Source organism: Loktanella sp. 3ANDIMAR09, assembly GCF_001420005.1.
In the GTDB taxonomy this organism is placed as follows: Bacteria; Pseudomonadota; Alphaproteobacteria; order Rhodobacterales; family Rhodobacteraceae; genus Loktanella.
The window spans coordinates 57,672-103,018 of the sequence record NZ_LJAK01000011.1 but is presented as its reverse complement, the minus strand read 5'-3'; the positions used below and the strand labels follow the sequence as shown (position 1 = coordinate 103,018).

Genomic DNA, 45,347 nt, shown 5'->3' with positions numbered 1-45,347 from the left:
CGGCGCGGCAGGCGGCAGAGGACGCGCTGCCGGCGCTGCGCGAGGAGGACGCCATCGCGGCGGCCGTGATCCAGCGGCTGACCGTGGAACGCGACCAGCTGGAATCGGCAGAGGCACGCGCCATCAAGGCCATCGAGACCCTGACCGCCCGCATTGCCCAATTGTCCCGCGACATCGCCCGCGAGGTCGCGCTGAATGCCGATGCAGGCGACAGCATTGCCGCACTGGAGGCCGAACAGACCGCGCTGGAGGCCGCACAGGCCGGCCACGAAAGCGCCTTGCAATCCGCCATGGGCGAAGCAGTCGCCGCAGCCGAGGTGCTGGGCACCCGAGAGGCCGATCTGGGGCAGGCGACCGAGGATGCCGCACGACTTGCGGCGCGCCACCAATCCGCGCAGCGACTGGCCGAGGACAGCGCCAAACGGGTGGCGCGGGCCGAACAGCAGGAACAGCAGGCACGCGATGCGAATGCCGCTGCGGTGGCCACGCTGGCGGCGCTTGCGCAGACCTCCGACGCGGCGCGGCAAGCCGAAGAAGCTGCGACCGAAACAGCGCGTCGCGCCGAGGAAACGCTCGTCATGGCCGAGGCGGCACGCGCAAGGACTCAGGCCAGCGAATCCGAGGCGCGCGCGGCGCGCTCCGCAGCTGAAGGCGAGGCTAGTGCCTTGCGGGCAGAGGTCGCGGCGCTGACCCGGCTGGTGGACCGCGACCGGGGTGATGCAACCGCACTGCTGGATGCATTGACTGTGGCACCGGGGTTTGAACGGGCGCTGGGGGCCGCACTGTCCGACGACCTCAAGGCACCGGTAGTGACGGATGAGGCGGCGACAGGCTGGGTCACGCTGAAAGCCTATCCCGCAGTGCCACCACTGCCGGGTGACGCGCCTCCGCTGGCCGACATGGTGACGGGGGCCACGGCCCTGACGCGCCGCCTGTCGCAGGTCGGGGTGGTCGCGGCAGACCGGGGGGCCGCCTTGCAGCGTGATCTGCAACCGGGGCAACGGTTGGTGTCGGTCGAAGGCGATCTGTGGCGCTGGGACGGATTGCGGGCGGGGGCGGCCGATGCGCCATCGGCGGCGGCCTTGCGGCTGGAACAGGTGAACCGGCTGGCGCGTCTGCGTGCGGATCTGGCGCAGGCCGAAACGGTCGCGGGGGACGCGCAGGCGGCGCATGACAAGCTTGCCACACGGCTGAAGGACTTGACCGAGGCCGACACGTCGGCCCGTGCGGCGCGCCGTGCGGCCGATGCACAGGTCACGGAGGCACGGCGGGCCGCCTCGCGCGCCGAGGCGGATCGTGATCTGGCCCAAAGCAAGCTTGATGCCTCTGCGCTTGCGCAGACGCGGCACGCGGACGAGGCCACGGCGGCCCGGACCGAATTGCAGCAGGCCACCGCCGCCGTCGCACAGCTGGAGGACCTGACCGCGGCCCGCGCCGCCGTCGACGATCTGCGCGTCACGGTGGAGGCCGCGCGCATGACGCTGATGGCCCGCCGCGCCGCTGCCGAAGAGTTGCGCAGTGCCGGCGACACGCGCGCGGCACGTCTGCGCAGTATCGCCAAGGATCTGACAGGCTGGCGGGCGCGTCTGGACACCGCCACCGGGCGGCTGGCCGAACTGGAGGCTCGCAAGGCCGCGTCCGAGGCCGAATTGAACGCTGCGCGTGATACGCCTGCCGCATTGGCGGCACAGCGTGACACATTGGGCGGCTCCTTGCAGGCGGCGGAACAACGTCATGGTGCCGCGCGTGACGCGCTCTCGGTCGGGGAGGGCGATCTGCGTGCCGCGACCCTTGCGGAACGCGATGCCGAACGCGCAGCATCTGACGCACGCGAGGCCCGCGCCGCAGCGGAGGCCCGTGCAGAAGCCGCGCGTGAGACCGTGGCGGCCGCTGTCCTGAATATCCGTGATGCGCGTGATCTGACACCGGCCGCATTGATCGAGGTGCTGGCCATTGATCCTGACACGATCCCGCCCGTTGACCGGATCGAAGCCGAGGTCGCAGGTCACCGGCGTCAACGCGACGCCCTGGGGTCCGTCAATCTGCGTGCCGAGGAGGACAGCCGCGAGGTGCAGTCCGAACATGCGTCGCTGGTCGAGGAAAAGCGCGACCTCGAAGAGGCGATTGCCGCACTGCGGTCGGGAATCGCAAGCCTGAACCGCGAGGGGCGCGAACGGTTGCTGACGGCATTCGAGCAGGTCAACCAAAGCTTTGGCACCCTGTTTGCGCATCTGTTCGGCGGTGGTGACGCGCGCCTTGAACTGGTCGAGAGCGATGATCCGCTGGACGCGGGACTGGAAATCATGTGCCAGCCACCGGGCAAGAAGTTGTCAACGCTGAGCCTGTTGTCGGGTGGCGAGCAGACGCTGACGGCGATGGCGCTGATTTTCGCGGTGTTTCTTGCGAACCCTGCCCCGATCTGTGTGCTGGACGAGGTCGACGCGCCGTTGGACGACGCAAACGTCACACGTTTCTGTGACCTGCTGGACGAGATGACGCGTCGGACACAGACCCGGTTTCTGATCATCACGCACCACGCTGTCACCATGAGCCGGATGGACCGCCTGTTCGGTGTGACGATGGCGGAACAGGGCGTCAGTCAACTGGTGTCGGTTGACCTGAAAAAAGCAGAACAGATGGTCGCCTGACGATGCCGGGACGGCGCTGTTTGGCCCGTTCCGGGCAAACGCGCCCCGCCCGCCATCCCGCCGATTAGTCCGATCGCAAGCATCGCGTCGGCCAGAAATCTATAGAAAAAGCGGTGATGGAGGCGAGTACCGGACCCGCTACCATTTCTCTAAGTCGCTGGAAGGCTTGAGCAATCGAGTGCGAGGTTGAGTTGAGTGTCGCACTTCGTGTCACACATATGCGGTCTGAGTTGTGTCTCTGTCAACCGCCGAGTGTTCCCTCAGGTGGCCTTCTGTCCTCCTATAGGGGGGGTGAATACGGCCTGTGGCTTTCCTTCCTCCTATGGTGTGCCCGAGTTGCGAACCGGAGGGTGTCTCTGTGCGAGCGGGTGGGGTATGGGGGAAGTTGGCGCGGCTGAGTATAAGGATAGGGACACGAAAAAATGTGCCGAATTTTTTAGATGGCAGAGAAATTCCAAGGACTTCGAAAGTTTCTGACCGAGGAACAGATAGCAAACTTGCCGGATCAACGGGGGCTGCGGTCTTGGGCATTCGAGCCGTACCTTGAGTTGCCTAATGACAGCGCAAACGCTGCACTTGAGCCGACATTAAATTCACTGCGAGATGAATGGTTGCAGGACTTTGAGCGAAAGCCAAACCCAAAGATGCAAAGCAACTTCGCAAGCTGCCTGCGGGTCTTCCTGTTGAACTTGATGCGGGTGCACATTGAAAGCGATGGCTTGACAGTTGGTATTCCAAGCCAGAAGGAACGTCTTGGGAACCAAGTGCAGTATCGGCCAGCGTTCATGTCCGTGCATTACTACCGCGAGGCGTTAAAGCTGCTCTTGGATTGTGGGCTTGTAGACATGGTCAAGCGCGGACATCGCCAAGAAAACTACGGAGAAACATCGCGGTATTCTCTCAGCGACTTGGGTCTGGGACGTCTTCCAATAAGCAAGATACGCGAAGGTGACTTCGACATTGGGCGGCGCGACGAAGTTATCCTGTTGAAAGATACCAAGCACCGACTGATCCGGTATGATCAAACACTAGAAACGCAATCCATGAGTGACAAGCTGCGCAAGCTGAATGACCTTTTGGAAAGGTCAGAAATTGCAAAAAACCGTCCCGCAACTGGACATATCGACTTTGACAGCGACTTCAGCGGTCAGGCAACGGACCTTTACCGCGTTTTCAATAATAGCGACTTCAAGCAAGGTGGGCGGTTCTATGGCGGCTGGTGGATACATGCCAAGAAGCACTTCCGCCGTATCATCACAATCAACGGCGAAGCTACCATTGAGGCCGACTTCAAGGGTATTCATCCGGCAATCTTGTTTGCCAAGAATGATCTGCCAATTCCGCCCGATCCCTACGCTCTCATCCCCGGTGTATCAGAAAACCCCGCACTTCGTGGCCCTGCCAAGACCACCTTCCTTGCGCTGATGAATGCTGGCCCAAAGGGAACAAGAGAACCCAAAGACTTCAATGCGCAACATGGCATGACAGCAAAGGCATTTCAGCAAATAGTTAGAAATGCCTTTCCCATGTTGCCGGGTATCTTCGGAGCCGGGCAAGGGTTGTTCCTTCAACGTGAAGACAGCGACTTGGCCGAGCGGATCATGATGCACTTTGCGGACAAGGGCATAACAGTCTTGCCTGTCCATGACAGTTTCATTGTCGCTGAGCGGCACAAAGATGAACTGGTTCAGGTCATGCAGGCAACTTTCAAAGATGCCTATGGGCAGACACCATCGGTGACGGTGGTATGATCTTGCCCTTGTTATAGGCATATGATGATCTTGGGCCTATCCGTTCCTTATATGAGAGGATGCCTTCCCTTGGTCTCCCCACCACCGGGGCAAATAAGGCTGCGCTTTGTCTTGACTGGATTTTCCTCACCCTGTCAGGCACAAAGGACAAAAAGCGAAAATGTGCCGGGGCAGTGATACATGCGGAACCTTCCCTATGACCTGACGGAGCTTCTCCAAACCGAGCAGGCGTTCACCTCGGATTGGGCGATCCTCAAGAATGCGGTGATCGAGGCGGCGCTGAACATGGACGCGCGGCTACTGGAACTGCTGATGCAGTCCGACACGATCAAGGCGCAATTCTTCACCGAGATTGCGGGCGCGCTGGTCATAGACAAGGTGAAGTTTCAGGACTTCGTGTCCAACAAAGCTTTCCTGCCCGACAGCTACACGGCCTTCAAGAACCGGATCAGGCTGACCGATGGGCGCGGCGATTACCTAAGCCAGTCGCGCGACGTGGTGCTGGCTTGGCCCTAAAACAAGGATTGCGTGCTGGAAGGCGGCATGACGAAAGAGGACAGGGGCCGCAACGAGGTGTTCTGGAACACGACACTGGCCCGCCATGACATCACGCGGCTGTGTGAAGGAGATCAAGATTATGTTAGAGAGCAGGAGTGAGAGGCAGAGCGTAGCGCTGAGAAGGAGCGCAATATCGGCATTGAGCGTGGGAATGGTCTCTAGGAATACAAATGATAGACGATAACAACTACTTTTTGGCGGTTGCCCTAGATGGATATTCTAACGACGGACTTCGAGTATCCGCATTTGATGTGGTTAAACAGCGACTCGAAAATAGTTCTTGGCCGCTCTATATGAACACTAAAAATAGGAAAGTTATCTCCAGAGGAGACGTGATTTTTTTCTACATTGGCGGGCAGGGTCCATGTGGAGGACACACTGTTGGGACAGCAGATGTTGTAGGCAGAACCGATGCTGGAAGGCGTGTCTTGCGGGATGAATACGCAGTCTCGCCTGTTAGTGCGATCATAGAACTTGGAAATATTAGGCTCACTGAGCCTCGAAAGTTAAAGCCCGTATTGATTGAATGTGGAATCATTCAACAAGAAAATAGGAAATGGGGTGCTTTTCTGATGGGCGGGTTGTGTCGAGTGCCAGAAATAGTTGCCGATAAATTGACAGGGCGGGTTCAATGAGGAGCGTTGATCTATTTTGTGGAGCTGGAGGCTTCACAGAAGGACTTCGGCAGGCTGGATATCATGCCATGCTTGCGAATGATTTTGATGAGATGGCATGCAAAACTTTTAGCCACAATCACCCCCTTGTCCCTGTAATATGCCGTGATATTGGAAAAGTTTCTGTAGACGAAATTCTCGATGCGGCAGGGCTGGTGGCTGGGGGTGTAAATCTCGTTGTCGGTGGTCCTCCTTGCCAAGGCTTTAGCTTGGCGGGGAGGCGTGTCGTCGATGATCCAAGAAATCAGATGTTCCTTGATTTTGTAAGAATAGTTGACGGGCTTCAGCCAGAGGTGTTTGTTTTTGAAAACGTTTCCGGCATAGTTACTATGCAGAAGGGTCAAGCACTCTTAGCTATTTTGAATGCGTTCGAAAATATTGGTTATAGCTGTCAATATAGAGTGCTCAACTCCGCAGATTATGGTGTCCCACAAAAGCGGCCACGTTTCATTTTAGTTGGAAGTAGGGACGGGCGTAATATTGGGTTTCCGGCTCCAACACATGGTCAACTTTCCTCACAAGGATCACTGTTTGGTGCAAATATTCTGCCATATTTAACTTCATGGGACGCGTTGAGCGATCTACCAGAAATAGCCCAAGGCCAAGGGGCTGAGGAAATGAAGCACTGCAACCGATATGACAACGAGTATCAGAAAGCGCGGCGTGGGATAAGAGAACCCGGGAAATTGTACAACCACCGCGCTACTTCACATTCTGAGCCTATCATTGAACGCTATGCCGCAATTCCTGAAGGCGGGGACAACTCACAAGTACCACTCCATCTTAGAACCAAGAAGATAAACGTCTACAAAATTGACAGCAAAGCGCCTTCGAGAACCGTTACTTGTAACCACAGAACCGATCTGTTGCATCCAAAGATTCCACGAGGGACAACGGTCAGAGAAGCGGCTCGCCTCCAAAGCTTCGACGACGACTATCGGTTCTTCGGAAATTTAACTCGAAAAGCGAAATGGGTTACACAAGACGATCAAGTGGGGAACGCTGTGCCACCACTTCTAGCAAAGGCTATCGGAACACATATTAAAAGAGTTATGGGGTGGTGAGATGATAGTATCGGCTGGGCATAAATTAGGTCAGATCGTTGGGGATTGGTGGGAGCAACATGTTGTTTTGCCACTCTTACAAGACGTTGCAAACGAACTTGGTCTGTTTCTCGACAATAGATTTGTTGAGCGTACATGTCGAGGGGGCAAAATTTTATGGCCTGATAGTGATGGGAACGCTGTTGACTACGATTATGTGTTGGAACTTGGTGGTACTGTAGCAGAAAAAGGCGTTCCTGTTGCTTTCCTCGAAAGCTTTTGGAGGCGTGGAGCACGCCACTCTAAAGACAAAGCACGCGATGATACGAATAAGCTTCTTCCGATGCGCTCAACTTACCCAACTGCGCGGTTCCTTGCTATTGCTGCTTGCGGCGAGTTCACGGAACCTGCTCGTGACTATGTTCGGACCAGGGAAGTAGAGCTCTTTTATATAAGCAAGGTGAATATAGTTAAGGCATTTGAAAAGCTTGGCCTGATAATTGATTATCCGGATAGTATGTCTGAGGCAGATAAGCTTGGATTGGTCAACAAGCTTGATGAGTTGCTGACTACTGATGCAAAGAATGCGGCATTTGAAGAACTTAAGAAAACTGTAGGTCTGGGTTCTTTCAGAGCTTTCCAGACAAAGATCTCAAGTTCACTCTCTGCTATGCCTCAGGAAATTAGGTTGTTCGTTCTGACGAGAACTGGCCCTGTCGTTTTTCAGACGACTGATGAGGTGCGAAAATTTTTATACTCAGACATTGATTGGTCGGAGCTTGGCGATGCGGAATGTGAGTACGTGTATGATGTCATATATACTGACGGTTCGGAGTTCTCAGTAACGGCTTCAGGCATTGACGAGCTTAAAGAGCTTCACGACCAAGTCGAAACCCTACAGCGCCACATGTCAAATTTATGTGAGTGAGCGACTTTTCAATTGAAGGCCAGAGACAGCGAGAGAAACGGATAAATCAGTTTCTGAACAGTGTACTGCGCTACCTTCTCCAAGGTAGCCAACTCCGTTTGTTTCCGGGACATTGAGTTGTGGCAGGCCGATCTGACGCCGAAGTCCGGATGATGCAGGCGATGGTCTTGAGCCAGTATCGCCGTAAGGTGACGCGGGAACGCGCATGACCGACGATGCACTGCACAATGGGTTCGGGCACGCTACGCCGCAGGGGAGGTGCAGAGGGCATCATCCTAAAAGGCAAGAAGAACAAGAAAGCCGACAAGAAGCCCTTGTTGGCCTATGGCGATGTGGCCTTTGCGAACGAAGCCCGCGAGAATCTGCACGTTATCAATCGGATGCTCTCAGACAATTTGGCTGACTTGTCCTTGTGTGAAAGGGAGGTGCAAAGCAAACTGCATGAGATCGCTTTCATTCGCGAGAGAACCTCGGCGCATTCGCCTGACTATACCGCAAGAACGGTCTACCGGGTCTTTAACAATAGCGACTGGGAGCAGGGCGGGCGCTTCAATGGCGCGTGGTGGATTGGCTGTCCTAGTCCGTTGAGACCCTATATCCATATCGACGGCAAGCGCACAGTCGAAGTGGACTATTCCGGATTGCATGCGGCAATGCTGTTTGCAGAGGCAGGCTTGCAAATTCCTAATGACCCTTATGAGCGGTGTCTTTCAAAGGCAATAGATACCCCCGAGGGCAAAGCCGAACGCAAGCTGGTGAAGCTGACCTTCAATGCACTGTTGAATGCCAAGACAGTGCAGCACTTTGGACAGGTAAAGGGTTACAGCGAAGACCTGACGGGGCGAGAATGGGACGACTTCAAAAAGTTTATTGTTAGTAGCTTTCCAGAGTTCAAGCAGCACTTTGGGTCTGGTGTTGGTTTGCGTTTGCAGCGCAAAGACAGCGACCTAGCTGAACGGGTCATGCTCAAGTTTGCCGCTATGGGATATGCCTGTCTGCCTGTCCATGACAGCTTCATTGTGCATCACGAGATGCAAGACGTGCTGACCGATACCATGAAAGCCGTGTTTAAGGATATGTTCGGCTCGGTCGGTGAAACTGATTTCGACATGGGGATTGGTGAGGCGGTATCGGGAATAGGCGAACCGATAGATGTAAACATGGAGGATTTGCTTGCCCCAACTGGCCATGCAGGGCGATTGCAAGCCTACCAACTAATGCGAGAGCAAGCATAAAGACTTTTTGTCTATATATGAGAAAGTAACATCACCCATTTAATAAAATAATTAATATATGGGCAACACCTATCGGTCGCGGCGCTCCGCCGCTCTCTCGTTACTGGTAACGATAAGGGATGGGGCAGCTTTTCAGACCCGGAATTTCTCGATTGCCTCGCTTAACTGTCGCAATGTGAAGCCTTCCCGCAGGTAGACCTGTTGCGTGACCCCGGCGCGGGCATGGCCCACGATGCACTGATAGATCGGTTCTGCCACATTCGCCTGCCCAAGTCGTGTCACCATCGTATGTCTGAGGCTGTGGAAGACGATCCCCGGCTTCTTGATCCCCAGCTTGGGCAAGAAACTTTCGTTGTACCAACGCCCCAGATTGCGACCGTAGCCGCCGTTCACGTTGTGGCTGTAATCTGGAAACAGGCGCTTGCCGTGCTTTCGGCTTTCAACGAAGTCGAGAAAGCCTAATCGTATCAAATCTGAGTGCAGAGGGACTCTGCGCCTGCTGGCTGCGGCTTTCACGCTTTTGTTGGCGTCGCCTTCGTCCGTGATGTTGAGAAACCAAGTGTCCCCTTCCTGCTGAATATCGGCAATGTCGAGTTGGCAAATCTCGTTCAACCGCGCCCCAGTGAACAAACCTAGCAACGTGCCCCACTTATGGCTGTCCTTTTTCACAAGGACAGAGAGATTGTCGGTTAACTCGTTGAAAATCAGGGCTGTCTGTTCCTCGGTGTAAGGCTTGACAGTTGTTTCGGCATTTCTGGCTTTCGCAACCTTCATTTTCTCGAACAGCTTCTGCGGGCCGTGGCCGTGGCGTTCTGCCCAATCAAAGAAACTGGCGAACATCTGAATATGGCTGTTGATGGTCTTGGGCGAGATCACCTTGTGTCCCGTGACCTTGACCGCTTCCATCAACGGCAAGTCTTTCAAGGCCGGTTTGGTGTTTCGGCTGGATGGAAGCGCCTGCAAGACCTTCTTAACTTCGCTCGCATCCTGCTTGGTGATCGTGACTAACATGCGGTCAGGGCCGAAGTATTCGACAAGGATGTTAAGGTAAGCCCGGTTTTGGCCGATGGTCTTGCCAGCCCATTGGCGCGAATGCTCAGCGATGAAATCATCCACCGCCGCACCCAAGGGCGATGAGGCCGGCAGAGCGGGCGCAGTAGCGGCGAGAGCACTGGCCGGGGCACCGTCATAGGAATAATGCTCAAGGCGCTCAGCGGCTTCCAGAACGGCCCTGAGCAAGTCCCGGCGACCCTTGCGGAGTTCGCGTTGCATCATGGGCTGGCTGGATTGCCAGTTTTGCGCCGTCAGGCCTGATTTTCTAAGGAACGGTTTGACGGGCAGATAGTGGTCGCTATCCATCTCCATATCGAGATAGCTTTCATGGTCCAGCATCTCGCATCGAACATTTTCCAAAGTGCTCTTCGACAGACCGCGCCGATCCAGCCAGTCAAGGTACTGGTCCAGATGCGCCTTGAAGTAGGCTTGCACCTTTTCGCGTATCTCGCTTTGTCTCAGTCCCGCCAATTCATTGTTCTCACGCAATATTCGACCGCAGGCGGCTAGATGGCGGGCCAAATCACCGGCCCGATCTGGGCACCGGGTGCACAAGGAGATACGAACCGTAGTCCGTTTTCCTCCTATGTACGAAGGGATAGGCCAGCGGAAGTAGTAAATCCCGTGTCTTGATGGGCTGAGGTAGGATGACAGCATCATAGGGGGGTGTCCCACTTTGTGTCACACCCGACTTCCTAGCCATTAACCCACTGATTTAAAGGTAAATGGAGGCGAGTACCGGAATCGAACCGGTCTACACGGATTTGCAATCCAGCCTCTATTCTTCTTCGATCAAAGGGTTAGCGCCCAAAACGTATCAGGACAAAGGCAGCACGAAGCCAGAACCTGATACAGCGCCAATTCGCCCATCGGCTCGCACGAACTTCGGCAAAACTGGCAAGCCGCGCCACAAGCGGGCGGCACGTTCGATCGCCTACGCGCTGACCCAGCAAAGCCCAGACGCCTATGCCTGTCTGCCGATTATCTTTCGGGCGCGGCTGGATCAGATCGAACGGGCTATGATCGCCTGGGCCGCTCTGACCTCTCTGGACTGCGATACTGCGCAAGAGGTCGCAAGTGTCGCGTTGAAAGGCGCGGGGTATCCCCTGCCGTCCGAGGTCGATGCAATGGACGATGCGCGGTGGTGGGCGGCGCGGGCATCCCGGCAAGAGGTCAAGGCGTTTGCCCTGGCATCCTTTGAGGCCATGCCGCTGACAGATCGTCAGGCGTTCCTCGCCTACGTTTCAGCGGCGAGGGCGGCGGCATGAAAATCCTTGTCCACCGCGAACCGATCGCAACCGAACTGCCGTTCAATCTTGATGACCTGAAAGCTCACATCCGCGTCGATGGTGATGAGTTTAACAATGAACTGACCAACATCGGCCATGCAGCGGCGGCAGAGCTGGAACAGTTTGCCCAGATTGCACTGCTCTTTCAGACCATCCGCGTGACGATCTTTGATCCACCAGTGCAAAGCGGGATGTCGCTACCCATTGGACCGGCGGTTCAGGCCAGCACGGCCACCGTCACGGCTGACGGTGTAGCTTCTACCGCCTTCACGATCGAGGCTGGGCAGCGGCCATATCTGCGATGGCTGACCTCATTCCATGACCTGCCCCTGCCAAGCCGCATCACGGTAGAATATCAGGCCGGTTTCGGTTCGACGGCTGACCAGGTGCCCCGTGACCTCGCACAGGCGTTGCTTGATCAAGCTGCCCTTCACTTTGATGGCCGGTCACCCATGAACGCCCGAGACCTCACCATGTCACCGCACATGGCCCGCATCGGTGCGCGCTATCGCGGGGTTCAGGTATGACCGAGCGTGAACTGGACGAACTGCTGACGATCCGCTGGCCGATGGTTATGCGGCGCGTGATGGCAGAGAGCGCAGACGAATGGCTCAAGGGCTTTGTCCGGTCCATTGCCAAGCACGGCAAGCGCCCATCGTGGCGACCCACATCCAAGCAAGAACAGATCATGCGGCGGCTGGTGTCCGAGCTGGGCACAGCACCCGAGCCTGACCTTGTGCTGATCGAGGACTGACAAAGACGAAAGCCCGCCGGTGACACGGCGGGCTTATGCGGCAGATGGCGTTCACGGGTTAGCCGGGTCTGCCGCATCAAAGTGCTACCGGGTAACGGGCCACGGCACAAGGGCAGCTATTCCGCGTCACGCGGTCTCTCCAAGCCCTAAGGCCCCACTGCCACCCTCTACGGCGGTGAACATGGGAGAGCGGACTTTGCCGAGGGAAAGGCAGGTCTGACCTAAGCGGCGGCCCGGCTCCGGTGAGCAGGCAAGATCGTAGCGGTCAGGGCGGGAGGCGGGTTTTCAACCCCGCCGCAGTAACCCGCTTTCTGACCGTCACAGCAACCCTCACCAGTGAGCAGAGGGCAGATAGAGCAACGATTGAACGAAGAGATAGACGAGGGGAAACACGATGACCAAGCACACCGACCCAACACTGACTGACCTGTTCGGAAATGGTCCCAATGCCGCGACTTTGCAAAATCCGGGTAACCGTCGTCAGAGTGTTTTTTTCTCTCTTCTGGAAAAAATCCGGGGAAAATCGCCCGGCGTCCGCGCAATCCAGTTTCTAAGCCTTTTGCGCATTCCCGAGGGCAAAAAGGCCGGAAAACCGCTAAAATTGGCGAATTTCCAGCGCAAATTCGTGAAAGGGGCGTTTGCCAAGAACGTGACAGTCGGTGTCCTGTCGATCGGTCGCGGCAATGCCAAAACGGCGCTGGCGGCTGGCCTAGCATTTGCGGATCTGGTCGGTGCCCTCGAAGAGCGCCCCCAACCAAACCGGGAAATCATTTTCGCAGCCCGCAACCGTGATCAGGCCCGCATCGCTTTCAATTTTCTGCTGGGCTACATCGGCGGTCTGCCCGAAGAGGATCAGGCGTTGTTCACGATCCGGCGCGGGTCGCGGCTCGAGGTCGAATTCGAGGGCAACGGCGGTGGGCTGGCCCGGTGTATCGCAGCTGATGGCAAGTCTGTTCTCGGCGGTGCACCTACGCTGGCGATCATGGACGAACGTGCCGCGTGGGAACGGGACAAAGGCGACAACCTTGAAAACGCGATCTTGTCGGGTCTGGGCAAGCGCGATGGTCGGGCGCTGATCATCTCAACTTCTGCACCTGACGATACCAACACCTTTTCACGCTGGTTGGATGAACCGCCCCCCGGTGCATACGTCCAGGAACACCGCCCCGCGTTCGGTCTGCCCGCTGATGATCTGCCGTCGCTGCTGGCAGCGAACCCGGGCGCATCCGAGGGCATCGGATCAACACCTGACTGGCTGGTGGCCCAAGCTCGCAGCGCGATCGCGCGGGGCGGTTCTGCCCTTTCCAGTTTCCGCAATCTGAACCGAAACGAACGTGTCTCGATCGAGAATCGCAGTGTTCTGGTGACGGTGGATGAATGGCTTGCGGCTGAGGTGTCGCCTGGTGATCTGCCCCCGCGTGACGGGCCGTGCATCCTAGGCGTTGATCTGGGCGGGTCTCGCAGCATGTCGGCAGCCGCATTCTATTGGCCAAATACAGGGCGGCTCGAGGCTCTCGGCACGTTTCCTGCGTCACCGTCACTTGCGGATCGCGGCGCGTCTGACGGTGTGTCGGGGCGGTATGTTGAAATGCAAGAGCGGGGCGAACTGTCCGTCATGGGCGAGAACACCGTGCCACCTGGTCCGTGGTTGGGCGAAATTGTCCGCCAACTGGACGGCATCCAGCCCGCCTGCATCGTCGGTGACCGGTTCCGTCATGCTGAATTCAATGAGGCGTTGAACAAGGCAGGCTTGGGCCGTGTCCCGTTCATCTGGCGCGGGTTCGGATGGAAAGACGGTTCCGAGGATATCGAGCGGTTCCGCCGCGCCTTGTTTGATGGCGAAATCAAGGTGGTGCCGTCTTTGCTGCTGCGGTTCGCTTTCTCCGATGCAGTCACGTTCATCGACCTCGCCGGGAACGCGAAACTGGGCAAGGGTCGATCGCTTGGCCGCATCGACGCAGCGGCGGCAACCGTTCTAGCCGTCGCCCAAGGCGCAAGGATGAAGGCCGCACCCCAGCGGAAGGAGCGTGCGCTGTGGGTCTGAATTCTGGAAAACTGGATAGGCGGCTGCAATTCCGTCGAGCCGTCTTAGTCGACACTGGATTGAGCAAATCCGAGAAATTTCACGATCACGGATCCCCTGTATTTGCAGCCCGCCAAGACGTATCCGACAGCGAAAAATTTGCAGCGGGCGCTGTTCAAGCAACGCTGGACACGCGCTTCACCGTCCGATCCTCGCCCTTCACGCGAGATATCGAACCTTCGGATCGGCTGACCTGCGAAGGGCTTGAATTCAACATCATCGGCATCAAGCAAATCGAGGGCAGAAAAAGCTTTCTCGAAATCAGCTGTAAAGCGCTGGTGAAATGATGGACGGCAGCAAGCGCTTTTATCAACGCCACTCGAGGCACGTCACCCGGACCAAGCGGTGGAAGGCGCTGCGTATGCAGATCATCGAGCGCGACGGTTTTCGCTGCTGTTCTTGTGGCTGCGGCGGTCGGCTCGAGGTCGATCATATCAAGCCCGTCAGGACGCATCCTGCCCTCTCCTATGACCCCGGCAACCTGCAATCACTTTGCGGTCGGTGCCACACCCGAAAGACCCGGATCGAATGCGGTCACCCCGCGTCGATCCAAACGCCCGAGCGTGACGCTTGGACGAAAGCCGTTGCCGATCTGGCAACAAAACCCAACCCGGCCATGTAAGGAAAAATCATGCTGGAATCTGTGAAAATCGCCCGCCGTCAGTCTGAAATTCGGCAGGCACTCGCCACCCTGGTCGGAAAGGAAACCCCGACCGACGACGAAACCCGCCAGATGGAATCGCTGGATACCGAATACCGGTCCAACGAAACCCGTTACCGTGCGGCTCTCATTGCCGAGGACACCGAACGGCGCGAGGCGGGCTACGAGTTGGAAACCCGCTCCGATCGCGATTGGCAAGAGCTGGTCGGTCGGTTCGAGCTGCGTCAGGTCGCATTCGCCTTGGACGAAGGCCGCGCCCTGTCCGGTGCTACGAAAGAGATTGTCGAAGAGCTGCGGCAGGCGGGCGGTTACCAAGGCGTCCCGATCCCGCTGGCCGCGCTGGAAACCCGCGCAGGCGAGACTGTGGCGGCGGATCAGATCAACCCGCGCACCATTCGCCCGGTCATTGACCGGCTGTTCCCCGGCAGTGTCGCGGCGCTGCTGGGCGTCCAGAATATCAACATTGCATCGGGTGAGCTGGCCTTTCCCGTGGCAACATCGGGCGCGGTGTTTGGCTGGCAAACCGACGAACTGTCGAATGTGGGCGCGGCGCAGAAATACGCCACCGGGGAACGCAGCCTGAACCCCGACCACACGGGCGGGGCGCAGATGGTGATCAGCCGCAAATCGCTGAAACAAGCGGGCGACGGTCTGGAAAGCGCAATCCGCCGTGATCTGAACGCGGTGATCGGTGCCGAGCTGGACCGCGTTGTGATCAACGGCAGCGGGGCCGGTGGGCAACCGCTGGGAATGATCCCCGGTGCGGCAACTTATGAAATCACATCGACCCCCGTTGACGCCGCCGCAAGCTGGGCTGCATTCCGGGCGCAGGTGGTGGCGTTCATGCAGGCGAACGCGATCACGTCCGCGTCCCAGGTCAATCTCGGGTTCGATCCCACGATCTGGTCGGACCTGGACGAAACCTTGATTGCTGGCACTGCCGTTTCCGAATGGGACCGCCTGACCAAGCATGTCGGGACGCCGGCGATCACGAACGTCATTCCCAATGGTGCCGCGATCATGACCGCGACCGTCCAGGGTGTGGCGCCGGGTTATCTGGGCATCTACGGTGCCGTTGACCTGATCCGCGACCCCTACACCAAGGCGGGCAGTGGTTCGCTGGTCCTGACGGGTCTGGTGACGGCAGACTTCACCGTGCCGCGCGGCCTGCAAACCCGCATCCTCACTGGCATCGGGGCGGTCTGATGCTTTGGGGCGGTCACAACGGCAGCCTTGAGCTGCGGTCGGAGGGCGGGGCAACCCGCCTGACGGCCCGCTTCCCCTACGGTCGGGAAACGGAAATCGCGGCGGGGCGGCACGAGGTGATCGCCCCCCGCGCATTCAGGGACCGGATCGAGCGCGGCGAGGAAATCCACCTCTTGGCCGGTCATGACTTCAACCGCCCGCTGGCGTCCAGGTCGGCAGGCAACTTGACCCTGACAGATGGTGACGATGCGCTGCTGATCGAGGCCGAGATTGACAGCGGCACAAGCTGGGCACGGGACTTTCTGGCAGCGCATGGCACTGGGTTGATCAGAGGTCTATCGCCGGGGTTTCGCGTGTCACCAGGTGGTGAACGGATCGAGCGGCGGGGCGACGGAATTGTGCGCACGATCGCGGCGGCTGCACTGTTTGAAATCTCGGCGGTCACGCGTCCTGCCTATCCCGAGGCCCAGATTGAAGCCCGCAACTGGCAACCGGCCGGGGCCGTGGCGCGACGGTTGGCGGCAAACGCCCACATGGCCCGTTGGAGGTAATGACATGCTGAAATGGCTGATGAACAAGCTGCAACCCATCGAAACCCGCGCGGGCGGATCGAACTACACCGCCCAGGTCATGGCAACACGGGAATCTTTTATCTCGGGTCGGCGTGGCGTGGCCGAGCTGACCTCGACCGTGCAGACCTGCGTTAGCCTATGGGAAGGCGCATTCGCATTGGGCGACGTGCAGGGCACAGACCTCTTGAACCGCCGCATTCTTGCGCTGGCGGCGCGATCGGTGGCCCTGAACGGCGAGGCGGTTTTCCTGATCGGCAGCCGCGGCCTTGTCCCTGCGATTGACTGGGACGTGACAACGCGCGACGGCGAACCCCGCGCTTATCGCATGACGATCCCCGAGGCGAACGGCGGGCGCATGGTCACGGCACTGGCAGGCGAGGTGCTGCACCTGCGGATCGCAGCTGACCCGGTGACCCCGTGGGTCGGCACGTCACCCTTGCGCCGGTCCAGCCTGACAGGATCACTGCTGCAAGCGGTGGAAACCGGCCTGACCGAAACATTCGAGAATGCCCCGCTGGGTAGCCTGATCGTGCCGCTGCCCGATTCTGCGTCTGACGACATGGCAACCATGCGGGCCGCATTCCGAGGCCGTCGCGGGTCCACGCTGGTGATCGAGGGCGTGGCCCAGGCAACCGCGGCGGGCATGAACCCCCAGATCGGGCAGAAACCCGACCAACTGTCGCCCGATCTGTCGAAGTCGATGACGGCGGAAACCATGCAGGCGGCGCGGTCGGGCATCCTCATGGCATACGGTGTTCTGCCAGCACTGGCGAACCATGCGGCAACCGGTCCCGTGGTGCGAGAGGCGCAGCGCCACCTTGCCGGATGGACCCTGCAACCGATCGCCATGCTGCTGGCAGAAGAGGCCAGCGCAAAGCTGGGCGGTGTGGTCAACATCGACCTGATGCGGCCCGTTCAAGCCTATGACGTTGGCGGACGGGCGCGAGCGGCATCGGCCCTGGTCAAGACGATCGCAGAGGCCAAGGCGGGCGGTCTATCCAGTGAAGAGCTGGGCGCGGTCATGACCCTGGTAAACTGGGGCGAGGGCGACAACGCGGCGTAGTGATCGGCAGGATGCGCCTTCGGCAGCTTCAGCGAAAAGCATCCCGATTAGACGGTGAGTGCGAAAACCCCGTCAGAACGCAGCCCGCTATCGGTTCCCCGTGGGCGTGGCGTAGGCGGGTCGGGTAGCCCCGGCCCGCCATTCGCTTTGATACTGGCAGAGTGGCAGGGTTCGCCTCGCGCAGCTTGTTTAGCCCGCAGGCCCCTGATCAGTTAGGGACCTCGGCTCACAATTAGCTCAATCGCCTGATTTTTGCATTTCCAATATCGTCATAAGAACCTGAAATCAGAACAACTTTGCCCCTTACATCAAGCTCCTTTAGAACCTCAGTCCAAATGTTAATGGCGAGAGGTGCTATCTGATCTACTTTCATTGCCGCTTCCACCATCATGGCATCAAAGCTCGAGAGTGCTTCATCTGCAACGTTTTGCACGTCAATAAAAACCATTACTCAACTCCATTCTTAAGACGAACGCCTGCACCGCCGCCATTCTCTGCAATGAACTCGACTCCAGCGGATTCAAGCGCATCACGTAGAGCCGCGATCGTTCTCTCATAGGGCTGGCGACCTTCCTTTTCAAAGCTCGCAATCGTGCGCTTTGCTACTCCGGATGCTTCCGCCAAGCGGTCTTGTGACATGGCCACCAGGGCGCGAGCTGCACGACATTGAGAGGGCGTCATATTTTAACCTTGCACCAATAGCGCAACCTGCGCTATTGGTGCAGCATTGCCCTAATGGTGTAACTCAATCTGGAGACCCTGACAATGACCAAAGAACGCGTTTGCGCGAACGGACCTACCTTGTCCCGCCGCACCCTGTTGACCGCCCTGCCTGCCACCGGTGTGGCCTTAGCGGTGCCAAGAACGGCTCACGGCGGCAATTCAGCGCCGGTTGACCGGCATCCGGAATGGCTTGCCAGCTATGACCAGTCACGAGGCGCGTGGGCAAAAATTTCAGAGGATTCGCCCGAGGAGGCACAGATGTGGGCCGTTGGCGATCGGTTCCAAGAGCTGATCTGTCACACTCCCGCCCGATCATCCGCAGGACTGAACGCGCAGATGAAGTTTCTTATTCGCGAGTGCAAACATTACTGGCCAGGTGATGACATCGAAGCCCTAGCGCAGACGATCCTGCACGGGCTGGAATCTGGTGAAGAGCTAGGCATACCTTCTATTCGTGAACATTATTCTTGACCAAGGTCAATCTATAGGTCTAGACCTATGACATAACCTGCACTTTGGAGATTGGTCATGAAATTTCGCACAAAAGCGGCCTGCCGTATCGCTGCCGTTGAATATCAGCGGTTCAACGAAATTGTTTCTGATGGTTCGTATCCTTGCGCACCTGCCACGACATCCGGCAATTCGCGCGTATTTGAGGAGGCCGACATCGCCGGGCTTTTCCTCTATGGTCATTTGATGCGGGTTTTTGCGCCTCACAAATTCTCTGGAAAAATTGCTGCACAGTTTGCGTGTGGCGTGGTTCGAGCACTGCGTGAAAAGATCAACAACGAGCAATTCATTGACACGCTGAAAGAGCACTCCGTCGCCGACATTCCCCTGAATGGGTTCAATGACGAGGCGGTCCTGCGAAAGCCGGATGATCCAACCTTTTTTACTGCCAGCAGTGGCGGCATCGCAGAGTTTGCATCCGTGTCATTCGACCTTGACCGTTTGCTGAATGTGGTCCGCCAGCGCATGGAAGCCGAAGCGCAAATCTTTGGCGAAGAGGACTGACGTCCGACAATGACACAGAGATTTGTCCCCATCATGGCAGACGCAAAAACCGCCTCCGCACTGCTTTGCATGAAGGTCGGCGAGTTTCGTTCGCTTGTCGAGGCTGGGCACTTGCCCGGCCCCTGCCAGGTCGGTGACTTTGAGAGGTGGCACGTTCGCGATCTGGAGCGCATCGCGACGGGCGAGGCGGTAGACGGTCAAGGTGAAATCGCATGGTAGGCAAGAAATACCTTTGGCGGCACCCGGACGGTCGTTTCTATGTCCGCAAAACGATCGCGGGCAAAATGGTCTATTTGGGCCGCATCGACGCGCCCGAAGGAACGGCGGAGTTTGATCGCCTGTATTGGGAAATTCGCACCGGCAAGGCCGTGGAGGCAAAGCGGTCATGGTCTGCTCTGATCGACGCATACCGCGAAACGGACAAGTGGGCCGGTCACTCGCACCGCTACCGCAAGGACCTAGAGCCGGTATTTGAATACCTGATCGAAAAGATGGGCGGGCGTGACGTGTCGCGCCTTACGCAAACCGATATTTACAAAGCGATGGAGGCCAACCGGCATCGCGTCCGCTTTGCGAACTACATCCCGACTGCGGTTTCCATGCTGTCCAAGCTGGCGATCCGCAAAGGCTGGCGCATCGACAACCCCGCGATCGGGATTGAACAGATGAAGGTGCCGAAGGATCGGCAGCGAGCGCACTTGCCCTGGCCGGATTGGGCAGTTGATCGGTTCCGCGCCGATGCTGAATCGCTCGCAAGGCTGATCTTTGAAATCGGTGTCGGTAGCGTCCAGCGTCCCGGCGACTGGGTGGAATTCACTTGGGGCGACTATGACGGACAGAATTTGCGCCTGCGTCAGAATAAGACGGACGTGCCGCTGACGTTGCCCTGCACCGTCAACCTGCGCACCGCCTTGGATAAGGCGAGGGCATCGCTGGGCTATGTCCCGCACCCGTCGCGGCACATCCTGACGAACCATCACGGCAACCGCATGGGCTACCGCACGATGGCTTATATCATGATCAAGGAACGCAAGCGCCTTGGCCTGATGTCCTTCGATCAACACGCGCTGCGCTATCGCGGCGTAATGGAACTGGCATGGGCTGGGTGCGACGACGATGAGATCGCCAGCTACAGCGGTCACACCACCAAGGCGATGATCCGCAAGTATGCGGGCGAGGCCCGCCAGATCATGCGGGCACGTCAAGCGGCGGCAAAACGTCGATGAACAGAACAAGCACAGAACGCGAACCTGATACTAAAGGTGATACGGCGATGAATGAACAACGCACAATGCCCCTTAATATGTTGGAGGCGAGTACCGGAATCGAACCGGTCTACACGGATTTGCAATCCGCTGCATAACCTACCTGCCCACTCGCCATCCGTCGCCCGGATAGGACGGAACGCGGGCGGGGTCAACGGGGATTGCGCAATCGCGTGCCGGCACTATCTCACAAACGTAGATCAATGCGTTGCCCGCGACCGCCAGCTATGGCATTGGTGATGGATAAACAATTCAGACGGACAAATCAGACCGTGGCAGATTTTCAAGCACGCCGCACGATGATGGTCGATACGCAAGTGCGGCCTTCAGACGTGACCAAATTCCCCATCATCGACGCAATGCTGTCCATCCCGCGCGAGGCGTTTGTGCCGACATCGCTGCGCGAGGCAGCCTATGTGGGCGAGAACCTGATGCTGTCCCAAGAGCGTGTGATGCTGGAACCGCGCACCTTGGCAAAGATGCTTGATGCCCTCGATGTGCAACCGCACGAAGTGATGTTGGATCTGGGCTGTGGTCTGGGATATTCCGCTGCGGTTGCTGCCCGGATGGTCGATTTTGTGGTCGCTGTCGAATCCGACGCCGATCTGGCGGATGATGCACAGACAAATCTGTCGGACCACGGGATCGACAATGCCGCGGTCATGGTCAACCCGCTGGAAGATGGCTGCGCCAAATCTGCGCCCTATGACCTGATGATGATTCATGGCGCTGTGGAAATCGTCCCCGACGCCTTGCTTGACCAACTCAAGGATGGTGGGCGGATCGCGGCGCTCTTTGCCGACGGTGCGCTGGGGACTGTGCGGATCGGGATCAAGGCGCATGGCCGTGTCAGCTGGCGCTATGCCTTCAATGCGGGGGCCCCGATGTTGGGCGGCTTTCGCAAGCCCAAGGAGTTTGCCTTGTGAGTGTCATGGGAAAACTGCGTCGTGGGGCGGCGGTGCTGTGCCTGTCGGTGTTGGGTCAATTGGCCCATGCGGATACACTGAGCCAGGCGCTGACGGATGCCTACGCGAATTCCGGCCTGCTTGCGCAGAACCGCGCTGTCTTGCGGGCGGCTGACGAGGATGTTGCACAGGCGACTGCCCGGCTGCTGCCGGTGGTCAACTGGGCCGCGTCTGTAAACACCCAAAGCCCGCGCCCGGTCGGTGCCGACCGTTTTACCGGGTCGTTGTCCCTGACCGGCCAGCTCACGCTGTATGACGGTGGTGCGAACCGCCTGGCGATTGCGGCGCAAAAGGAACTGGTGCTGGGCACGCGGCAGGCGCTGCGGTCCGCCGAACAACAGGTCCTGCTGCGCGGTGTTCAGGCCTATATGGGCGTGATTGCCAGCAATGCCTTTATTTCCTTGCGTGAAAACAATCTGCGGCTGTTGAACCAAGAACTGCGTGCCGCGCAGGACCGGTTCGAGGTCGGCGAAGTCACACGCACGGACGTCGCACTGGCCGAGGCGCGTCTGGCCGAGGCGCGCACCCTGCTGGAATCCGCGCGCGGTGATCGCGAACAGGCCGAGGCGGAATTTGCCGCCGCCATCGGGCGCGCACCGGGCACCCTCAATACGGCGCAGCCCGCGCCGGTGTCCCAGTCCGAGGCGGATGCCGTCGCCGTGGCCGTCCGCAGTCATCCCGACATCCTGCAGGCGCAATACAGCGTGTCTGCGTCAGAGCTGGGAATCGCCCGCGCCGAGGCGGCCTATGGCCCACGTGCGACGCTGGATGCACAGATCGGCGTCGATCCTGACCTGAACGTTGGCAACAGCGTCGGCATCAGCATCGGTGGCCCGATCTATCAGGGCGGCGCGCTTGCGTCTGTGGTGCGTCAGGCAATGGCGCAGCGTGATCAGGCGCGTGCCGGGTTGCACATCACGACCCAGGGGATTCGTCAGCAGGTTGCCAATGCCTATGCGGTCTATCAGGTCGCACGGTCGCAATTGTCATCCACCGCCGAACAGGTGCGTGCTGCGCGTCTGGCCTTTGACGGTGTCCGCGAAGAAGCGACATTGGGCGCCCGCACGACACTGGACGTCCTGAACGCTGAACAGGACCTGCTGAATGCGCGTGCCAACGTGATCACCGCACAGCAGGCCGAGGTGAACGCCTCTTATGCCGTGTTGTCCGCGATGGGGCTATTGACCACGGATCATCTGCGTCTGCCGGTGCAGCAATACGATCCCAATGCCTATTACGAATTGGTCAAGGATGCGCCTCCTGCACTGTCCGAGCAGGGTCGCGCGCTGGACCGTGTCTTGCGCGCAATCGGTCAGTAGCCCGGATACATTTGTTGTTTGGCAAGACGCTTCGGTCTAGGGTCAGTGACAGACGTTGAGGATGCAGTATGGCCGAACCGATGAGCAACGCCAGAATCGAGGATGTGCTATCGTCCATTCGCAGGCTTGTCGCTGAAGACAACGCCGCCGAACGCGAGGTACCACGCCCGAGTGCGCGGATCGAAAAGTTTGTCCTGACGCCCGCCCTGCGCGTGGATCAGGATGACGACAGGCACGAATCCGACGCGCAGTCAGACGCGCCCTTTGTGCTGGACGCATCGCATGCGGTCACACCGGCAGCGGATACCTCTGGCCCCGTATCACTCCTCTCGACCATCGCGGAGCTTGAGGCGGCAGTCAGCGACCAGGCCGAAGAATGGGAAGACGATGGCACGGGTACCGATCTGGACAAAAGCTGGTCCAGCGCCGGTTTTCGTGGCGATGTCCCCGTCGAGGACGCGATCGAACTGGACAGCGCCGATCGTCCGCTGGGTGTGCCACAAGGGCCAGAGGCCTGGCCCGCCACATTGTCAGAGGCCGCCCGCCTGTACCGTGTCCGGGACGACGACGTAGACGATTCAGCGCAAGTGCTGTTTCGCCACCATCGTCACCGTGCCGCGACAGATCACGATGCGGTTGACCAGGACTATAACGACGACCTGATCGAGGCACCGGACGAGCGCGACCCAGAGGCAGAGGCCGCGCTGCACATGTTTCTGGAAGGCGGGCTGACCGTCAAAAACGATCAGTTGCAGGAGATCGTGCGCCAAATCGTGCGCGAGGAATTGCAAGGTACGATGGGCGAGCGTATCACGCGAAACGTGCGCAAACTGGTCCGGCGCGAAATTCAGCGTGTCCTGTCCAGCTCTGACCTGACCTGAACGTCACTCGGACGGCCTGCGCACCTCTGCCGCCATCGCCAATACCGCACCCACATCGAGATGCGTTTCGACATGATCCGCAAGTGCGTCGAGCGTGGCCTGCACCTGACTGCCGTAATCAACAGCTGCCACGGGTTTTCCAAGGTCGGACAGATAGGCCGCGCGAAACCGGTCCTGAGCAAACAACCCGTGCAGGTAGCAGCCGCGCACGCGTTGCGATGGGCTGGCGGCCCCTTCGGGTCTGCCATCCAGCGACAGCCAGGCCCGGTCAGTGTCTGGTCCCGTCGTGGCACCCAGATGGATTTCATACCCTGAAACGGGGTCACCGCTGGGCAGATACCTGGCCTGCGACAGCGCCAGCCGTTTGCTGGGGTGCAACGTGGTCTGCACATCAAGGTGACCCAAGCCCGGCACGCTGCGTGCAGGCCCTTCGAGCCCTTCAGGGTCGCTGATCCGGGTGCCAAGCATCTGGTAACCACCGCAGATCCCCAGCACGTGACCACCGCGCCGGATATGGGCCGCGAGGTCAATGTCCCAGCCCTGTGCGCGGAAATGATCAAGGTCCGCGATGGTGGATTTCGATCCGGGCAGGATGATCAGATCGGCGTCGAGGGGCAGGGGGCGGCCTTCGGGGATGATGTCGACGCTGACGCCCGGTGTCGCCGACAGCGGGTCCAGATCGTCGAAATTTGCGATGCGATTCAGGCGTGGCACGACGATGCGGATGTCGCCGCCGCCCCGGCTGGCGATGTCCATGACATCCTCGGCGGGCAGTTTCCAGGCATCGGCGAACCACGGCAGGACGCCCAGCGGCGCCCATCCGGTGCTGTCGGCAATGGTGACCATGCCCTCGTCGAACAGGCTGACATCGCCGCGGAATTTGTTGATGGCGAATCCCTTGATCAGGGCCGCATCCGCAGGGTCCAGCACGGCCCGGGTGCCCACCATTTGGGCGATGACACCGCCCCGGTCGATGTCCCCGATCAGAACGACCGGCACATCGGCTGCCGCGGCAAAGCCCATGTTGGCGATATCGCCTGTGCGCAGGTTCACCTCGGCCGGGCTGCCTGCGCCTTCGACGACGATCAGGTCACAGGACTGCGCCAGCCTGTAAAAGCTGTCCAGAACACGGGGCAGGAGTGTCGGTTTGAGCGCGGCATAGTCACGGGCACGCACGGTGGTCAGGCGATGGCCCTGCACCACGACCTGCGCGCCGACATCCGTTTCGGGTTTGAGCAGGACCGGGTTCATGTCGACCACCGGATCGCGCCCGCAGGCCAGCGCCTGAAGCGCCTGCGCCCGCCCGATTTCACCACCATCAACGGTGACGGCTGCGTTGTTGGACATGTTTTGCGGTTTGAACGGTGCGACCGAGAGGCCACGGCGCATGGCGGCCCGCGCAATTCCTGCGACAAGCAACGATTTGCCGACGTTGGACCCGGCCCCCTGGATCATGATCGCACGTGTCATCGCGGCTCCTTTGTCGTAGTCTTAGGTGACGGGCAGGGACAGGAAAAGACATGAACACGCCAGCACACGTGGTTTTCGGGCTGTTTGCCTTTGCCGACCCAAAGGATCGTCGTGTCACCGGTGCTGCGATCACGGGGGCGCTGATACCTGACCTGTCGCTTTACCTGTTGGCTGGCTGGGCGTTGCTGGTGCAGCGTATTCCGGGGCAGGTCGTTTTCGGAGAGCTGTATTATTCTGACGCCTGGCAGGCCATTTTCAGGATCGATAATTCTTTCATCCTGTGGGGCATGGCCCTGGCCGCAGCCATCGCACTGAAATCCCGGGTGTTCGTGGCGCTCTGTGCAGCGGCGCTGCTGCATCTGACGTTGGATTTTCCGTTCCACCGAGAGGATGCGCGCGCGCATTTCTGGCCACTGACAGATTGGAAATTCATCAGTCCTGTCAGTTACTGGGACCCCGCGCACCATGGTCGGGTCGTCGCTGGCATCGAGGTGACGGCAGTTGTCGCGGCAACGCTATGGCTGTGGCGGCAATATCCGGGGCGCGTGATGCGCCCGCTGCTGGCTGTGCTGCTGGTGCTGGAAGTGACGCCGCCAGTGCTGTTCGGCCTGATGAGCCTGGGCTGAAACGCAAAACGCGGCACCCAGGGGCACCGCGTCAAATACGTCATTCAATCAATCGGATCAGGCGGCTCTTGCGTCCTGCTCTGCGGCGTGGCGGCGTTCGCTTTCTTCGCGCGACAGCGCGACCGAGGTGCGCACACCTTTGCCAACGAAATCCATCAGGCCGGCAACGACACGTTCGTTGGGGTCGATACCTGCGCAGGACAGGACTTCGCGACCATCACGAGAGCGGGCCCAGCGTGCGATCTGCTCTGGTCCGTTGCCATATTTCTTGTCGTCGGCAATTGCATCGTCCAGTGCAGCGAGTACAACTGCTGCGAACAGCTTGCGTGCGCGGTTGCCTTGCTCGTTGTTGAATGCGGTCCCGTCAACGAAATCTCTCATGTGTGGTCCTTCTCGCTTGTTTCGGTCATCGCAGTTACGGTGACGCTCTGTATGCTCTGAATCATCCGTCAGGAGGGCGCCTGATTTGGAATGACTGCCATGCGTATGTTGCATGGCTAACAGTCGAAATCAGCCGATCTAGTCGTCTTGCGGCGCAACTGCCTGCCAGATATAGAGCCGATTAAGAAATCATCAAGTTTTCGCCACAATTTTGACACGAAGTGACCCATGCCAAAAATCAACGGTAATGAAATTCGCCCCGGCAATGTGCTGGACCACGAAAACGGCCTGTGGGCTGCGGTCAAGGTCGATCACGTCAAGCCCGGCAAGGGCGGTGCCTTTGCGCAAGTCGAGCTGAAAAACCTGCGCGACGGTCGCAAACTGAACGAACGATTCCGGTCTGCCGACAAGGTCGAACAGGTGCGTCTGGAACAAAAGGATCAGCAGTTCCTGTTCGAAGCCGACGACATGCTGACCTTCATGGACAGTGAAACCTACGACCAGATCGCGCTGCCTGCCGATATCCTGGGCGACCGTCGCCCGTTTCTGCAGGACGGCATGATCGTCAAGATCGAATACTACGGCGAAGAAGCGCTGAACGTGACCCTGCCCCTGCGCGTCACCTGCAAGGTCGTCGAGACCGAGCCGGTCGTCAAAGGTCAGACCGCTGCAAACAGTTTCAAGCCTGCAATCCTGGACAATGGCGTGCGCGTCATGATCCCGCCGTTCGTGGGCACCGACGAGGATATCGTCGTGAACACCGAACTGATGGAATACGTCGAACGCGCCTAAGGCGGTTTCGGCAAGTGTGTCATTCAACCTCCCCAGGTTATAGATCTGGGGAGGTTCTGACGCAGATGTATTAACAGAAGATTACCGTCGTCAGGGCTGCGCGTCCAAATCGACGAAAACCCGCGTCTCATCCGCGAACACAGCGTCGCTGCGATCGAAACGCAGGTAGGCGATGGCCTGATGGCCCGCGACCGTGTGCAACACGCCCGCGTCCTTGCTGCCTTGCGTCAACGCTGTGCCAGCCACTGCATCACCGTCCAATGTGACGCGGACCAGCCCTTTGCGCAGGGTCGTCTTGTGTTTCATGCGCGCCACGATTTCCTGTCCGACGAAACATCCCTTGCGGAAATCGACGCCGTTCAGACGTTCGAATCCCGTCTCGAGGATGTAGGTTTCGGGGGTCAGTTCGATGCCTGTCTCGGGGATGACATGGGCCACGCGCAGCGCATCCCAATCGGTCGCATCCGACTGGTCGGTCGTGGCATAGGCGCGCCAGCCCAAGGCAGGGTGTCGCGGGTCGGCAAGCGCCCCGTCCGGCGCATCCCCTGTCCCGCGCGACACGATCAGGTCCGTTGTTGCGATCTGCACATCCGCCCGCAAACGGTACATGTTCAGGCGCTGACCCAAACCCTGAGCGTGACTGGCGGCCACGTCGATCAGCAGGCGGTCAGGCTGCCCCAGGACAAAGAAATCGGCCAGAAACTTGCCCTGCGGCGTCAGCAGGGCCGTGTAGACGATCCCGCCGTCGGCGCGGGTCACGTCGTTGGTCACCAGACCTTGCAGGAAATCAACGCGGTCAGTGCCGGTCAGCGCCAGAACGATGCGGTCAGTCATTGTTTTCAGCAGCCTTTGATTTGAATTGCATCCGGTAGAGATCGGCATAGATGCCGCCCCGCGCCAGAAGTTCGTCATGCGTCCCCTGATCCGCGACGCGGCCCTGATCCATCACCACGATGCTATCGGCATTCTGGATCGTGGACAGACGGTGCGCGATCACCAGTGTCGTGCGCCCCACGCTCAGCCGTTCCAGCGCCTGCTGGACCACGGCCTCTGATTTCGTGTCCAGCGCGCTGGTCGCCTCGTCCAGCAGCAGGATCGGCGTATCACGCAGCACGGCGCGGGCAATGGCCACGCGCTGTCGCTGCCCCCCCGACAGGTTCGATCCGCGCGGGCCAGCGGCGCTGTCCAGACCGTGCGACAGCTGCGGCAGAAAATCGGTGACATGGGCTGCGTCAAGCACCTCGCGCAGGCGGTCTTCGGTGATGTCATCGCGGCCAAGCAGGATGTTTTCGCGCAGGCTTTCGTCAAACAGGGCGGCATCCTGTGTCACGACCGAAAACAGGGCGCGCAACGCGCCCAGATCGATGTCGGACACAGCGGTGCCGTCGATGCTGACCTCGCCCGCGTTCGGTTCGACCAGACGGGTCAGCACGTTGAATACCGTGCTCTTGCCTGCGCCGGACGCGCCCACCAGTGCCGTGGTCTGGCCTGCCTTGGCCGTAAAGGTGGCACCGCGCAGCACGGGGAGGTCGCCGTAATGCATTTCGACATCGCGGAACCGGATTTCGGGCGCGCCCTGCGGTGCGGGTTTGGGCTGGGCCGGCGACAGCAGGGTGGGACGTTCGTCAAACACGCTGCGCAGCCGGTCGATGCTGGCCGCCGCAATCTGCCATTTGCCCGATGTGTTCGCGATCCGGCGCAGCGGGTCGAACACCAATGCGATCGCGGTAAAGAACGACATGAATTCGCCCACGGTTTTCGTGCCAGCGATGATTTCGCCGCCGCCGTAGATCATCACGGCCAGAAACCCCATGCCGGTGACGATATCGACCAGCGCCGGGACCGTGGCCTGACCCGTGGTCGCCTTGATTTCGGCGCGCGCGCGGTCACCCGTCAGCTTGCGGTAGCGCACGGATTGGTAGGATTCGAGCGCGTTGAGCTTGATCGGGTTGATGCCGTGAAACACCTCGTCGAGGCGCGTTGCCATGCGGCCCGCCAGCTCGCGCGCGGAAACCGAACGGCGGCGCACATAGCGTTGTGCCATCAGCGCGGGCAGGACCAGGAACGGTACACCAACAAGGGTCACAAGCGTCCATTGCAGATCGACCGACACGGCCACGCCGAACAGCACGATCACGGTGACGGTGTCGCGTCCGATGGACACGAGGATGTCGGCCCAGCTGTTGTTCACGACGGTGACGTCGGATTGCACCCGTTCGATCAGCTGACCCGGCGGGTTGACCTGATGATAGGCACTGTCCAGCGTCATCAGGTGGTCCAGCAGGTCGGTCCGCATCGCGGCGGCAGCGCGTTGGCTGGCGCGCATCATCAGGATCTTTTGTCCCGCGCTGGTGACGGCGCGCACCACAAAGATCAGCATGATCGCGATGCCCACGCCCCACAGCGCCGTGGTCTGGCCCGCGATGAACACGTCGTCGAACATCGGCTTGATGAGATAGGACAAAAGGCCCAGCATCGCGCCTTCCATCGACATCAACAGAACCGCGGCGATCAGAAGTTTGCGGTGGCGGCGCAGATAGGTGCGCCACAGCCACCGGAACATCGGTGTGATTTCGGGCCGATCGGCGGCAGGCTGGCCTGCGGCGGGGTCGGTGGCTGGTGTCTGTGTTGGGTTCATTCCAGACACCTAGTCGACCGCCCCAAGTCAGGCAAGGCGCAGGGGGTGTTGACGCCGCGCATGACAGGCATAGGGTTCGCGCAATTCAATCCGCAAAGGTCATTGTCATGTCGCTGTCTCACGGTCGGTCCTACCTCGCCATTCCCGGCCCTTCGGTTATTCCCGATGCGGTTCTGCGGGCGATGCACCGCGCCTCGCCCAACATCTACGAAGGCGAGCTGCACGACCTGACCGCCAGCCTGATTCCCGATCTTCGGATGGTGGCGCGGACCAGGGCTGACGTGGCGATCTACATCGGCAACGGCCATGCCGCATGGGAGGCCGCCCTGGTCAATGTCTGTGCGCCGGGCGATCTGGTGTTGGTCTGCGCCACCGGCCGGTTCGGGCACGGCTGGGGTGAAATGGCCAAGGGACTGGGGCTGGAGGTCGAGATCCTGGAATTCGGACAGCAGGCGCCGGTGGATGCGGGCATGCTGGAATCCCGGTTGCGTGCGGATACGGACAGGCGGATCAAGGCCGTTCTGGCCTGTCATGTCGATACCTCGACAGGGGTGAAATCCGACGTGGCGGCGATGCGGGCGGCGCTGACGGCCAGCGGGCATGACGCCTTGCTGATGATCGACTGTATCGCCTCACTGGGATGCGATGATTTCCGCATGGACGACTGGGGCGTCGACGTGATGGTCGCCGCCTGCCAAAAGGGTCTGATGACGCCCGCGGGCATCAGCTTTGTCTGGTTCAACGCGCGTGCGGACGCGTGCCAGCCTGCACAGGTGTCGACCTATTGGAACTGGCGGCCACGGGCGCAGCCTGCGCAATTCTACCAATACTTCTGCGGCACCGCACCGACCCATCATCTGTATGGATTGCGCGCGGCGCTCGATCTGATCAAGGCCGAGGGGCTGGATGCCGTCTTTGCCCGGCACAGGGTGCTTGCGCGCGCACTGTGGGCTGCGTTCGAGGCCTGGGGCGCGCAGGGTCCGTTGCATCTGAACGTGGCAGATGCGGGGCACCGCAGTCATGCGGTGACATCGCTGTGCATGGCAGAAGGGCAGGCCGATGCGCTGCGTCACTGGTGCGAACATACCGCCGGTCTGACGCTGGGCATCGGCCTCGGCCGCCAACCGGAAAGCGCCTATTTCCGTGTCGGTCACATGGGACATATCAACGCGCAGATGATGATGGGCGCGCTGGGCACCATTCAGGCGGGTCTGATGGCCCGGGTGTGTCCCACGGGCCGGGGGCGCTGGATGCCGCTGCCGGTGTGATCGCCACCGGCTAGTTCTGGACGGGGTTGGCGGCCAGCCAGTCGTTCATTTCGTCGATTTCGGCCTGCTGGCTTTGCAAGATGGTCTGCGCGAGGGCGCGGACCTCTGGGTCCGTGCCGTTTGCCAGCACGTCGTTTGCCATGTCGACGGCGGCCTGATGATGGGGAACCATGCCGGCCATGAAATCGTGGTCGGGGTTTCCGGTCATCGGCATGTCGCCCATCCCCGCCATGGCACCGTGATCCATCATGTAATCCTGCTGCACGATCATCATGCCGCCGATCCCCAGAGCAGCCCCCACAATCAACCCGGCAAGCGCACCAACGCGTGTCGACATCTCAATTTCCAATCATGTCAGAAGGTGGCGCACCGGCTGTACGCCTTATGATACAGTCAGCACGCGGCTGCGACATGTGCAAGTCACTTCACGCCGGGGTGATCGTCGCGATCGTCAGCATTCACGCGTATGAACCGCACCCGCAGCTGGTCCAGACAGGCTGCGGTCAGGACCACCCAAAAGAAACCGAACAACGCGCCGATGCACCAGAACGCCATGAACAGGATCAGACCAAGCGTTCCGAGGAACGCATTGGTGTAGTCCTGGACCCGTCCAACCTTGTGCTGCATCGCCCTTCCTCTGTCCGCTGTGCCATCCTGCGGTCAGGATCGTGCGGCGGTCAAGCGTGGCGACGCGCCGCAGCCAGTGCATCCGGTAACGCTTTTGCGAAGGCGTCGATCTGGTCATCCGGGCCGCAGGTGACGCGGATGCAGCGATCGAGCGGGGCGACACCGGGCATCCGCACGAAAATACCGCGTGTCGCCAATTCATCCAGCACCGCACGCGCAAACGCCCCGTTGGCCCCGCAGTCGATTGCGACGAAATTGGTGGCCGAGGCCAGTGGCACCAGCCCGTTTTCGAGCGCGATCGCAGCCAGTCTGTCGCGGCTGTCCGCAACACGCGCATTGATCCGCGCCAGCCAGTCCTGATCCCCGAGTGCCGCCAGCGCCGCAGCCTGTGCCACGCGGCCAACCCCGAAATGGTTGCGCACCCTGTCAAAGGCCGCGATCAGATCGCGCGCGCCCAGTGCATATCCGACCCGCAGACCGGCCAATCCGTAGCCTTTGGAAAAGGTGCGCATGCGGATCACGCGCGCATCATCTGGGGCGACAGCCAGCGCCGTGCCTTGCGGTGCCAGTTCGATATAGGCCTCGTCCACGATCAGCAGACAGCCTGCCGGTACATTTGTGACCAGATTGCGCATCATGTGCGCAGTGTGATGGCTGCCCATCGGGTTGTCGGGGTTGGCGAGATAGATCAGCTTTGCACCCGTTTCGCGGGCTTTGGCGACCAGACGCTCGGGGTCTTCCTGATTGCCGGTGTAGGGCACGGTGTGCAACACACCGCCAAAGCCCGCGACGTGGTAATTGAACGTCGGATAGGCCCCGGCCGAGGTCACGACCGCGTCGCCCGGTGCCACCAGCAGGCGCACCAGATTGCCCAGCAATCCATCGATGCCTTCGCCGATCATGACGTTTTCGGGGGCGACCGCGTTGTGCGCGGCGATGGCGTTGCGCAAGGCGTGCATATCCGGGTCGGGATACATCCACGCCTCATGGGCGGTCGCGCGGATCGCCTCTGCGACACGCGGTGACGGCCCGAAACCGGATTCGTTTGCGCCCAGCCGCGCGACAAAGGGCGCACCGCGCAACCGTTCCAGCCGTTCAGGCCCCACAAACGGCACAGAGGCGGGTAGCCCCTGTGCCAGCCGTGTCAGTCGTGGGTCGGTCATCAGTCGAGTTCCGACAGACGATCAAGGGCGGTCGTCAGCTGTGCGGCCTCTGCCTCGCGCTCAGCAAGGTTGGCCCTGGTTTCGGCGACGACCTCTGGCGGGGCGGATTCGGCGAATTTGGGGTTGTTGGCGCGACCGGCCAGCCCCTTGATTTCCTTTTCCAGCTTGACCAGCGATTTGCCCAGACGCGCCTTTTCGGCGGCCACGTCGATGAGGCCCGCCAATGGCAGGGCAAAGGTCGCGTCCTTGGTCGCCACGGTCAGCGATCCCTTGGGCGGGGTGTCGGCGGTGTCGATGCTGTCCACCCGTGCCATGCGCATGATCATCGCGATGTTGTTGGCCTGTGCCGTTTTCGCGGCCTCATCCGCCTCGATCTGCAAGACGGGGATTTTCAGACCGGCGGGCACATTCAGCTGGGCGCGGGCGGACCGGATGCCTTCGATCAGGGAAATCACCCAGTTCATTTCGGCCACTGCGTCGGCGTCTGCGAGGTCGGTGTATTCGGGCCAGGGGGTCAGCGCCAGCATCTGGTCGCGCGGGCGCGACTGCTGCCACAATTCTTCGGTCACGAACGGCATGATCGGATGCAGCAGGATCAGGCACTGATCCAAGGTCCAGGCGAGTGTCGCCTGCGTTTCCGCCTTGTCCGCATCGCTGCCGTCCATCAGCAGGGGTTTGGAAAATTCCAGATACCAGTCACAGAACCGGCCCCAGATAAAGGCATAGAGCGCGCTGGCCGCGTCGTTGAACCGGTAGTCGGTCAATGCGGCGTCCACGTCCGCGCGCAACTGGCCGACCTCTGCCATGATCCAGCGATTGACGGTCTGGCGGGGTGCGGGCCGTTCGGCGGCTGCGTCAAACGCGCCGTTCATTTCCGCCAGTTTCGCGGCGTTCCACAGCTTGTTGACGAACTTGGCGTAGCCGCCGATGCGGTCCTCGGAGATTTTCAGCACACCACCGATGGAGGCCATCGCCGCATTGGACATGCGCAGCGCGTCAGCACCGTAGGTGTCCACCATGGTCAGCGGATCGATGACATTGCCCTTGGTCTTGGACATTTTTTCGCCTTTAGCGTCGCGCACGAGCTGGTGAAGGTAGACCGTGTGGAACGGCACATCGTCCATGACCGAGAGCGACATCATCATCATGCGCGCGACCCAGAAGAACAGGATGTCCTGCCCGGTGATCAGCACGTCGCCGGGGAAGTAGCGGTCAAGCGCCTCGGTCTTGTCGGGCCAGCCCAGCGTGCCGAACGGCCAGAGGCCCGAGGAGAACCACGTGTCGAGGACGTCGGGGTCGCGACCCAAGGTAACTTTCTGTGTCTTCATATTTCCCGGGCTTCCGACACTGGAAGCACTAGGGTTCGCCACCTTAATCACACCATCGCGAGCAGGATAATCGGCGAACTTACTGAATTCGATTTCGACCTCTGAACCGTAGTAATCCTTCGCCAGCGCGATGACTTCTGCGCTGCTTGCTGCGCAGAAGATTTTTTTGGGATTGTAGGTAAGGTGGTATCCCATACCTGTTTCTTCGGTTTTGCTTGGACCATACCATACCGGGATCTGGTGTCCCCACCACAGCTGGCGCGAGATGCACCAGGGCTCGATGTTTTCCAGCCAATGATCGTACACCTTGCGGCCTGAATCGGGGATGATCGTGGTGCGGCCGTCCTTGACCGCGTCGAGCGCGGGCTGGACGATCCGGGCGGTGTCCACGAACCATTGGTCGGTGAGCATCGGTTCGATCACGACCTTGGACCGGTCGCCAAAGGGCTGCATGATCTTTTTCGGCTCGACCAGCGGCACAAGTTGGTCCAGCCGGTCCTCGCCGCCCTCTTCGGGCGCGACCAGTTTTTCGGCAGCAGCACCCAGACGCGGATCATTGGGCGCAACCATCACGGCCAGACCCTCGGCGGTGATGTCTTCGACCACGCGCTTGCGTGCCTCGAACCGGTCAAGGCCGCGGTAGGCCTCTGGCACGAGGTTCATCGCGGCGATCATCGCCTCGTCGAAATCCTGTGCGCCGTTTGCAATCGCCTGCGCAGTCGCGGCCTCTTCGGCGTAGGGTTTGCCATCGGCGCGCATCGCGCCGCGCGTGTCCATCAGCGAATACATCGGGATGCCGCCGCGTTTGGCGACCTCGTAGTCGTTGAAATCATGCGCGCCGGTGATTTTCACCGCACCAGAGCCGAAATTCATGTCCGGATAGGGATCGGTGATGATCGGGATCAGGCGGCGGGATTCCTTGGGCCCCACCGGGATTTCGCACAGTTTGCCGACGATGGGCGCATATCGTGCGTCATCCTTGTGCACGGCCACGGCACCGTCGCCCAGCATGGTTTCGGGGCGCGTGGTCGCGATAGAGATATAGTCGCGCTCTTCTTCGAACAGGACATTTCCGTCCTCGTCCTTTTCCACGTAGGTGTAGGTCTCGCCCCCGGCCAGCGGGTATTTGAAATGCCACATGTGGCCGTCGACCTCGATGTTCTCGACCTCGAGGTCGGAAATCGCGGTCTCGAAATGCGGGTCCCAGTTCACCAGCCGCTTGCCGCGGTAGATCAGACCCTTGTTATACATCTCGACGAACACCTTGAGCACGGCATCGTGGAAATTGCCGTCCTTTTCACCCGCAGGCGCGTTCGGTGCCCCCGACATGGTAAAGGCCGAACGGGACCAGTCCATGCTGTCGCCCAGCCGGCGGGCCTGATCCTCGATCGTGCCGCCGGATGATTTCTTCCAGTCCCAGACACGGGCGAGAAATTCGTCGCGCGGCATTTCCGACCGTTTGCGGGTCTCGCCCCTGGCGGCCATGTCCTTTTCCACGACCAGTTGTGTGGCGATGCCCGCGTGATCCAGACCGGGCTGCCACAGCGTATCAAAGCCCTGCATCCGTTTCCAGCGGGTCAGAATGTCCATCAGCGTGTGGTTGAACGCATGGCCCACGTGCAGGACGCCCGTGACGTTGGGCGGCGGCAGCATGATGGTGAATGTCTCGTCCCGGCGCTTGCCCGCGCCGGCCTTGAACGCGCCGGACTCTTCCCACATCCGGTAGAGTTCCGCTTCGCGGGTGGCGGGATCGAACGATTTGGGCAGGGCCATGGGTCTTGTCCTTCAGCTTTGTTGTCGCCCCAATACCCCAAAGCGGGTTGCGGCGAAAAGGGGCAATGCCGGGGGCTGGACACCCGGTCGCGATTGTCTGAGGGTTTGGCGCGAAAACACGAGGGGTGGCGCAGTGGAAAAATTCGGCAAAAGCCAGTCGGTCAAACGGGTCGAGGACCTGCGGTTCCTGACCGGCGCGGGTCGCTATGTCGACGATATTGCCCCGGCAGAGGCCCTGCGGGCGGTGTTTGTGCGCGCACAGGTGGCGCATGGGACCATTACCGGGATCGACGTGTCGGATGCACTGGCGATGCCGGGTGTTGCGGGCGTCATCACGGGGGCGGACATGCAGGCGGCGGGTGTGGTCATGGACATGGCCGGCGTGCAGGTCAAAAACCGGGACGGGTCCAGGGGCGCGCATACATCGCGCCCGATCTTGGCGCTGGACCGTGTGCGCCATGTGGGTGAACCGATCGCCATCGTGCTGGCCGACACGCTGAACAACGCCCGCGACGCCGCAGAGGCGGTGATTGTCGACATCGACGAACAGCCCGCACATATGGCGCTGGCGGTGGGCGGTGAACCCTTGCACGACAGCGCGCCCGAAAACCTCGCATTCGACTATGGGTTGGGTGATGCCGATGCGGTGGCCGCCGCGATTGCGGGCGCGGCGCATGTGGTGACGGTCGCGGTGCCGGACAACCGGGTGATCGTCAACGCGATGGAACCGCGCGGCACCTATGCGGCGTGGTCGGACGGCAAGCTGCACGTTGCCATCAACGGACAGGGTGTCTGGGGGCCAAAGGCTGATTTCAAGAAACACTTTGGTCTGGACGACGACCAGATCCGCGTCACCAACCCGGACACGGGTGGCGGATTCGGGATGAAGGGGATGCGCTATCCCGAACCGCTGGCCTGTGCGCATGCGGCCCGCGTGCTGGGCCGCCCGGTGCGCTGGATGTCGGAACGCACAGAGGCGATGCTGACTGACAACGCGGGCCGCGATCTGACGACGACGGCGACGCTGGCTTTTGATGCGGACAACCGGATCGTGGCCTACCATCTGGACACGGTTGCCAACATGGGCGCCTACAACAGTCAGTTCGCGCAGGCCATCCAGACGGATCTGTTTTCCAAGGTGTTGATGGGCACCTATGACGTGCAGACCGCGTTCATGCGGACGCGCGGCATCTATACCAACACCACGCCCGTCGATGCCTACCGCGGGGCCGGTCGACCCGAGGCGATCTTTGTCCTGGAACGCACCATGGACGAGGCGGCGCGCCAGTTGGGTGTCGACCCATGGGAGCTGCGGCGCGCAAATTTCATCCGGCCCGATCAGTTTCCCTATACGACCGTCAGCGGCGTGACCTACGACGTGGGTGATTTTGCCGCCGTGCTGGCAGCTGCCAAGGACAGCGCAGACACCAGCGGTTTCGCCGCGCGCAAGGCCGCGAGTGCGGCCAAGGGTCTGCTGCGCGGTCAGGGTATCTGCTATTACATCGAAAGCATTCTGGGCGATCCGTCGGAAACGACGGCGGTGGAATTTCGCGCTGACGGGCGGGTCGATATCTACGTCGGCACACAGTCGAACGGGCAGGGGCACGAAACGGTCTTTGCCCAGTTTCTGGCGGACCATACGGGTATTCCTGCCGACCGGATTTGCGTGGTGCAGGGCGACAGCGATCTGATCCCCCAAGGCGGCGGCACGGGTGGATCACGGTCCGTCACCGTACAGAACACCGCGACGCTGGCGACGGTCGAGGCGATGATCCCTGCCTTTGCGGCCTATCTGGCCGACAAGGAAGGCGTTGAACCGGCAGGCGTCACATTTGACGACGAACGCTTTCGCATTCCGGGCAGCAACCTGTCGCCCACTGTGCTGGAGGTCGCGGATATGGCGCGTGCTGACGGCCGCGACGATCTGCTGCGCCACAGCCAGCGGATCACGCTGGACAACCGCAGTTTCCCGAACGGCTGCCACGTGGCCGAGATCGAGATTGACCCCGAAACCGGCGAAAGCCACGTAGACCGCTACACGGTGGTTGATGATTTCGGAAACCTGATCAACCCGATGCTGGTCGAAGGTCAAATTCACGGCGGCGTCGCACAGGGGCTGGGCCAGGCCTTGATGGAACGCACGGTGTTCGACGCGGATGGCCAGCTGCTGACCGCCAGTTTCATGGATTACGCCATGCCGCGCGCGTCCGAGATGCCCGCGATCGGGTTCTCGACCAGGCCAACACCGTCGCTCTACAATCCGATGGGCATGAAGGGCTGCGGCGAGGCGGGCACGGTCGGCGCGCTGGCCGCTGTCACCAATGCCGCACTTGATGCGCTTTGGGACAGTGGCGTGCGCCACGTGGAAATGCCGCTGACGCCGCATCGCGTCTGGGGTTGGCTACGGGATGCAAGGTCGCGTGACGCCGCTTAAACGCCTGTTCGGCCTTTTCCGGTTTCTGCCGCGCCGCAAGAGCAACGCGGCACGCGAACCGGGGCAGGCAACCCATGTGATCATCCTGGATGGCACGATGTCGTCGCTGGCGCAGGGCTATGAAACCAACGCGGGGCTGACCTACAAACTGCTGCGCGAAGCGGGGCATCAGGCGAACCTGACCGTCTATTACGAGGCCGGTATCCAGTGGCGCGGCTGGCGCGATACGCTGGCCGTGCTGTCGGGGCATGGGATCGATGACCAGATCGCGCGGGCCTATGGTGTGTTGGCCTCCCGGTATCGACCGGGCGACAGGATCGTGCTGATGGGCTATTCGCGGGGGGCCTATGCCGCGCGTTCGCTGTCCGGCATGATCGGACGTGTCGGCCTGTTGCGCCGGCAACAGGCGACGACACGCGCGGTCAGACAGGCTTTTCGCCACTATCAGCGGCAAAGCGCGCCCGAGGTGCTGGCACGGTTCCGTGCGCGGTTCTGTTATGATGCGACCCCCGTCGCTGCGGTCGGTGTCTGGGACACGGTCCGGGCGCTGGGCCTGCCTGTCATCTGGCGTTTCATCGAGAACAATCACGATTTTCATGATCATCATCTGGGCGATCATGTCGGGCAAGGATTTCACGCGCTGGCGCTGGATGAACGTCGCAGGGCCTATATGCCGGTCCTGTGGGATACGGACGCAAGTGATGCGGCGCGGGTGGATCAGGTCTGGTTTCGGGGCACTCATGCCGACGTCGGCGGGCATCTGGACGGCAAGTCGGAGGTGCGCCCCCTGTCTAACATCCCGCTGGTCTGGATGCTGGACCGGCTGTCGCAGGCTGGCATGGCCTTGCCCGATGGTTGGCGTGACAGGTTTCCCACGGACCCCGACGCGCCGTCAGTCGGTCAGTGGCACGGCTGGGCCAAATTGTTCTTGTGGCGCGTCCCGCGTCGCAGCCTGACCGACCCGTCGGAACGGTTGCACGAAACGGTCAGGCGATCTGCATGATCAGGCAGGTTGTGGACCCCGTGGCATAAAGTTTGCCATCCGCATCGGTGATGCGACCCGTGGCCACGCCCGTTGACCTGCCTGCGTGGTCGATCTGGCCGGTGGCGATGATAGGCGTGCCGGGGGGGATCGCGCGGGTGATGTTGATCTTGTATTCCAGCGTTGTGTAGACCGACCCGCGTGGCACGGTCGTCATGACTGCGCAGGCCATCGCGGAATCCAGCAGCGTGCCGTACCAGCCCCCGTGGATGCCGCCCATCGGATTGGTATGCGCGAAATCAGGGGTGCCGTGGAACACGACACGCCCGTGGTCCACGCTGTACAAGCGGTAGTTCATGATGCCCGAAATCGGTGGACCGGACAGCTGTCCGGCCAGTACACCTTGCATGAATTCCAACCCTGTCAGCGACAACAGCGTCTCGCGGCTGGGCAGTTCGTCGAATGTCGTGGCAAGTGGCATGGGGCGGTCCTGTCTGAGGTCCGCCCAAGATGGTCCGGTCAGGCCACGTTTTGCAAGCGTGTCTGCGGAGCAATTCCCAATGCGCGGCACACGTCCTGCGTCAGCTGCGGTTTGTTCAGCGTATAGAAATGCAGATGCTCGACACCGCCTTGCAACAGCGCGTCACACAACTCTGTCGCCAATGCGGTCGCCAGCAGATCGGCGCTTCCGTCGCGGGTCGCGTTTTCAAAGGCCTGCGCGATCACGGGCGGAATGCTTGTTCCGGTGGCAGCGGCAAATTTGGACGCGCCTTTCCAGTTTTCGACGGGCAGGATGCCGGGGATGATCGGGGCGGTGATGCCGGCGGCCATACAGGCATCGCGGAAACGAAAGAACGTGTCTGCCTCGAAGAAGAACTGCGTGATGGCCGCAGAGGCACCGGCGTCGATCTTGCGCTTCAGAAAGGCGATGTCGTCGGCCTGGCTGCGCGCCTCGGGGTGTTTTTCGGGATAGGCGCCGACACGCAGGGTGAATTTGCCGGTATCGGCCAGCGCCTCGATCAATTCGATCGAGCTTGCGAAGCCTTCGGGGTGGGGTTGGAAACCGTCGCTGCCCTTGGGCGCGTCGCCGCGCAGGGCGACCAGATCGGTGATCCCGGCCTCTGCATATTCGTTGGCGATGGCCAGCGTTTCGGCGCGGGTGGCATCCACGCAGGTCAGGTGGGCCGCGACCTTGAGGCCGGTGGTTTTGTCGATGGCGGTGACGGCCTCGTGTGTCAGCTGGCGGGTGGTGCCGCCGGCACCATAGGTGACCGACACGAATTCCGGGGCCAGCGGCGACAGCGCATTGACGCAATCCCACAGGCGAAACGACCCCGCGATGTTCTTGGGCGGAAAGAATTCAAAGCTGATGGCGGGGCGGGTCATAAGGGTTCATCCTGATCTGAGTTCTTGCCTAGATGCCACCGCGCCGCATATGAAGCAAATTCATAACTTTCACGATGATCATGAGGCAAACCGCGAAATGCACATCGAGTTCCGTCACCTGCGCACGATCAAGGCGATTCACGATACGGGCGGCCTGGGTCGTGCGGCGGACATGCTGGGCATCACGCAAAGCGCGTTGAGCCATCAAATCAAGGGGATCGAGGATCAGGCCGGGGTCGAATTGTTCGTGCGGCGCACAAAACCGCTGCGCCTGTCGGCTGCGGGCATGAAACTGCTGGCCGCTGCCGAACGCATCCTGCCGCAGGTCGCGGCACTGGAGGCGGAATTCGACGGCCTTGTCGCAGGCAAGGCGGGGCGGCTGCATATCGCCATCGAGTGCCACGCTTGTTTCGAATGGCTGATGCCGGTGCTCGATCAATTCCGCAAGGCCTGGCCAGAGGTTGACGTCGATATCCGGCCCGGCCTTGCCTTTGACGCGCTGCCCGCGCTGATCCGCGAAGAGGTGGATCTGGTCGTATCCTCTGACCCCGAGGATTTGCCAGGCGTCGGATTTACACCGATTTTCGATTATGAACCCATATTCGTGGCACCCGCGGGGCATCCGCTGGCGCAGAAACCCTATGTCGAGGCCGCGGATTTCGTGGATCAGACCCTGATCACCTATCCTGTGGACCGGCACCGGTTGGACGTCTTTAACGCGTTGTTGACCCCGGCCAAGGTCGAACCGCTGGCCGTGCGTCAGGTGGAACTGACCGCGATGATCCTGTTGCTGGTGGCGTCCAACCGGGGGGTTGCGGTCCTGCCTGACTGGGTTGTGCGGCAGGTGCGTTACAACGCCGACTATATCACGCGGCCCCTGACGGCCGATGGTATCACCAAACGGCTTTATGCGGCGACGCGCACGGCGGACGACGGCCTGCCGTTCATGTCGCATGTCGTCCGGTTGGCCCGCCAGGAGGCGGTCAAACTGCAACGCGCCTGATGTGCTTGTGCGCGGACGCCTGCGGGCCTATACGCCCCGCTTGACGTAGATCGGAGAGTCCCCATGGCTGGCAGCGCAAACCTCAATGTGATGATGAAAACCGCCCGCAAGGCCGGTCGCGCCCTGCTCAAGGACTTTGGCGAGGTCGAGCAGCTTCAGGTGTCGACCAAGGGGCCGGGCGATTTCGTCACCCGCGCCGACCGTCAGGCCGAACAGACGATCCGCGATGACCTGATGCATGCACGTCCGTCCTATGGTTTCCTGGGCGAAGAGGGCGGTGAGCAGGAGGGTGTCGATCCCACCCGCCGCTGGATCGTCGACCCGCTGGACGGCACCACGAATTTTCTGCACGGCCTGCCGCATTGGGCCGTTTCCATCGCGCTGGAACACAAGGGACAGATCGTGTCGGGCGTGATCTATGACCCGGTCAAGGACGAGATGTTCTACGCCGAAAAGGGTTTCGGCGCATTCGTGAACGAATCGCGCATTCGCGTATCCGGGCGTCATCGCCTGTCGGACGGTCTGTTTGCCACGGGCCTGCCCTGGGCGGGACGCACGGACCTGCCCGAAACGCTGCAGGACCTCGCACGGTTGCTGCCCGCCTGCGCCGGTGTGCGCCGGTTCGGTGCTGCCTCGCTGGACCTGGCCTATGTGGCCGCCGGTCGCTACGACGGGTTCTGGGAACGCCGCCTGAATATCTGGGACGTCGCCGCAGGCGTGCTGATCTGCAAAGAGGCGGGTGCCATCGTCGAGGCGATCACCCCAGACGCCGATCCGCTGGAAACCGGTGCCATGATCGTGTCGAACAGCGATATCTTTGACAGTTTCGCCAAGGTCGTCCGCAAGGCCTGACGACAGCGCGCCATCCGGTCTCCCCGCCGCCCCAGTCCGCTCAGGTGCGTGTGCGACCTGACCTCAGCATTCTTTTTGCTACAAGGCGTTGAAGGTCCGGTGTGCGGGACGAAGTTGCCGTTTGTTGGTCGGACCTGAAGTTCAGCTTTGCTCTGGGTTTACGACAACGTCGGTGCGCTTGACTGGATCATCGAGGCGCTTCTCCATCAGAAAGTTCGTCAAGGTGACGCCAGCCCTTTCGATCTGCTGCTGGCGAACGACTTCCCAACCCTGCTGCTCAAAAAGACCTCGGACGAGATAGCTCGCTTGCGAATGAAGGCGCGTGATATTGGCTTCACGCGCCAATGCCTCGATCCGAGCGTAAAGGCTCCCTCCAATGCCCTGCCGTTGGTGTCCAGGTGCGACGAAAGCAAGATCTATGTAGCCATCGCCATCCAGCGTCATGAAACCAACGGGTAGGCCCGCCTTGCGCGCAACTAGCGTTTTCTGTGCGGCTAGCCGCGATACCCAACTCGGCCCCGAAGGTGTCTTTGACGCCCAAGCCTGTCGCTGCTCTAAGCTATAAAATTCAGTCGCTCCATCGCGCACTGAATCGAAGAATATGATACCTAGTTGATCTGCTTCTGACGCTTCGAAGCCACCAATTTCTATGGAGGAGTTCTGCATTCCTTTGGTCTTTCTAATAGCATTTCAATGAGTGTGATCAAACCCAAGCATCGTGAAAGCCGACCTTCGTGCGAAACGCAACATTGCGCAAATTGGGCTCAAACCTGCCGTTCGCGGCACAGGTCAAAAGCAATATCTCTCTCTGGCGTGAGACGACAGGCTTGCGCGATCCTCACGGCTTTGCGGTCGCGTCGCCCGACTTTACCGTTTGCGGGGCACTTTCGGGATCCGTGATGGGCCGTATTGCGCGGGCGGGTGGTCCGGGTGGCCGTCTGTTGCGCGCCAGAATGCGGGTCCCCCCAGTCGCAGCCACAGCGGGATCACCAGCAACAGACCCGCGACAAATCCACCGTTATGCGCCCAGTAGGCCACGCCGTCGTTGGGGCTGAACCCGCCCCACAGCTGCATGACGAACCAGACGGCCAGCGTGATCCATGCGGGGATCGGGATGATCTTGAAAAACACGATGAAAAAGAAAAACACGTCCACCCGCGCCTTGGGGAACAGCAGCAGGTAGCCGCCCATCACGCCTGCGATTGCCCCCGACGCGCCAATCGTGGGGATCGGGGAAAACGGCTCGGACGCGACCTGTGCTGCGCCCGCCGCGATTCCGCAGGCCAGGTAGAACAGCGCAAAGGGGACATGCCCCATCCTGTCCTCGAGGTTGTCACCAAAGATGAACAGAAACAGCATGTTGCCGCCCAAGTGCATGATGCCGCCGTGCAGGAACATGGATGTGACGAAACCACCCCAACCCTCGAACCCGGTGACGCGGGCAGGGATCAGCGCGTAATCATAATAGAGCTGGCCGAGGGCCGCATCGGTCTGCGCTGCCATGACCGTCCAGAGCCAGATCGCGATATTCGCGGCCAGCAGCGCGTATGTCACGAATGGCGTGCGGGTGGACGGGTTGTGGTCACGAATTGGGAACATGTCCCCAAGGTGACGGTCCGCCGCCCCGCGTCAAGGGCGGGACGGCGGATTTGGTGTTCAGCCAGCGACTTCGGCCAGCAGGGCGGCGTTGCCGCCTGCGGCTGTCGTGTCGATGCAGACATGGCGTTCATGGGTCACATGCGCCTTGTCCGGCATTGTCGTGACCAGTGCCGTGATCGGCCCGTCGCGCTGCGTCAACGCCTTGGCATAGGCGCGGGCGCGATCCTCGTCCCCCCACCACAACACGCAGGCCAGATCGGACAGCAGCGTCAGGGTCTCGGGCGTGATTTCGCCCCGTGCAGTGACTGGTTGGCCACCCAGCGCCCTGACCGCCGCGGCCTGGGCGTCCGCCATGTCCTGCCCCGGACCCATGCACAGCACCGGGCCGCGCGGGTGCGTTGACCAGCGGTTCGATTCGCCGGTCGGTCCGGGCATGTCGCGCGGTTCGGATGACGCACCTTCCGGTGCATCCGCCAACGCCTGTTCCAGCCGTTTGACGTTGTCCTCGGTCGTCCAGCCACCGCCCAGTGCGGCACCCGGCGCAGCGGTGCTGAAACGCGGCAGATACAGCGGGCCGCCGGCCTTGGGGCCGGTGCCGGAAAGGCCCTCGCCACCAAATGGTTGAGACCCGACAATCGCACCGATCTGGTCGCGGTTCACGTAGATGTTGCCGCAGTGGACGCTGTTGACGATCGTCTCGACCCGGTCGTCGATCCGCGTGTGCAGGCCGAATGTCAGGCCGTAGCCCGTGGCATTCACCGCATCGACAACCCGTGACAGGTCGCGTGCATTGAACCGGACTACATGCAGGACCGGGCCAAAGATTTCGCGTTCCAGATCGGCGATACTGTCCAGCGCGATGATGGTCGGTGCCACGAAATGACCCTGCGCCGGGATCGGCAACTGGTGGATCACGCGGCCCTCGGCTGCGGCCTTGGCGATATGGTCGTCGATACCGGCCTTGGCAGCGGCGTCGATCACCGGGCCGATGTCGTTTGACAACGACCAGGGATCACCCAGCGTCAGTGCGTTCATCGCGCCCTTGAGCATGTCGATCAGCTTGTCCGCCACATCCTCTTGGACATAGAGGCAGCGCAGTGCGGAACAGCGCTGCCCGGCAGACCGGAAGGCCCCGTTGATGATGTCGCGGACGGCGTGTTCCGGCAGGGCTGTGCTGTCGGTGATCATCGCGTTCAGACCGCCGGTTTCCGCGATGAGCGGTGTGCCGGGCATGCAGTGTTCGGCCATGGCGGATGCAATCTTGCGCGCGGTGGCGGTCGATCCGGTAAAGGCCACGCCCTTGATCCGGCGATCGGATGTCACGGCGGCACCGACGTCGC

Annotated in this window: 45 protein-coding genes, 1 tRNA gene and 1 pseudogene (1 of these 47 only partly in view); 30 read left to right on the top strand and 17 right to left on the bottom strand. The window is 60.6% G+C overall.

The window, feature by feature from the left end; translation table 11 throughout:
• The 7 genes from AN189_RS14965 to AN189_RS14940 form a co-directional block, all read left to right on the top strand.
• Nucleotides 1-2,648: chromosome segregation protein SMC (locus tag AN189_RS14965; RefSeq protein ID WP_056037530.1), on the top strand; the 2,648-nt coding region annotated here is incomplete at its 5' end.
• A 440-nt stretch (nucleotides 2,649-3,088) separates the two neighbouring features.
• On the top strand, nucleotides 3,089-4,399 hold the full coding sequence (locus tag AN189_RS14960; protein ID WP_056037526.1) for a hypothetical protein: 1,311 nt from the start codon (nucleotides 3,089-3,091) through the stop codon (nucleotides 4,397-4,399).
• 180 nt (nucleotides 4,400-4,579) lie between these two features.
• The gene (locus AN189_RS14955; protein ID WP_056037525.1) at nucleotides 4,580-4,915 is read left to right on the top strand and encodes a site-specific DNA-methyltransferase; all 336 of its coding nucleotides are present in this window, start codon (nucleotides 4,580-4,582) and stop codon (nucleotides 4,913-4,915) included.
• A 212-nt stretch (nucleotides 4,916-5,127) separates the two neighbouring features.
• Nucleotides 5,128-5,592, top strand: coding sequence for a hypothetical protein (locus AN189_RS19210; RefSeq protein WP_157057511.1), 465 nt, complete (start codon nucleotides 5,128-5,130; stop codon nucleotides 5,590-5,592).
• Complete coding sequence (locus AN189_RS18875) at nucleotides 5,589-6,695, top strand: DNA cytosine methyltransferase (RefSeq protein WP_083484440.1); 1,107 nt, start codon at nucleotides 5,589-5,591, stop codon at nucleotides 6,693-6,695. Before AN189_RS19210 ends, AN189_RS18875 begins: the two co-directional genes overlap by 4 nt.
• Before the next feature lies 1 nt (nucleotide 6,696).
• Complete coding sequence (locus tag AN189_RS19205; RefSeq protein ID WP_157057510.1) at nucleotides 6,697-7,602, top strand: hypothetical protein; 906 nt, start codon at nucleotides 6,697-6,699, stop codon at nucleotides 7,600-7,602.
• Nucleotides 7,603-7,829: 227 nt separating this feature from the next.
• A complete protein-coding gene (locus AN189_RS14940; protein ID WP_056037513.1) occupies nucleotides 7,830-8,837 on the top strand; it encodes a hypothetical protein in 1,008 nt (335 codons plus the stop codon).
• Between the two features lie 132 nt (nucleotides 8,838-8,969).
• Here AN189_RS14940 and AN189_RS14935 read toward each other — a convergent pair whose 3' ends face one another.
• Nucleotides 8,970-10,379 (bottom strand): site-specific integrase, encoded by a 1,410-nt coding sequence (locus tag AN189_RS14935; protein WP_253279641.1) that lies wholly within the window; start codon nucleotides 10,377-10,379, stop codon nucleotides 8,970-8,972.
• 236 nt (nucleotides 10,380-10,615) lie between these two features.
• Here AN189_RS14935 and AN189_RS14930 point away from each other — a divergent pair, with 236 nt between their 5' ends.
• The 9 genes from AN189_RS14930 (at nucleotide 10,616) to AN189_RS14890 (ending at nucleotide 17,518) form a co-directional block, all read left to right on the top strand.
• Complete coding sequence (locus AN189_RS14930; RefSeq protein WP_056037507.1) at nucleotides 10,616-11,158, top strand: hypothetical protein; 543 nt, start codon at nucleotides 10,616-10,618, stop codon at nucleotides 11,156-11,158.
• Nucleotides 11,155-11,706, top strand: coding sequence for a hypothetical protein (locus AN189_RS14925; RefSeq protein WP_056037505.1), 552 nt, complete (start codon nucleotides 11,155-11,157; stop codon nucleotides 11,704-11,706). The genes AN189_RS14930 and AN189_RS14925 overlap by 4 nt, the downstream gene beginning before the upstream one ends.
• Nucleotides 11,703-11,933, top strand: a complete 231-nt coding sequence (locus tag AN189_RS14920; RefSeq protein ID WP_056037502.1) for a hypothetical protein — start codon at nucleotides 11,703-11,705, stop codon at nucleotides 11,931-11,933. The genes AN189_RS14925 and AN189_RS14920 overlap by 4 nt, the downstream gene beginning before the upstream one ends.
• A 394-nt stretch (nucleotides 11,934-12,327) precedes the next feature.
• Entirely contained in the window at nucleotides 12,328-13,977 is a 1,650-nt protein-coding gene (locus tag AN189_RS14915) for a terminase large subunit (protein WP_157057509.1), read from the top strand.
• Entirely contained in the window at nucleotides 13,968-14,303 is a 336-nt protein-coding gene (locus tag AN189_RS14910; protein WP_253279640.1) for a phage head closure protein, read from the top strand. Before AN189_RS14915 ends, AN189_RS14910 begins: the two co-directional genes overlap by 10 nt.
• Nucleotides 14,300-14,638, top strand: a complete 339-nt coding sequence (locus AN189_RS14905; protein ID WP_253279639.1) for an HNH endonuclease — start codon at nucleotides 14,300-14,302, stop codon at nucleotides 14,636-14,638. Before AN189_RS14910 ends, AN189_RS14905 begins: the two co-directional genes overlap by 4 nt.
• Before the next feature lie 9 nt (nucleotides 14,639-14,647).
• Nucleotides 14,648-15,883, top strand: a complete 1,236-nt coding sequence (locus AN189_RS14900; protein ID WP_056037495.1) for a phage major capsid protein — start codon at nucleotides 14,648-14,650, stop codon at nucleotides 15,881-15,883.
• The gene (locus tag AN189_RS14895) at nucleotides 15,883-16,434 is read left to right on the top strand and encodes an HK97 family phage prohead protease (RefSeq protein ID WP_056037492.1); all 552 of its coding nucleotides are present in this window, start codon (nucleotides 15,883-15,885) and stop codon (nucleotides 16,432-16,434) included. Before AN189_RS14900 ends, AN189_RS14895 begins: the two co-directional genes overlap by 1 nt.
• Nucleotides 16,435-16,438: 4 nt before the next feature.
• Nucleotides 16,439-17,518 carry a phage portal protein gene (locus AN189_RS14890; protein WP_056037489.1) on the top strand — a complete coding sequence of 360 codons (1,080 nt, stop codon included), beginning with the start codon at nucleotides 16,439-16,441 and terminating at the stop codon, nucleotides 17,516-17,518.
• 232 nt (nucleotides 17,519-17,750) lie between these two features.
• Here the strand turns inward: AN189_RS14890 and AN189_RS14885 are convergent, their stop codons facing one another.
• Both AN189_RS14885 and AN189_RS14880 read right to left on the bottom strand, forming a co-directional pair.
• Nucleotides 17,751-17,966 carry a hypothetical protein gene (locus AN189_RS14885; RefSeq protein ID WP_056037487.1) on the bottom strand — a complete coding sequence of 72 codons (216 nt, stop codon included), beginning with the start codon at nucleotides 17,964-17,966 and terminating at the stop codon, nucleotides 17,751-17,753.
• Nucleotides 17,966-18,199, bottom strand: a complete 234-nt coding sequence (locus AN189_RS14880) for a helix-turn-helix domain-containing protein (RefSeq protein ID WP_083484439.1) — start codon at nucleotides 18,197-18,199, stop codon at nucleotides 17,966-17,968. The genes AN189_RS14885 and AN189_RS14880 overlap by 1 nt, the downstream gene beginning before the upstream one ends.
• Before the next feature lie 84 nt (nucleotides 18,200-18,283).
• Here AN189_RS14880 and AN189_RS19200 point away from each other — a divergent pair, with 84 nt between their 5' ends.
• Genes AN189_RS19200 through AN189_RS14865 form a run of 4 tightly spaced genes read left to right on the top strand, consistent with a single transcriptional unit; the run spans nucleotide 18,284 to nucleotide 20,481 of the window.
• On the top strand, nucleotides 18,284-18,712 hold the full coding sequence (locus AN189_RS19200; protein WP_172794926.1) for a hypothetical protein: 429 nt from the start codon (nucleotides 18,284-18,286) through the stop codon (nucleotides 18,710-18,712).
• A gap of 57 nt (nucleotides 18,713-18,769) precedes the next feature.
• Nucleotides 18,770-19,255: a hypothetical protein gene (locus AN189_RS14875; protein ID WP_056037484.1), complete on the top strand. Its 486-nt coding sequence runs from the start codon at nucleotides 18,770-18,772 to the stop codon at nucleotides 19,253-19,255.
• 33 nt (nucleotides 19,256-19,288) lie between these two features.
• Nucleotides 19,289-19,474 (top strand): hypothetical protein, encoded by a 186-nt coding sequence (locus AN189_RS19390; RefSeq protein WP_253279638.1) that lies wholly within the window; start codon nucleotides 19,289-19,291, stop codon nucleotides 19,472-19,474.
• On the top strand, nucleotides 19,468-20,481 hold the full coding sequence (locus AN189_RS14865) for a tyrosine-type recombinase/integrase (RefSeq protein ID WP_056037480.1): 1,014 nt from the start codon (nucleotides 19,468-19,470) through the stop codon (nucleotides 20,479-20,481). Before AN189_RS19390 ends, AN189_RS14865 begins: the two co-directional genes overlap by 7 nt.
• Before the next feature lie 81 nt (nucleotides 20,482-20,562).
• Here AN189_RS14865 and AN189_RS14860 read toward each other — a convergent pair.
• Nucleotides 20,563-20,636, bottom strand: a tRNA-Cys gene (locus AN189_RS14860).
• A gap of 156 nt (nucleotides 20,637-20,792) precedes the next feature.
• Here AN189_RS14860 and AN189_RS14855 point away from each other — a divergent pair.
• The 3 genes from AN189_RS14855 to AN189_RS14845 all read left to right on the top strand — a co-directional run bounded on the left by AN189_RS14855 (nucleotide 20,793) and on the right by AN189_RS14845 (nucleotide 23,685).
• The gene (locus AN189_RS14855; RefSeq protein ID WP_056037559.1) at nucleotides 20,793-21,446 is read left to right on the top strand and encodes a protein-L-isoaspartate O-methyltransferase; all 654 of its coding nucleotides are present in this window, start codon (nucleotides 20,793-20,795) and stop codon (nucleotides 21,444-21,446) included.
• Nucleotides 21,447-21,451: 5 nt separating this feature from the next.
• Entirely contained in the window at nucleotides 21,452-22,804 is a 1,353-nt protein-coding gene (locus tag AN189_RS14850; RefSeq protein ID WP_056037477.1) for a TolC family outer membrane protein, read from the top strand.
• 80 nt (nucleotides 22,805-22,884) lie between these two features.
• On the top strand, nucleotides 22,885-23,685 hold the full coding sequence (locus AN189_RS14845) for a hypothetical protein (RefSeq protein WP_172794925.1): 801 nt from the start codon (nucleotides 22,885-22,887) through the stop codon (nucleotides 23,683-23,685).
• A gap of 3 nt (nucleotides 23,686-23,688) precedes the next feature.
• Here the strand turns inward: AN189_RS14845 and AN189_RS14840 are convergent, their stop codons facing one another.
• Entirely contained in the window at nucleotides 23,689-25,155 is a 1,467-nt protein-coding gene (locus tag AN189_RS14840; RefSeq protein WP_056037472.1) for a cobyric acid synthase, read from the bottom strand.
• A 50-nt stretch (nucleotides 25,156-25,205) separates the two neighbouring features.
• Here AN189_RS14840 and AN189_RS14835 point away from each other — a divergent pair, with 50 nt between their 5' ends.
• Nucleotides 25,206-25,781 carry a hypothetical protein gene (locus tag AN189_RS14835; RefSeq protein ID WP_056037470.1) on the top strand — a complete coding sequence of 192 codons (576 nt, stop codon included), beginning with the start codon at nucleotides 25,206-25,208 and terminating at the stop codon, nucleotides 25,779-25,781.
• 57 nt (nucleotides 25,782-25,838) lie between these two features.
• On the opposite strand, the gene AN189_RS14830 is transcribed toward AN189_RS14835, so the two are convergent.
• Nucleotides 25,839-26,162 carry a DUF6280 family protein gene (locus AN189_RS14830; protein ID WP_056037467.1) on the bottom strand — a complete coding sequence of 108 codons (324 nt, stop codon included), beginning with the start codon at nucleotides 26,160-26,162 and terminating at the stop codon, nucleotides 25,839-25,841.
• A gap of 228 nt (nucleotides 26,163-26,390) precedes the next feature.
• Here AN189_RS14830 and efp point away from each other — a divergent pair, with 228 nt between their 5' ends.
• A complete protein-coding gene (gene efp / locus AN189_RS14825; protein ID WP_056037464.1) occupies nucleotides 26,391-26,954 on the top strand; it encodes an elongation factor P in 564 nt (187 codons plus the stop codon).
• Nucleotides 26,955-27,044: 90 nt separating this feature from the next.
• Here the strand turns inward: efp and AN189_RS14820 are convergent, their stop codons facing one another.
• Together AN189_RS14820 and AN189_RS14815 are read right to left on the bottom strand one after the other, a co-directional pair.
• Entirely contained in the window at nucleotides 27,045-27,788 is a 744-nt protein-coding gene (locus tag AN189_RS14820) for a folate-binding protein YgfZ (RefSeq protein ID WP_056037461.1), read from the bottom strand.
• Nucleotides 27,781-29,517 (bottom strand): ABC transporter ATP-binding protein, encoded by a 1,737-nt coding sequence (locus AN189_RS14815; RefSeq protein ID WP_056037555.1) that lies wholly within the window; start codon nucleotides 29,515-29,517, stop codon nucleotides 27,781-27,783. Before AN189_RS14815 ends, AN189_RS14820 begins: the two co-directional genes overlap by 8 nt.
• A 182-nt stretch (nucleotides 29,518-29,699) precedes the next feature.
• Here AN189_RS14815 and AN189_RS14810 point away from each other — a divergent pair.
• A pseudogene (locus AN189_RS14810) lies at nucleotides 29,700-30,874 on the top strand (alanine--glyoxylate aminotransferase family protein).
• Here AN189_RS14810 and AN189_RS14805 read toward each other — a convergent pair.
• From AN189_RS14805 to AN189_RS14790, 4 genes are all read right to left on the bottom strand, one after another.
• Nucleotides 30,871-31,197, bottom strand: a complete 327-nt coding sequence (locus AN189_RS14805) for a DUF305 domain-containing protein (protein ID WP_056037457.1) — start codon at nucleotides 31,195-31,197, stop codon at nucleotides 30,871-30,873. The pseudogene AN189_RS14810 and the gene AN189_RS14805 overlap by 4 nt on opposite strands.
• 83 nt (nucleotides 31,198-31,280) lie before the next feature.
• A complete protein-coding gene (locus tag AN189_RS14800) occupies nucleotides 31,281-31,487 on the bottom strand; it encodes a hypothetical protein (RefSeq protein WP_056037454.1) in 207 nt (68 codons plus the stop codon).
• 50 nt (nucleotides 31,488-31,537) lie between these two features.
• Nucleotides 31,538-32,650, bottom strand: coding sequence for a pyridoxal phosphate-dependent aminotransferase (locus AN189_RS14795; RefSeq protein WP_056037451.1), 1,113 nt, complete (start codon nucleotides 32,648-32,650; stop codon nucleotides 31,538-31,540).
• A complete protein-coding gene (locus AN189_RS14790) occupies nucleotides 32,650-35,751 on the bottom strand; it encodes a valine--tRNA ligase (protein WP_056037447.1) in 3,102 nt (1,033 codons plus the stop codon). The genes AN189_RS14795 and AN189_RS14790 overlap by 1 nt, the downstream gene beginning before the upstream one ends.
• A gap of 133 nt (nucleotides 35,752-35,884) precedes the next feature.
• On the opposite strand from AN189_RS14790, the gene AN189_RS14785 reads away from it, so the two are divergent.
• The gene (locus tag AN189_RS14785; protein WP_056037444.1) at nucleotides 35,885-38,185 is read left to right on the top strand and encodes a xanthine dehydrogenase family protein molybdopterin-binding subunit; all 2,301 of its coding nucleotides are present in this window, start codon (nucleotides 35,885-35,887) and stop codon (nucleotides 38,183-38,185) included.
• Nucleotides 38,172-39,188, top strand: a complete 1,017-nt coding sequence (locus AN189_RS14780) for a DUF2235 domain-containing protein (protein WP_253279637.1) — start codon at nucleotides 38,172-38,174, stop codon at nucleotides 39,186-39,188. The genes AN189_RS14785 and AN189_RS14780 overlap by 14 nt, the downstream gene beginning before the upstream one ends.
• Here AN189_RS14780 and AN189_RS14775 read toward each other — a convergent pair.
• A complete protein-coding gene (locus AN189_RS14775; protein WP_056037438.1) occupies nucleotides 39,172-39,648 on the bottom strand; it encodes a PaaI family thioesterase in 477 nt (158 codons plus the stop codon). The genes AN189_RS14780 and AN189_RS14775 overlap by 17 nt on opposite strands.
• A gap of 38 nt (nucleotides 39,649-39,686) precedes the next feature.
• Nucleotides 39,687-40,553: a methylenetetrahydrofolate reductase [NAD(P)H] gene (gene metF, locus AN189_RS14770; RefSeq protein ID WP_056037435.1), complete on the bottom strand. Its 867-nt coding sequence runs from the start codon at nucleotides 40,551-40,553 to the stop codon at nucleotides 39,687-39,689.
• 97 nt (nucleotides 40,554-40,650) lie between these two features.
• On the opposite strand from metF, the gene AN189_RS14765 reads away from it, so the two are divergent.
• Nucleotides 40,651-41,556: a LysR family transcriptional regulator gene (locus tag AN189_RS14765; protein WP_056037553.1), complete on the top strand. Its 906-nt coding sequence runs from the start codon at nucleotides 40,651-40,653 to the stop codon at nucleotides 41,554-41,556.
• A 63-nt stretch (nucleotides 41,557-41,619) separates the two neighbouring features.
• On the top strand, nucleotides 41,620-42,408 hold the full coding sequence (locus tag AN189_RS14760) for an inositol monophosphatase family protein (RefSeq protein WP_056037432.1): 789 nt from the start codon (nucleotides 41,620-41,622) through the stop codon (nucleotides 42,406-42,408).
• 141 nt (nucleotides 42,409-42,549) lie between these two features.
• Here AN189_RS14760 and AN189_RS14755 read toward each other — a convergent pair whose 3' ends face one another.
• The 3 genes from AN189_RS14755 to putA all read right to left on the bottom strand — a co-directional run.
• A complete protein-coding gene (locus AN189_RS14755) occupies nucleotides 42,550-43,074 on the bottom strand; it encodes a GNAT family N-acetyltransferase (RefSeq protein ID WP_056037428.1) in 525 nt (174 codons plus the stop codon).
• A 201-nt stretch (nucleotides 43,075-43,275) separates the two neighbouring features.
• Nucleotides 43,276-44,007: a rhomboid family intramembrane serine protease gene (locus AN189_RS14750; RefSeq protein ID WP_056037424.1), complete on the bottom strand. Its 732-nt coding sequence runs from the start codon at nucleotides 44,005-44,007 to the stop codon at nucleotides 43,276-43,278.
• 57 nt (nucleotides 44,008-44,064) lie between these two features.
• Nucleotides 44,065-45,347: the 3' portion of a bifunctional proline dehydrogenase/L-glutamate gamma-semialdehyde dehydrogenase PutA gene (putA, locus tag AN189_RS14745; RefSeq protein WP_056037422.1), read on the bottom strand. The gene runs 2,176 nt beyond the window's last position; 1,283 of the gene's 3,459 nt are visible here — the last part of the coding sequence; its start codon lies beyond the right edge, outside the window; the stop codon is at nucleotides 44,065-44,067.

What these genes read in the sequence shown, in the direction of transcription:
- AN189_RS14900 (WP_056037495.1), top strand. Translation starts at nt 14,648, where the DNA reads ATGCTGGAATCTGTGAAAATCGCCCGCCGTCAGTCTGAAATTCGGCAG.
- AN189_RS14765 (WP_056037553.1), top strand. Translation starts at nt 40,651, where the DNA reads ATGCACATCGAGTTCCGTCACCTGCGCACGATCAAGGCGATTCACGAT.
- AN189_RS14840 (WP_056037472.1), bottom strand. Translation starts at nt 25,155, where the DNA reads ATGACACGTGCGATCATGATCCAGGGGGCCGGGTCCAACGTCGGCAAA.
- AN189_RS14875 (WP_056037484.1), top strand. Translation starts at nt 18,770, where the DNA reads ATGAAATTTCGCACAAAAGCGGCCTGCCGTATCGCTGCCGTTGAATAT.
- AN189_RS14820 (WP_056037461.1), bottom strand. Translation starts at nt 27,788, where the DNA reads ATGACTGACCGCATCGTTCTGGCGCTGACCGGCACTGACCGCGTTGAT.
- AN189_RS14905 (WP_253279639.1), top strand. Translation starts at nt 14,300, where the DNA reads ATGATGGACGGCAGCAAGCGCTTTTATCAACGCCACTCGAGGCACGTC.
- efp (WP_056037464.1), top strand. Translation starts at nt 26,391, where the DNA reads ATGCCAAAAATCAACGGTAATGAAATTCGCCCCGGCAATGTGCTGGAC.
- AN189_RS18875 (WP_083484440.1), top strand. Translation starts at nt 5,589, where the DNA reads ATGAGGAGCGTTGATCTATTTTGTGGAGCTGGAGGCTTCACAGAAGGA.
- AN189_RS19390 (WP_253279638.1), top strand. Translation starts at nt 19,289, where the DNA reads ATGGCAGACGCAAAAACCGCCTCCGCACTGCTTTGCATGAAGGTCGGC.
- AN189_RS14960 (WP_056037526.1), top strand. Translation starts at nt 3,089, where the DNA reads ATGGCAGAGAAATTCCAAGGACTTCGAAAGTTTCTGACCGAGGAACAG.
- AN189_RS14750 (WP_056037424.1), bottom strand. Translation starts at nt 44,007, where the DNA reads ATGTTCCCAATTCGTGACCACAACCCGTCCACCCGCACGCCATTCGTG.
- AN189_RS14925 (WP_056037505.1), top strand. Translation starts at nt 11,155, where the DNA reads ATGAAAATCCTTGTCCACCGCGAACCGATCGCAACCGAACTGCCGTTC.
- AN189_RS19210 (WP_157057511.1), top strand. Translation starts at nt 5,128, where the DNA reads ATGATAGACGATAACAACTACTTTTTGGCGGTTGCCCTAGATGGATAT.
- AN189_RS14755 (WP_056037428.1), bottom strand. Translation starts at nt 43,074, where the DNA reads ATGCAGAACTCCTCCATAGAAATTGGTGGCTTCGAAGCGTCAGAAGCA.
- AN189_RS14915 (WP_157057509.1), top strand. Translation starts at nt 12,328, where the DNA reads ATGACCAAGCACACCGACCCAACACTGACTGACCTGTTCGGAAATGGT.
- AN189_RS14815 (WP_056037555.1), bottom strand. Translation starts at nt 29,517, where the DNA reads ATGTTCCGGTGGCTGTGGCGCACCTATCTGCGCCGCCACCGCAAACTT.
- AN189_RS14835 (WP_056037470.1), top strand. Translation starts at nt 25,206, where the DNA reads ATGAACACGCCAGCACACGTGGTTTTCGGGCTGTTTGCCTTTGCCGAC.
- AN189_RS14955 (WP_056037525.1), top strand. Translation starts at nt 4,580, where the DNA reads ATGCGGAACCTTCCCTATGACCTGACGGAGCTTCTCCAAACCGAGCAG.
- AN189_RS14895 (WP_056037492.1), top strand. Translation starts at nt 15,883, where the DNA reads ATGCTTTGGGGCGGTCACAACGGCAGCCTTGAGCTGCGGTCGGAGGGC.
- AN189_RS14800 (WP_056037454.1), bottom strand. Translation starts at nt 31,487, where the DNA reads ATGCAGCACAAGGTTGGACGGGTCCAGGACTACACCAATGCGTTCCTC.
- metF (WP_056037435.1), bottom strand. Translation starts at nt 40,553, where the DNA reads ATGACCCGCCCCGCCATCAGCTTTGAATTCTTTCCGCCCAAGAACATC.
- AN189_RS14885 (WP_056037487.1), bottom strand. Translation starts at nt 17,966, where the DNA reads ATGGTTTTTATTGACGTGCAAAACGTTGCAGATGAAGCACTCTCGAGC.
- AN189_RS14795 (WP_056037451.1), bottom strand. Translation starts at nt 32,650, where the DNA reads ATGACCGACCCACGACTGACACGGCTGGCACAGGGGCTACCCGCCTCT.
- AN189_RS14845 (WP_172794925.1), top strand. Translation starts at nt 22,885, where the DNA reads ATGAGCAACGCCAGAATCGAGGATGTGCTATCGTCCATTCGCAGGCTT.
- AN189_RS14865 (WP_056037480.1), top strand. Translation starts at nt 19,468, where the DNA reads ATGGTAGGCAAGAAATACCTTTGGCGGCACCCGGACGGTCGTTTCTAT.
- AN189_RS19205 (WP_157057510.1), top strand. Translation starts at nt 6,697, where the DNA reads ATGATAGTATCGGCTGGGCATAAATTAGGTCAGATCGTTGGGGATTGG.
- AN189_RS14940 (WP_056037513.1), top strand. Translation starts at nt 7,830, where the DNA reads ATGGGTTCGGGCACGCTACGCCGCAGGGGAGGTGCAGAGGGCATCATC.
- AN189_RS14920 (WP_056037502.1), top strand. Translation starts at nt 11,703, where the DNA reads ATGACCGAGCGTGAACTGGACGAACTGCTGACGATCCGCTGGCCGATG.
- AN189_RS14760 (WP_056037432.1), top strand. Translation starts at nt 41,620, where the DNA reads ATGGCTGGCAGCGCAAACCTCAATGTGATGATGAAAACCGCCCGCAAG.
- AN189_RS14850 (WP_056037477.1), top strand. Translation starts at nt 21,452, where the DNA reads ATGGGAAAACTGCGTCGTGGGGCGGCGGTGCTGTGCCTGTCGGTGTTG.
- AN189_RS14880 (WP_083484439.1), bottom strand. Translation starts at nt 18,199, where the DNA reads ATGACGCCCTCTCAATGTCGTGCAGCTCGCGCCCTGGTGGCCATGTCA.
- AN189_RS14830 (WP_056037467.1), bottom strand. Translation starts at nt 26,162, where the DNA reads ATGAGAGATTTCGTTGACGGGACCGCATTCAACAACGAGCAAGGCAAC.
- AN189_RS19200 (WP_172794926.1), top strand. Translation starts at nt 18,284, where the DNA reads ATGACCAAAGAACGCGTTTGCGCGAACGGACCTACCTTGTCCCGCCGC.
- AN189_RS14805 (WP_056037457.1), bottom strand. Translation starts at nt 31,197, where the DNA reads ATGTCGACACGCGTTGGTGCGCTTGCCGGGTTGATTGTGGGGGCTGCT.
- AN189_RS14890 (WP_056037489.1), top strand. Translation starts at nt 16,439, where the DNA reads ATGCTGAAATGGCTGATGAACAAGCTGCAACCCATCGAAACCCGCGCG.
- AN189_RS14930 (WP_056037507.1), top strand. Translation starts at nt 10,616, where the DNA reads ATGGAGGCGAGTACCGGAATCGAACCGGTCTACACGGATTTGCAATCC.
- AN189_RS14790 (WP_056037447.1), bottom strand. Translation starts at nt 35,751, where the DNA reads ATGGCCCTGCCCAAATCGTTCGATCCCGCCACCCGCGAAGCGGAACTC.
- AN189_RS14775 (WP_056037438.1), bottom strand. Translation starts at nt 39,648, where the DNA reads ATGCCACTTGCCACGACATTCGACGAACTGCCCAGCCGCGAGACGCTG.